Annotated in this window: 50 protein-coding genes (2 of these 50 only partly in view); 48 read left to right on the top strand and 2 right to left on the bottom strand. The window is 45.9% G+C overall.

Going from position 1 to position 57,671, the window contains the following annotated elements; all coding sequences use genetic code 11:
- The 34 genes from HMPREF3093_RS02520 to HMPREF3093_RS02685 all read left to right on the top strand — a co-directional run.
- Window positions 1-913 carry the 3' portion of a M16 family metallopeptidase gene (locus tag HMPREF3093_RS02520; RefSeq protein ID WP_070755453.1) on the top strand. It extends 386 nt beyond the left edge of the window, so 913 of the gene's 1,299 nt are visible here — the last part of the coding sequence; its start codon lies beyond the left edge, outside the window; the stop codon is at window positions 911-913.
- The gene (yfmH, locus tag HMPREF3093_RS02525; protein ID WP_070755454.1) at window positions 894-2,186 is read left to right on the top strand and encodes an EF-P 5-aminopentanol modification-associated protein YfmH; all 1,293 of its coding nucleotides are present in this window, start codon (window positions 894-896) and stop codon (window positions 2,184-2,186) included. The genes HMPREF3093_RS02520 and yfmH overlap by 20 nt, the downstream gene beginning before the upstream one ends.
- Before the next feature lie 143 nt (window positions 2,187-2,329).
- Window positions 2,330-3,373, top strand: coding sequence for a helix-turn-helix domain-containing protein (locus tag HMPREF3093_RS02530; protein ID WP_070755455.1), 1,044 nt, complete (start codon window positions 2,330-2,332; stop codon window positions 3,371-3,373).
- Between the two features lie 25 nt (window positions 3,374-3,398).
- Complete coding sequence (pgsA, locus tag HMPREF3093_RS02535) at window positions 3,399-3,980, top strand: CDP-diacylglycerol--glycerol-3-phosphate 3-phosphatidyltransferase (RefSeq protein WP_070755456.1); 582 nt, start codon at window positions 3,399-3,401, stop codon at window positions 3,978-3,980.
- A 261-nt stretch (window positions 3,981-4,241) separates the two neighbouring features.
- The gene (locus HMPREF3093_RS02540; RefSeq protein WP_070755458.1) at window positions 4,242-4,649 is read left to right on the top strand and encodes a hypothetical protein; all 408 of its coding nucleotides are present in this window, start codon (window positions 4,242-4,244) and stop codon (window positions 4,647-4,649) included.
- Window positions 4,650-4,670: 21 nt separating this feature from the next.
- Window positions 4,671-5,354, top strand: a complete 684-nt coding sequence (locus tag HMPREF3093_RS02545) for an endolytic transglycosylase MltG (protein ID WP_070755459.1) — start codon at window positions 4,671-4,673, stop codon at window positions 5,352-5,354.
- Between the two features lie 182 nt (window positions 5,355-5,536).
- Entirely contained in the window at window positions 5,537-6,241 is a 705-nt protein-coding gene (locus HMPREF3093_RS02550; protein ID WP_023390788.1) for a response regulator transcription factor, read from the top strand.
- A 119-nt stretch (window positions 6,242-6,360) separates the two neighbouring features.
- A complete protein-coding gene (locus HMPREF3093_RS02555) occupies window positions 6,361-7,719 on the top strand; it encodes a sensor histidine kinase (RefSeq protein ID WP_257244479.1) in 1,359 nt (452 codons plus the stop codon).
- A gap of 155 nt (window positions 7,720-7,874) precedes the next feature.
- Complete coding sequence (gene yidC / locus HMPREF3093_RS02560; protein ID WP_070755461.1) at window positions 7,875-8,846, top strand: membrane protein insertase YidC; 972 nt, start codon at window positions 7,875-7,877, stop codon at window positions 8,844-8,846.
- 203 nt (window positions 8,847-9,049) lie between these two features.
- A complete protein-coding gene (gene gmk, locus HMPREF3093_RS02565) occupies window positions 9,050-9,685 on the top strand; it encodes a guanylate kinase (protein ID WP_023390785.1) in 636 nt (211 codons plus the stop codon).
- A 2-nt stretch (window positions 9,686-9,687) separates the two neighbouring features.
- Window positions 9,688-9,885 (top strand): DNA-directed RNA polymerase subunit omega, encoded by a 198-nt coding sequence (gene rpoZ / locus HMPREF3093_RS02570; protein WP_023390784.1) that lies wholly within the window; start codon window positions 9,688-9,690, stop codon window positions 9,883-9,885.
- Window positions 9,886-9,981: 96 nt separating this feature from the next.
- A complete protein-coding gene (gene priA / locus HMPREF3093_RS02575; protein ID WP_070755462.1) occupies window positions 9,982-12,387 on the top strand; it encodes a primosomal protein N' in 2,406 nt (801 codons plus the stop codon).
- Between the two features lie 15 nt (window positions 12,388-12,402).
- Window positions 12,403-13,398, top strand: a complete 996-nt coding sequence (gene fmt / locus HMPREF3093_RS02580) for a methionyl-tRNA formyltransferase (protein ID WP_070755463.1) — start codon at window positions 12,403-12,405, stop codon at window positions 13,396-13,398.
- Window positions 13,388-14,761, top strand: a complete 1,374-nt coding sequence (rsmB, locus tag HMPREF3093_RS02585; protein WP_070755464.1) for a 16S rRNA (cytosine(967)-C(5))-methyltransferase RsmB — start codon at window positions 13,388-13,390, stop codon at window positions 14,759-14,761. Before fmt ends, rsmB begins: the two co-directional genes overlap by 11 nt.
- 43 nt (window positions 14,762-14,804) lie before the next feature.
- Window positions 14,805-15,572, top strand: coding sequence for a Stp1/IreP family PP2C-type Ser/Thr phosphatase (locus tag HMPREF3093_RS02590; RefSeq protein WP_070755465.1), 768 nt, complete (start codon window positions 14,805-14,807; stop codon window positions 15,570-15,572).
- Window positions 15,563-17,542 (top strand): Stk1 family PASTA domain-containing Ser/Thr kinase, encoded by a 1,980-nt coding sequence (gene pknB / locus HMPREF3093_RS02595; RefSeq protein ID WP_070755466.1) that lies wholly within the window; start codon window positions 15,563-15,565, stop codon window positions 17,540-17,542. The genes HMPREF3093_RS02590 and pknB overlap by 10 nt, the downstream gene beginning before the upstream one ends.
- A 102-nt stretch (window positions 17,543-17,644) precedes the next feature.
- Window positions 17,645-18,637 carry a ribosome small subunit-dependent GTPase A gene (rsgA, locus tag HMPREF3093_RS02600; protein WP_257244480.1) on the top strand — a complete coding sequence of 331 codons (993 nt, stop codon included), beginning with the start codon at window positions 17,645-17,647 and terminating at the stop codon, window positions 18,635-18,637.
- A gap of 12 nt (window positions 18,638-18,649) precedes the next feature.
- Complete coding sequence (gene rpe, locus HMPREF3093_RS02605) at window positions 18,650-19,297, top strand: ribulose-phosphate 3-epimerase (RefSeq protein WP_070755467.1); 648 nt, start codon at window positions 18,650-18,652, stop codon at window positions 19,295-19,297.
- 28 nt (window positions 19,298-19,325) lie between these two features.
- A complete protein-coding gene (locus HMPREF3093_RS02610; RefSeq protein WP_070755468.1) occupies window positions 19,326-20,000 on the top strand; it encodes a thiamine diphosphokinase in 675 nt (224 codons plus the stop codon).
- Window positions 20,001-20,113: 113 nt separating this feature from the next.
- The gene (rpmB, locus tag HMPREF3093_RS02615; RefSeq protein ID WP_023390775.1) at window positions 20,114-20,302 is read left to right on the top strand and encodes a 50S ribosomal protein L28; all 189 of its coding nucleotides are present in this window, start codon (window positions 20,114-20,116) and stop codon (window positions 20,300-20,302) included.
- A gap of 174 nt (window positions 20,303-20,476) precedes the next feature.
- Window positions 20,477-20,833 carry an Asp23/Gls24 family envelope stress response protein gene (locus tag HMPREF3093_RS02620; protein ID WP_070755469.1) on the top strand — a complete coding sequence of 119 codons (357 nt, stop codon included), beginning with the start codon at window positions 20,477-20,479 and terminating at the stop codon, window positions 20,831-20,833.
- A gap of 33 nt (window positions 20,834-20,866) precedes the next feature.
- Window positions 20,867-22,540 (top strand): DAK2 domain-containing protein, encoded by a 1,674-nt coding sequence (locus tag HMPREF3093_RS02625; RefSeq protein WP_070755470.1) that lies wholly within the window; start codon window positions 20,867-20,869, stop codon window positions 22,538-22,540.
- 139 nt (window positions 22,541-22,679) lie between these two features.
- Window positions 22,680-24,716 (top strand): ATP-dependent DNA helicase RecG, encoded by a 2,037-nt coding sequence (recG, locus tag HMPREF3093_RS02630; RefSeq protein WP_070755471.1) that lies wholly within the window; start codon window positions 22,680-22,682, stop codon window positions 24,714-24,716.
- Between the two features lie 128 nt (window positions 24,717-24,844).
- Window positions 24,845-25,864 (top strand): phosphate acyltransferase PlsX, encoded by a 1,020-nt coding sequence (gene plsX / locus HMPREF3093_RS02635; RefSeq protein WP_070755472.1) that lies wholly within the window; start codon window positions 24,845-24,847, stop codon window positions 25,862-25,864.
- 479 nt (window positions 25,865-26,343) lie between these two features.
- Window positions 26,344-26,586: an acyl carrier protein gene (gene acpP, locus HMPREF3093_RS02640; protein ID WP_070755473.1), complete on the top strand. Its 243-nt coding sequence runs from the start codon at window positions 26,344-26,346 to the stop codon at window positions 26,584-26,586.
- Window positions 26,587-26,686: 100 nt separating this feature from the next.
- Window positions 26,687-27,697, top strand: a complete 1,011-nt coding sequence (locus HMPREF3093_RS02645) for an ABC transporter ATP-binding protein (protein WP_070755474.1) — start codon at window positions 26,687-26,689, stop codon at window positions 27,695-27,697.
- Window positions 27,697-28,656, top strand: coding sequence for an ATP-binding cassette domain-containing protein (locus tag HMPREF3093_RS02650; RefSeq protein WP_070755475.1), 960 nt, complete (start codon window positions 27,697-27,699; stop codon window positions 28,654-28,656). Before HMPREF3093_RS02645 ends, HMPREF3093_RS02650 begins: the two co-directional genes overlap by 1 nt.
- A gap of 1 nt (window position 28,657) precedes the next feature.
- The gene (gene opp4B / locus HMPREF3093_RS02655; RefSeq protein WP_070755476.1) at window positions 28,658-29,620 is read left to right on the top strand and encodes an oligopeptide ABC transporter permease; all 963 of its coding nucleotides are present in this window, start codon (window positions 28,658-28,660) and stop codon (window positions 29,618-29,620) included.
- 13 nt (window positions 29,621-29,633) lie between these two features.
- Complete coding sequence (locus HMPREF3093_RS02660; RefSeq protein ID WP_070755477.1) at window positions 29,634-30,569, top strand: ABC transporter permease; 936 nt, start codon at window positions 29,634-29,636, stop codon at window positions 30,567-30,569.
- A 195-nt stretch (window positions 30,570-30,764) separates the two neighbouring features.
- Window positions 30,765-32,255, top strand: coding sequence for a peptide ABC transporter substrate-binding protein (locus HMPREF3093_RS02665; RefSeq protein WP_257244482.1), 1,491 nt, complete (start codon window positions 30,765-30,767; stop codon window positions 32,253-32,255).
- Window positions 32,256-32,624: 369 nt separating this feature from the next.
- A complete protein-coding gene (locus tag HMPREF3093_RS02670; protein WP_070755478.1) occupies window positions 32,625-34,370 on the top strand; it encodes an oligopeptide ABC transporter substrate-binding protein in 1,746 nt (581 codons plus the stop codon).
- 274 nt (window positions 34,371-34,644) lie between these two features.
- Window positions 34,645-36,396, top strand: a complete 1,752-nt coding sequence (locus tag HMPREF3093_RS02675; protein WP_070755479.1) for an oligopeptide ABC transporter substrate-binding protein — start codon at window positions 34,645-34,647, stop codon at window positions 36,394-36,396.
- 269 nt (window positions 36,397-36,665) lie between these two features.
- Window positions 36,666-38,417, top strand: coding sequence for an oligopeptide ABC transporter substrate-binding protein (locus tag HMPREF3093_RS02680; RefSeq protein ID WP_070755480.1), 1,752 nt, complete (start codon window positions 36,666-36,668; stop codon window positions 38,415-38,417).
- A 202-nt stretch (window positions 38,418-38,619) separates the two neighbouring features.
- On the top strand, window positions 38,620-40,371 hold the full coding sequence (locus HMPREF3093_RS02685) for an oligopeptide ABC transporter substrate-binding protein (RefSeq protein WP_070755481.1): 1,752 nt from the start codon (window positions 38,620-38,622) through the stop codon (window positions 40,369-40,371).
- Window positions 40,372-40,474: 103 nt separating this feature from the next.
- On the opposite strand, the gene HMPREF3093_RS02690 is transcribed toward HMPREF3093_RS02685, so the two are convergent.
- Complete coding sequence (locus HMPREF3093_RS02690; protein WP_070755482.1) at window positions 40,475-42,223, bottom strand: oligopeptide ABC transporter substrate-binding protein; 1,749 nt, start codon at window positions 42,221-42,223, stop codon at window positions 40,475-40,477.
- Between the two features lie 205 nt (window positions 42,224-42,428).
- On the opposite strand from HMPREF3093_RS02690, the gene rnc reads away from it, so the two are divergent.
- From rnc to ffh, 8 genes are all read left to right on the top strand, one after another.
- Window positions 42,429-43,166, top strand: coding sequence for a ribonuclease III (rnc, locus tag HMPREF3093_RS02695; protein WP_070755483.1), 738 nt, complete (start codon window positions 42,429-42,431; stop codon window positions 43,164-43,166).
- 3 nt (window positions 43,167-43,169) lie between these two features.
- On the top strand, window positions 43,170-46,724 hold the full coding sequence (gene smc / locus HMPREF3093_RS02700) for a chromosome segregation protein SMC (RefSeq protein ID WP_070755484.1): 3,555 nt from the start codon (window positions 43,170-43,172) through the stop codon (window positions 46,722-46,724).
- 38 nt (window positions 46,725-46,762) lie between these two features.
- Window positions 46,763-47,572, top strand: coding sequence for a Cof-type HAD-IIB family hydrolase (locus HMPREF3093_RS02705; RefSeq protein ID WP_070755485.1), 810 nt, complete (start codon window positions 46,763-46,765; stop codon window positions 47,570-47,572).
- A 37-nt stretch (window positions 47,573-47,609) separates the two neighbouring features.
- Window positions 47,610-48,632 (top strand): signal recognition particle-docking protein FtsY, encoded by a 1,023-nt coding sequence (ftsY, locus tag HMPREF3093_RS02710; protein WP_070755486.1) that lies wholly within the window; start codon window positions 47,610-47,612, stop codon window positions 48,630-48,632.
- Between the two features lie 156 nt (window positions 48,633-48,788).
- Window positions 48,789-49,223, top strand: a complete 435-nt coding sequence (locus HMPREF3093_RS02715; RefSeq protein ID WP_070755487.1) for a hypothetical protein — start codon at window positions 48,789-48,791, stop codon at window positions 49,221-49,223.
- A 131-nt stretch (window positions 49,224-49,354) separates the two neighbouring features.
- Complete coding sequence (locus HMPREF3093_RS02720) at window positions 49,355-49,726, top strand: metal-dependent transcriptional regulator (protein WP_070755488.1); 372 nt, start codon at window positions 49,355-49,357, stop codon at window positions 49,724-49,726.
- A gap of 9 nt (window positions 49,727-49,735) precedes the next feature.
- Entirely contained in the window at window positions 49,736-50,056 is a 321-nt protein-coding gene (gene ylxM, locus HMPREF3093_RS02725) for a YlxM family DNA-binding protein (protein WP_070755489.1), read from the top strand.
- A gap of 76 nt (window positions 50,057-50,132) precedes the next feature.
- Entirely contained in the window at window positions 50,133-51,608 is a 1,476-nt protein-coding gene (gene ffh / locus HMPREF3093_RS02730; protein WP_023390752.1) for a signal recognition particle protein, read from the top strand.
- A gap of 56 nt (window positions 51,609-51,664) precedes the next feature.
- On the opposite strand, the gene HMPREF3093_RS02735 is transcribed toward ffh, so the two are convergent.
- On the bottom strand, window positions 51,665-52,867 hold the full coding sequence (locus tag HMPREF3093_RS02735; RefSeq protein WP_070755490.1) for an NADH-dependent flavin oxidoreductase: 1,203 nt from the start codon (window positions 52,865-52,867) through the stop codon (window positions 51,665-51,667).
- Window positions 52,868-53,018: 151 nt separating this feature from the next.
- Here HMPREF3093_RS02735 and HMPREF3093_RS02740 point away from each other — a divergent pair, with 151 nt between their 5' ends.
- The 6 genes from HMPREF3093_RS02740 to HMPREF3093_RS02765 all read left to right on the top strand — a co-directional run.
- Complete coding sequence (locus HMPREF3093_RS02740; protein ID WP_070755491.1) at window positions 53,019-54,026, top strand: MsnO8 family LLM class oxidoreductase; 1,008 nt, start codon at window positions 53,019-53,021, stop codon at window positions 54,024-54,026.
- Window positions 54,026-54,364, top strand: a complete 339-nt coding sequence (locus HMPREF3093_RS02745) for a glycine cleavage system H family protein (protein ID WP_070755492.1) — start codon at window positions 54,026-54,028, stop codon at window positions 54,362-54,364. The genes HMPREF3093_RS02740 and HMPREF3093_RS02745 overlap by 1 nt, the downstream gene beginning before the upstream one ends.
- Before the next feature lie 16 nt (window positions 54,365-54,380).
- Complete coding sequence (locus HMPREF3093_RS02750) at window positions 54,381-55,214, top strand: protein-ADP-ribose hydrolase (protein ID WP_070755493.1); 834 nt, start codon at window positions 54,381-54,383, stop codon at window positions 55,212-55,214.
- Complete coding sequence (locus tag HMPREF3093_RS02755) at window positions 55,153-56,028, top strand: SIR2 family NAD-dependent protein deacylase (RefSeq protein ID WP_070755494.1); 876 nt, start codon at window positions 55,153-55,155, stop codon at window positions 56,026-56,028. The genes HMPREF3093_RS02750 and HMPREF3093_RS02755 overlap by 62 nt, the downstream gene beginning before the upstream one ends.
- A 9-nt stretch (window positions 56,029-56,037) precedes the next feature.
- On the top strand, window positions 56,038-57,060 hold the full coding sequence (locus tag HMPREF3093_RS02760; protein WP_070755495.1) for a lipoate--protein ligase: 1,023 nt from the start codon (window positions 56,038-56,040) through the stop codon (window positions 57,058-57,060).
- A 308-nt stretch (window positions 57,061-57,368) separates the two neighbouring features.
- On the top strand, window positions 57,369-57,671 hold the start of the coding sequence (locus HMPREF3093_RS02765) for a metal ABC transporter ATP-binding protein (protein ID WP_070755496.1). It continues 429 nt past the right edge of the window; 303 of the gene's 732 nt are visible here — the first part of the coding sequence; its start codon is at window positions 57,369-57,371; its stop codon lies off the right edge, out of view.

Consider the following 57,671-nt stretch of genomic DNA (forward strand, 5'->3'; position numbering starts at 1 on the left):
GTTTGAACGGGAGCAGGCCTTTCAGCTACAACGGATTGAGCGGATGAGCGATGACAAACGACGCTTGGTGGTTCAAAAACTTTACCAGGAGCTTTACCGTGAGACTCCTGATAATGCCTTGGCCAATCTAGGGGATGTGGCCAGAGTCCAAGCCCTGACTCTAGCTGACCTGGCTAAGGCTCATAGGGAAATTTGCCAGGAAGCCCAATTCTATCTCGTCAGCAATGGTGATTTGACCGATAGTGACTTGATTAAGTGGCTAGAGAGCTGGTCACTAAAGGGTCGCCAGGCTGACTGGGATTATGGTGATAACTATCTGGCCTTAGATAAGCCTTTGTCAACTGATAATCTAGGCCAATTGATTGAGGAAAAGGTTCAGGGCCAGCAAGCTAACTTGGCTATGGCCTTTGCCTTTCCGCCGGCCAAGAGCCTTAAGGAACGTATTATACTACAAGTGGCCAATGGGATTTTTGGCTACCTGCCTGTTTCTCGACTCTTTACAGAAATTCGAGAGAAGCAGAGTCTGGCCTATGCCATTCATTCTGGTCTTGATTTTCACCGCTCTTTTGCCTTGGTACGGGCGGGCATTAGCCCCGATAAGGTGGGGCATGTTTATGAGGAAGTCCAAGCCCAGTTGGCTGACTTAATGCTGAGCTTGGAAGAAGGGGACTACTTAGAGGAAGTGAAACTGACCCTCTTGAGTGCCGATGTACAGTCGCGAGACTATCAACATTTGGAGACTGATAAGATGATTGCCCAGGATTTGTATCCTGATTTCGATTTGTCGACAGACTACTTTGAATCAGTGGTGAGAGCCCTCAAGGCGGAAGAGGTCATTGCTTGCTTAGGCAAATGGCATTTGGTGGGGGCCTATGCCCTAGTAGGAGGTAAAGATGAAAGAACACTATCATAAAGTTTTGGATGAAACCTTCTTTGAAAAGGTGCTAGCTAATGGTTTGACCGTTCGCTTGGTACCTAAACCAGGTTACCACCGCAGTTACGGAATTCTGACGACACACTATGGTTCGGTGGATCAAGTGGTGCGACACAAGGAAACGGGAGAAGAAAAGACCATTCCTGCGGGAGCTGCCCATTTCTTAGAACACAAGATGTTTGAAGGCCAAGGAGGACTAGACGCCTTTGCGCTCTTTATGAAGCAGGGGGCTATGGCCAATGCTTTCACCCACTACTTTCAGACTTCCTATCTATTCTCTGCTTCCTATTATATTGAACGCAATGTCGAAACCTTGCTTGATTTTGTGCAGACTCCTTATTTCACACCAGAAGGCATCGAGAAGGAAAAGGGCATTATCACGCAAGAGCTTTATATGTATCAGGATGATCCACTTGGGGTTTCCTATCAAGCCTTGCATCAAGCCCTCTATCCTGACCATCCCTTAGGAGTGGATATTTTAGGTACGGAAGAAAGTATTAAGGCTACCACTTATGAAGATTTACGCTTGGCCTACGATACCTTCTACCATCCAAGCAATATGAATTTGATTGTGGTAGGGAACTTTGACCCACAAGCTTTACTCGCTGTCATTGAGGCTAATCAGGCTCGCAAAACATTTGAGCTACCACACTATCAAAGGGTAGTAGAAGAGGTGACAGCTCCCGTTCTGCCTAAAACTCAGCTTGAGCGGGAAATCAGTCAGCCAATTATCGAGTTGGCTTGGCGCTTTTCACCACAAAAATTATCGGGCATAGAATTGATTCGCCAACGTATTATTGGGGAAGTCTTCTTCGAACTACTAATGGGACCTATGTCGTCAGCCTATGCTAGCTGGTACCAGCAACAGTGGGTAGATACCAATTTCTACCAGTCTTATCATTTAGACCACAAGATGCACCATTTGGCTATTCATGCCCAGAGTCATCATACATCAGACTTGATTGCTGCAATCAAGGAGCTCTTGGCTAACTGGCAACATAACCCGGATTTGACTGAGGAGCAGTTGAAACAAGTGGTGACAGGGCGCATTGGTGATTTCTTACAGCACCTAAATTCCTTGGAGTTCATTGCTTATGAATTGATCGAAGCTGTGATGGATAGTTACGAATTAGCTGATATCCTGACTTGCCTTCAGGAAATCAAACTATCAGACCTCCAGGAATTTGGTCATCAAGTGCTCTCAGGAGCCTCAGAGGCAGTTGAGGTCCTAGTTAATCCCGTAAGTGAATAGGCCAAGAGGTCAAGTCCATAGTGGGACTTGGCCTCTTGATTTTTTTTAGAAGAAGTTTTGAAACTTTAAGCGAAAATCATTAACCCTCATGTCAGAATATGATATAATACTTTTTGAATGCAGAAAGAAAAGGATGAACGGCGATGAGTGAATTAGGAACTAAATTGCGCGATGCCCGCATTGAAAAAGGATATACCTTAAATACTTTACAACAAATGACAAAAATTAAGAAAAAATACTTGGTGGCGATTGAGGAAGGACGCTTCGAAGAAATTCCTGGTAACTTCTATACTAGAGCTTTTGTTAAACAATATGCTGACATGGTTGGCCTAGATGGAGATAGCCTACTCTTAGATTATCATAATGAGTTAGAAGCGGTAGAACATGGCTTATCTCAATATGATGACCAAGAAGCAGAAGCGATGCCTAGCCGTTTGAACAGAAACCAAGCCCAGTCAGAACAATCGCTCTTAGATCGCTATGCTAAGCACTTGCCAGTTCTCATGCTAGCTGGGGTATTTGTCTTGGTTATGGCCTTTATTACCTGGACCATCTACTCTGTGTCTCAACGAGAGCGGCAACAGCAGGCTAATAATTCTAGTTCTACTAGTCTTGTATCGTCAGTAGAACCAAGTTCTGCTGCCCAACATGCCGCTAACAGCAGTAGTGAATCTGCTTCCCAAGCTAAGATTGACGGCGCAGAGTTCTTTGGCGATGTCCAAGGAAAGCGCGTATCTGGTGAAGGCGAAGAAACAACCTACGAACTCTATGCGCCGATGAATAAATTTAAGTTCACTGTTAAAGGCAAGAATTATGTCTGGGTAGGTGTCTATGAGGATGAAGAAATCACTATGGATACAACGGTGACTGAAGGTGAAACCTTAGAGATTAAAGTTAAAGGCCAAACCCGTAGCGTCCGCATTCGCCTAGGTTACCCTGAGGGTGGCGAGATTCAGGTGAATGGTAAGACTGTTAAAATCGCTAACGACTATATCACAGATTCTATTGTCTTCCGTCTTCATGCAGATCAGCCGACAGGCTCAAGCACTAATGAAGCTAATCAAGCGGCAGAAAATCAACAAGGTCAAGACCAGAGCCAAAATCAAAACCAAGGCCAAGGTTCTTATCAAGGACCAGCCGTTCTGGATCCTAATCGCCAACAGAACAACGATAACAATGGCCAATAAGGTCTAGCCATCAGGGAGGATAGTCATGAATATCGCCAATAAGTTAACGCTCTTGCGGATGCTGATGATTCCAGTCTTTATCTTCTTGCTATTAAACCATTCGGCTGACCAAGTTGTGTGGTTAGGGACTGCCATTCCTGTCAACCAAGTCTGGGCCGCTGTGGTTTTTGCCCTAGCGAGCTTTACAGACTTCCTTGATGGCTACCTGGCGCGCAAATACCAATTAGTGACCTCTTTTGGGGCTTTCTTCGATCCCATGGCTGATAAATTGCTAGTCATGGCTGCGCTGATTTTACTAGTTCAATTAGGCTCTGTACCGGGATGGGTGGTTTTTATCATTCTAGCCAGAGAATTGATGGTGACAGGCTTAAGAGTATTGATTGCCCAATCCAATGGTAAGGTGATGGCAGCCGCTATGCCGGGCAAAATTAAGACGACGACACAGATGCTAGCTATTATCTGCTTCTTATTGCAAGATATGGGGCGGTCAGTCTGGGGCTTCTCCCTGGCTAATCTCTTGCTTTATGTCTGTCTATTCTTCACCATTTACTCGGGTTTAGAATATTTTTATCATGCCCGCTTTGTCTTTTCTGACGGGTTTAAATAAGATAAAACACCAAAATTAAAAGTCTGAATCTATGGTTCGGGCTTTTTTTCTTTGCCTTTTGGGCCTGGAAATATAGGACTTAGGGAAGCAAAAGAGAAAAGTACACTATAATTGCACTCAATTAGTTTATTAGAAAGAGCACTTCGCTAATTTTGGTTGATTACAACAAGCCTGTAACATATTTGTTACCCGACGCCCCTTGTAACTTGCGGATACTTTGATACAATAGGAGTGAAGTAACTATCGAAAGGAAGGTGTCATATGCAACTCTGGATTTTAGTTTGTATTTTATTAGTTGTAGCCATCGTCTTATTTGCCTTATCCATTTATGTCAAAGATGACAACGTTCAAGACCAATTGGACGAATTTACGGCTCAACAATCACAAGAATTCTATGCCATGAAAACTCGTTTAGCTGAGCTTGAAAAGGCAGCCCGTGAACAAGAAGCTGTGGCGGTTGAAGCACCTGCTCAAGTAGGCAATCACTACGTGGAAGCTGAAGCAGAACCAGCCTTGGAATTAGGACTGGATGATGTATCAGATTTGACCCGTGAAGAAGTGATTCGTCTCTACTCGCAAGGCTACACCATGCATGAGATTTCTCACCATGTGGCTTTATCACAAGAAATTATCCAAACTATCGTTGACGATTATATTGAAAATCGCTAACAAAGGACAAGGAGGACTAGTATGAAATTATCGCGTAACACATTACGCTCGCTAGCTGTTGGTTTCTTAGCATCAGCAGTGGTAACAGCAGCTTTTGCCTTGTCACAAGGACAATTACCTGTCCAAGGTGTCAATGGGACCAACCTTTTAAACGGAGGGTCGACGACTGCTAATGCGGATCAACAAGCACAATTGGATGCTTTATCAAGCGAAAAATCGGCCTTAGAATCAACTCAAAATGTCTTGAATGCTTCGTTAACTTCTTTAAAAGAACAAGCATCACGTCAAAGTAGTGAATTAGAAGCTTTGAAGAGCCATTCGGCTTCAAGTTCTAGCAATGAGTCATCTTCTTCAAGCAGTGAAAGCTCAAGTTCAAGTGAAAGTGACCAAGCTAACAACCAAGCAGAGACAGGTCAAGAGCAGAACAATGGCACAAGCACTGAAGGAACATCAGCACCTAGAAACGGTCAATGGACCACTGAAGGTGGTAACTTCACTGTTAATCCTGGGGACACATCCGAAGATGTTGCTCAAAACTTGTATGATGCTGGGATTATCAGCTCACCAGATGTCTTCTTGGAAGTGGTAGAACAATGGGATCTATCAACCCTTCTAATTGCAGGTACTTACGAGTTGAACTCAGGTATGAATGTTAATACAATCGCAGAAATTTTAACCAACGGGGCCTACTACTGGATTCCATAGGACTATTATGAGGTGGAGATTAATTCTCTGCCTCTTTTTTTTATGGAAATTCGGGGTCATGGCCAGTTTTATCTAAAAAAGTGGCAAAATCATGAGAATAATCAGCTTCTAGACTAGAATTTTTTCTCATAATTGTGTAAAATAGGGAAGAGAGTATCTAAATTGCATTAGGAGGCGATTAAATGGAAGATACAAAGAAACACCGCGTATTAATTATTGAGGATGAGAAAAACCTAGCCCGCTTTGTTGACTTAGAACTTCAGCATGAAGGCTATGAAACAGCCATCTGTCATGACGGACGAAAGGGCTTGGAGACTGCCCTTAATCAGGAATGGGATGTTATCCTATTAGATTTAATGTTACCTGAATTAAATGGTCTCGAAGTTTGCCGTCGCATTCGTCCCATTAAGGACACCCCTATTATCATCATGACGGCGCGTGATTCCGTTATTGACCGCGTATCTGGTCTAGACCAAGGGGCAGATGACTACATTGTTAAGCCATTTGCCATTGAGGAATTATTGGCCCGCTTGCGGGCACTCTTCCGTCGCATTGACCATAACAAGGAAGAGAAGAATCAATCCCAGCAGTCATCTGTTAAATACCGTAATTTGGTCATCGAGAAGAAAGGCCGCATTGTTAAACGTGATGATCAAGTCATTGATTTGACCAAGCGTGAGTACGAACTCTTACTCTACTTGATGGAAAATCTCAATACGGTTATGTCTCGTGAAGTCCTGCTAGACAAGGTCTGGGGTTACAAAACGGAAGTCGAAACCAATGTGGTGGATGTCTACATTCGTTATCTCCGCAACAAAATTGACGTACCTGGCAAGGACTCTTATATCCAGACCGTTCGCGGGACAGGCTACGTCATGAGAACCTAGTCATGAGATTACCGAGTTTCCAGCTTAAACAGCCACTTTCGCTTAAATGGAAGTGGAGTATCTTATTATTTTTAGTTTTTAATCTTATTGGGGTTGCCAGTTTAATGGGATACCGGCACTTGAGTCAAGAACAAGCCCTCGCCGCCATCAAGGCTAATGGCCAGATGCGCTTGGATCAAACGCAGTCTGTTCTCAAGGCATCCAAATTAGATATTGATCGACTGGGGACCAATGCAGAAAATGCAAGGGCTGATGACTTGTCTCTTTTAGCAGCTTTGGAAAATCCTGAAACTAGTTTGCGCCTCTATAATAGTGCCAATCAATTAGTTTATGAGACACGTCGTCTGGATGTGCCGACTGTGGCAGCATCGCCGCAAGTGGATATCTATCCGTATAAGAAACAACTTTTGGTCATAGGAACGGTTAGTCTGCCAGGAAGGGATGGGGCGAATGGGGGAACCCTACAATTTATCTACCGTCCTCTTCAATATCAGGACTGGTTAGCTAAGCAACAGCAGCTAAGTAGTTGGGTCTTGGTCGCCATATTAGTATTTTCCCTTGTGTTTGCCTATGGTTTAGCGCGTTATCTTTTACTTCCTTTGGAGTATCTTAATAATACGCTGGACTTGGTGGAAGAAGAGAGTTTGTCGACCATCCGGATTCGCAAACCGCGCAGTAATGACGAGTGGAGTGATTTGAACATTCATATCAATCGCCTCCTGGACAAAATTGATGGCTATGTTCAAAATCAAAAGCAATTTGTGGAAGATGTCTCTCACGAGTTGCGGACGCCTGTCGCCATTGTAGAAGGCCATTTGCAAATGCTTAATCGTTGGGGCAAAGACGATCCTGAGATTTTGGCTGAGTCCATTGACGCCTCTTTGCAAGAGATAACCCGCATGAAAGACCTAGTCCAAATGATGTTAGACTTGTCGCGGGCAGATCATGCTGAAGTCGATTATAAGGATGAAATGACCGAAATTTATGCCACTACGCGTCAGGTCTTCAATAACTTCGTTATGCTCTATCCTAATTTCCGATTTTATCTGGACTCGGAAGGGGAGGACAAGGAACTTTATGTCAAAATCTATCGAAATCACTTTGAGCAGATTTTGATTATTCTCCTGGATAACGCGGTCAAGTATAGTACCGATCGCCAAGAAATCCATATCGCGGTTAGTGCTTCCTTCACGACGGTCGAAATCGCTATTCAAGATTTCGGTGAGGGTATGAGCCAGGAAGACAAGCAAAAGGTCTTCGGACGCTTCTACCGTGTGGATAAGGCACGTTCCCGCCAGAAAGGTGGGAATGGCTTAGGCCTTAGCATCGCCAAGCAATTGGTGGATAGTTATAAGGGTCGGATCTATGTGGAGAGTGTGCTCCACCATGGTTCTATCTTCTATGTAGAATTCCCAATCTTGCTGGACAAGGCAGAAATTGAGAAGAACAAGAAGAAGGTTTTGGCCAAAAATTTATAAGCCTAGAGAGGATGGGAAGCTTCCCATCCTTTTATTTATGATTGAATTAAGACGCGTCATCCCTCGGGCTAGAGGATGATTTTACCTTGACTAGACGAAAATACTTGAAAAAGAGAGCGTATTTTTATATAGTTAGAAGGTGAAAACTTTCGGAAATGAGTGAAGTAATTTTGAAAAAACAACGTAACTGGCAATTGATGGCCCTCTTGGTCGTCGTTGTATTGATTGCATCAGGCTGTGTGTCCTATGATGCTAATGGTCAACCTTATGGGGCGGTCTATGAATATCTGGGTAAACCAGCCGCTGCCTTCCTAGACTTCTTAGCGGGCTTCTTATTCAATAGCTATGGTTTAGCTATTATCATTGTGACCTTGCTAACACGGGTCTTCATGTTGCCATCCTCCCTGAAGATGACGCGTGATACCATGATTAGCCAGGCGCGTATGAAGGTGGCCCAACCAGAAATCAACGAGATTCAAGAAGAAATCAATGCAAGTAAAGATCCAGCAGAGCGTGCTCGCTTGCAACAAGAGTTGATGGGTGTCTACAAGAAATACAACATCAACATGCTAGGTGGTTTATCTGGCTGCTTGCCACTGCTCTTACAAATGCCAGTCATCTCGGCCGTTTATGCCGCGATTCGGACTTCGACAGCTATTCAAAACTCTACTTTCTTAGGTATCCAGTTAGGGCAACGTTCAACCCTCATTGTGATTCTGGTGGTTGCTGTGTCGATTCTTCAAAGCTGGCTCATGCAAAAACAAATGCCAAGCACACCAGGTAATGAGAAGGCCGGTCAAACAAGTCAAGTTATGTTCTGGATGAACCCAATCCTCTTTGGTTGGATGACTTGGACAACAGATGCTGGTTTAGGTCTCTACTTCTTGGCGGGGGCAGTCTTCATGATTGGGCAACAGCTCTATACTAACCATGTGGTCAAACCAAAGATCCAAGAAATCATTGACCAAGACATGGCCAACGTACAGGTAACGCCACGTCGTCCGCGTAAGGATGTAACGGCCCAAGCAACCAAGGAAGCTAACCGTAACCGTCTTGTGCCAACTAAGGAAAGCGTTGGGGCTGCAGGCTCAAAACGCCGAAATGCTGGTAAACAAACACGACGTTAATTATAAGATGAGAGGCTGAGAAATCTCAGCCTCTTTTACTTTTGCCAGAAGGTAGGGTGGCCTAGAAAAAGTCTTGATCAATATGAGAGCAAGTAGCCAAAAAAGTCCTTAAAAATAGGGCTTGAAACTTTTCTAATGGGGCCTTTTGTGGTAGAATAAAACTATTGATTTACTGCAAGTAATGGAAGGTATGGAGGTTCGAAATGTCAGCAAGTCGTGGGTTACTCATTGTCTTATCTGGCCCGTCCGGAGTAGGGAAAGGGACGGTGCGGGCAGCAGTCTTTGCCAATAATCAGTTTCAGTATGTATACTCAGTGTCAGCCACTACACGCGCTCAGCGCCCAGGGGAAGTTGATGGCAAGGATTATTATTTTGTAAGTCGCGAAGAGTTCGAGACCATGATCCAAAATGAGGACCTACTAGAATATGCTGAATATGTGGGTAACTATTACGGTACCCCTATTCAAAAAATTGAAGAAAACCTAGCGGCTGGTCACGATGTCTTCTTGGAAATTGAAGTTCAAGGTGCCATGAAGGTTAAGGAGCGTATGCCAGAAGGAATCTTCATCTTCTTAGCACCACCTAACTTGGAAGAGTTAGAATCCCGGATTACAGGTCGAGGCACAGATGCCGCGCATGTCATCCAAGAGCGAATGGCGACAGCCAAGGAAGAAATCGAATTGATGCAGCATTATGACTATGTCGTAGTTAACGACCAAGTCCAACATGCAGTCGACAAGATTAATGCCATTATTCAATCAGAACATCTCAAGGTCGAACGTGTAGTGGATCAAATCCGACACGACATGGAAACTTATTACGAAAAGGAGCGGATTTAGCCATGATGTTATACCCATCAATTGATAAATTATTAGAGAAAGTACCTTCCAAATACAGCTTGATTATTTTAGCTAGCAAACGATCACACGATTTGCAAGTCTACCAGAACCCACAACTAGACAAGTATGAGTCAGTTAAGGCCGTAGGTAAGTCACTCGAAGAAGTCATTGACGGCAAATTATATATCAAAGAAGACTAGTCAAGAAACTACTATGAGGACGTGTGTATGCAGTTCATATCATAGTAGTTTTTTCTACAAATTCCCCTGAATTTATTCGGAGAAAGGAGCCTGCCCATGTTTGTCAAGGTGATTGTCGATATCCCGGCCGCCCAAGTCAATCGACCCTTTGATTACCAAGTCCCTGAGGCCTATCAGGATAGTCTACAACTCGGTATGCGGGTACAAGTTCCTTTCGGCAATCGCCAATTGCTTGGCTTTGTGGTGGGCATTCACCATACCAGTGACTTCAAGGGGACACTCAAGCCCATTACAGCAGTCCTAGACTATGAATCCTTTATTAACGAGGAGCTACTAGACTTGAGTGAGCATTTGGCCCAGACCTTACATGCCTTCCGCATTAATGTCTTGCAAGCCATGTTGCCTGCCATGCTCAAAGTCAAATATCAGAATATCTTTTTAATTCATCAACCCCAAGCTCTCAGTGAGTATCAGGTACCAAGTGACTGGCTCAATCAGAGCCAACTTGACAAGGACCAGGTAGAGACGCAGTTAAGTCGCAAGCAAATCAAGCAACTATTAGACCAGGGCGTACTGGAGTTAGTCTATCAGGTCCAAGACCAGACCACCTCTAAGACCCAGACCATGATTGAGTTGGCTATGCCGGCTGAGTCAATCAAGCAAATTATCCAAGACTTACCCGCTAGAAGCCAAAAAGTAGCCCAACTCCTGACCTATCTCTTAGCATCAGGTCAGCCTCAGTTGGAGCAACAAGCGCTCTTGGCAGCCAGCCAAGTCAGTGCCAGTAGCCTTAAGACTGCCCTCAAACATGGCTATATCAAGTCCCAAAAGGTCAGCGTCTATCGGGATCCTTTGGCTCATCTGGAGGTTGAGCAGAGTCATAGTCGGACCTTGACGGTGGCTCAGGAGGCGGTCTATGAGCAGATTGCCCAGGCACTAGAAGAACATCAGGACCAGACCTTCCTGCTAGAAGGCGTCACCGGTAGTGGCAAGACCGAAGTCTATCTGCAACTGATGGCCAAGGCCAGCCAAATGGGGCGGGGCGCCATTCTACTAGTTCCTGAAATTGCCTTAACCCCGCAAATGGTACGTCAGGTTAAGAGTCGTTTTCAAACTGGGGTAGCGGTCTTGCACTCAGGCTTGACAAACTCTCAGAAATACGATGAGTGGCGCCGCATTATTCGGGGCCAAGCCACCATTGTGGTAGGGGCCCGGTCTTCCATTTTTGCGCCTATTCGTGATCTAGGTCTAGTCATCATTGACGAAGAACATGAGACGACCTACAAGCAATCGGATACGCCACGCTATCATGCCAGAGAAGTGGCCATCTGGCGCTGTCACTATCACCAGGCACCGCTGCTTCTGGGGTCGGCGACCCCTTCACTTGAGTCTCGCTCGCGCGCTCAGGTAGGTCGTTACCAACATCTGCGTCTGCCTGAACGTGTGAACGGACGGCCTTTGCCGCCAGTTACCCTGGTGGATATGACCAAGGAAATGGTCCAACAAACCACGGACGAATTATCTTCTGTCCTCAAGGACAAGATTGCTGACCGGCTAGCCAAAGGGCAACAGATTGTACTCTTACTCAATCGGCGAGGCTATGCCTCTTATATGCTCTGTCGGGAATGTGGTCAAGTCATTCAATGCCCGCGTTGCGATATTTCCTTAACCTATCATAAACATGAGCATCGGCTCAAATGCCATTACTGTGACTACCAAAGCCCAGTACCTGACCACTGTCCTAACTGCCATAGTGACTATCTCAGAACTTTTGGCTTGGGAACTCAGAAGATTGAGGAATTACTCAATCAGCATTTTCCTGACGCGCGTGTAATCCGTATGGATATGGATACGACGCGCAAGAAGGGCCAACACGAAGCCCTTTTGGATAGCTTCCGTCGCCATGAAGCGGATATTCTCCTAGGAACTCAAATGATTGCCAAGGGTCTGGACTTTGAGAACGTGACCCTAGTCGGCGTAATCAATGCCGATACGGCCCTCAATCTGCCAGATTTCCGAGCAGGGGAGAAGACCTTCCAACTCTTGACCCAAGTAGCTGGTCGAACAGGCCGGGGACGTTTCGAGGGTGAGGTCCTGATTCAAACCTATAATCCAGACCACTATGTTATGCAATTGGCCCAGCAACATGATTATGAGTCCTTTTTCTACTATGAGATGAAGCGACGCCATCTAGGCCATTATCCGCCTTATTTCTATACCACTTTAATTACCATTTCTAGCAAATACCAGGCCAAGGCCCAAGCTATGAGCCACCAAGTTAAGCAAGCCCTCTTGGCAAGTGGGGCAGCCATTGAGATTCTAGGCCCCAGCCAGGGCGCTATTGCTCGGATTAATGAACGCTATTATTTCCAACTCTTACTCAAGTACAAGGATGGTCAAGTCATCAAGGAAAGCCTCGGGACAATCTTGGATCAATCTCAGCTTGAAGCTAAGCAGGGGATTTATATCACCATTGACCACGAGCCACTCTTTTTCAACTAGTGAGGTGTATCGAACATGAAAAAAATTATCTTTATGGGAACGCCGCAGTTTGCGGCAGAAATTCTCCAAGGCTTACTCGAGCATGCCTCCTACCAGGTCATTGCGGTAGTGACCCAGCCTGACCGTCCGGTCGGACGCAAGCGGGTCTTGACCCAGTCACCCGTTAAACAATTGGCCTTGGCCCATGATATTCCCCTCTACCAACCTGAACGCATTAGTCGTTCTGAGGAATTAGAAGAACTGATTAATTTAGATGCCGACATTATTGTGACGGCAGCTTATGGCCAGTTCATTCCCACCCGTCTTATTAATTCGACGCCCCATACGGCTATTAATGTCCATGCTTCGCTACTACCTAAGTATCGAGGCGCTGCGCCTATTCATTACGCTATCTGGAAGGGCGATCATGAGACCGGTATTTCTATTATTTACATGACCAAGGAAATGGATGCAGGGGATATTCTAGCCCAACGTTCCTGTGTCATCGAATCAGATGAAACCGTGGGTGCCCTCTTTGGTAAGTTAGCTATTATCGGGCGGGAACTGCTCCTCGATACTCTCTTCAAACTTTTTGCCAATGAGATTACAGCGGTGGAGCAAGATGTCAGCCAAGTGGTCTTTTCACCTTCAATTACCAAGGAACAAGAACAGCTTAACTGGTATGAGTCTGCTCACCAAGTGGACTGTCATGTTCGGGCCTTCAATCCTTTCCCTTCGACTTATACAGTCTTAGGAGACTTGCGGATTAAGGTTTGGGCAGGAGCGCCAATGGATTATGAGCCAAGCCCAGAAGATCTAGCCGCAGAGCCAGGGACCATTCTGGCCTATAAACGTAAACACCTGATTGTTAAGTGTGGTCATCATTCCTATTATGGCATCCGTGAGTGGCAGGAGTCTGGCAAGAAGCGCCTAAGCCTAGAAGATTATTTCAAGGGCAATGACTTAGCTCAATTAGCGGGCCAAGTTTTCGCTTCAGTACAAGTAGAAGATGAGGCAACTCATGAAAGTTAAGTCATTAGCCGCTAAGCGGCTCAAGCATAATGTTCGCTTTCAGGCTTTACAGCTACTGGTAGAGATTGACTGGCATGACCAGTATTCCAATGTCCTTCTCAATCGGGCGCTGAGCCAGACAGAGCTCAAGCCAGTCGACCAAGGGCTTTTAGTCAACTTAGTCTATGGCAGCATTCAGCATCGTTTGACCCTGGACTTCTACTTGGAACCTTTCATCAAAGGCAAGAAGTTAGAGTCATGGATTCGTACGCTCTTAAGAATGACCGTCTATCAGATGCTTTACCTGGAGCGAATCCCGGATCATGCAGCCATTAACGAAGCGGTTAACATTGCCAAGCTCAATGGCCATGCAGGTCTAGCCGGCCTAGTCAACGGCGTCTTGCGCAATTTCCGTCGTCAGGAACTGCGCTCCTTGGATACAGTGACAGACCCTGTTGAAGCCCTCAGCATTCAATACAGTATCGCCCCTTGGATTGTGTCCCTCTTACAAGAACAGTATGATCAGGCAAGCTTGACTGAGTTACTGGCTAGTCTCAATCAACGGCCACGTCTAACCGCCAGAATTCAAGCCCATCCCAATGAACGCGACCAAATCCTGGCCCAGCTCAGGGCAGCCGGCTATCAGGTTGAGGCCGGCAACCTATCACCTTATGCTATTGAAAGCCTAGATGGTCGTATTCTGGAGTCACCTGCCTTTCAAGCGGGGCGCTTGACTATTCAGGATGAATCTTCTATGTTGGTAGCGCCAATCGGCCGGCCAGTGGTAGGCCAACGACTCTTGGATGCCTGTAGTGCCCCTGGAGGCAAGGCGACGCATATGGCCTTTCTACTGCAAAACGGTCACTTGGATGCCCTAGATATTTCTCAAGCCAAGCTAGACTTGGTGGCGGGACACATGGAACGCCTAGGCTTAAGCCAACAAGAGGGCTTGAACATTTCGCTTCATGCTACAAATGCCTTAGACTTTATGCCCCCAAGCGGGACACTCTATGATATAATCTATTTGGATGCACCATGTTCAGGTCTCGGCCTCATGCGTCGCAAACCTGAAATTAAATACACTAAGCAAGCAAGCGATATTGAAGCACTTAGCAAGCTTCAGAGTCAGCTCTTAGACCATGTTGCCAGTCTGCTCAAACCAGGCGGAACCTTAGTCTATTCAACTTGTACCTTAGCACAAGCTGAAAACCAAGCCCAGGTCAAGGCCTTCTTGGCAAGACAGGCTGACTTCCAACTCAGTTCGATAGGGCCAGAAGAAGTTCAAGGAGCGTCAGTTCTGACTGCAGATGGCATGATTGAAGTCTTGCCACAAGACTACTTGACCGATGGCTTCTTCATTGCACGTATGACTAAGTCAGCCTAGCTTGCACTAAAAATCAACATATGAAGGAAACAGAGGTGACTACATGAAACTTGCACTATGTTCCAATATCGGTAAACGTCGAACAACCAACCAGGATTATGCGGATTATTTTCTTAATGATTTTGGCCAACTCCTGCTCATCCTCTGTGACGGGGTAGGGGGCCATTTGGGTGGCGACGTGGCCAGTCAACGTACTACCCAATATATTGGGCAGTATTTCCAAGATTTGAACCAGGCCTTAGCACCTGACCAGGTGTCAGCGTGGATTGAAGGAACTTTAAAGCTAGTCAACCAACAAATTTATCAAGAAGCCCAAGCTGATAAGAACTTGAACGGCATGGGGACTACCATTGTCTTGGCCTTGATTGTCGATGGCACCATCTATTTAGGCCATGTAGGGGATAGTCGCGCTTATATCTACAAGGAAGGTAAGCTCCAGCAATATACGGAGGATCATTCCTTGGTTAATGAATTGATTCGGGCCGGGGAAATTACCTTGGAAGAATCTTATTTGCATCCCCATCGCAATGCTGTCACCCAATCCATTGGTTTGACTCATCCACTTGAGGTAGCCATTCAGACCGTGCCCAGCCAGGAGGCTGAGATGCTGCTCCTTTGCTCAGACGGGTTGACTAATATGGTGACGCCTGAGGCCTTAGAAGAGCTCTTCCGGTCCTCACGCCAGGAGGCTAATTTTGCCCAACAATTAATTACAGCAGCTAACGAAGCCGGAGGCATGGATAACATTTCCGTTATCATTGCTTCAGACTTAAGCACAGAAAACTTAGAGGAGGTATCTGAATGGAAATAGGCGATAAATTATCAGGCAGATACCTGCTGACAGACTTTATCGGTCAGGGTGGGATGGCCAATGTTTTCCTAGCCCAAGACTTAATCTTAGAAAGACAAGTAGCCGTTAAAGTCCTGCGTTTTGACTTCCAAGACAACCAGGATGCCATCCGTCGCTTCCAACGTGAAGCGATGTCGGCTAGCCAATTGCTGCACCGCAACATTGTCGAAATCTATGATGTCGAGGAGAAAGAAGACCAGCAATACATCGTCATGGAGTATGTGGATGGGACAGATCTTAAGACTTATATTCGCCAAAATGCACCCCTATCTTTAGAACTAGTGGTACTCATTATGAGTCAGATCCTGTCGGCTATTGAAGTGGCTCATAAGAACCAAATTATTCACCGGGATATTAAGCCTCAGAATATTTTGATTACCAAGACGGGCGCTATTAAGATTACCGACTTTGGGATTGCCATTGCCCTGTCGGATACTTCTATTACTCAGACTAATACGCTCTTGGGTTCGGTTCATTACCTATCGCCTGAGCAAGCGCGTGGTAGTAATGCGACTGTTAAGTCGGATATCTACGCCCTAGGGGTCGTCCTCTATGAATTGATTACTGGCTCTGTGCCATTTGATGGTGAATCGGCTGTTTCGGTGGCCCTCAAGCACTTCCAGGAAGAATTCCCACGTATCCGTGACAAGATGGACTATGTGCCGCAAAGCTTGGAAAACGTAGTCCTCAAGGCTACTGCTAAGGACCCAGCCAACCGTTACGATTCTGTTCACAGCATGTTAGCGGACCTATCGACGGCACTCAATGCGAGTCGTATGAATGAGCCGGTCTTTGTTCCGAATGCTAGTGGTCAAGCGCGAGTTCAAATGAAACCTATTAAGCCAGTCAAAACACCGGTTGCGGCTCCAATTGAAGCGCCAGAACCCATCGATTATGATGCCTATCAACGCATTGATGATGTGGCACCTTTGGATAAGCCGCGACGTAAACGGCGGATTGCGGCCTGGTTCTTGGCCATCATCAGTCTCTTAGTCATTTGCGGTGGCGTCTATATCGCCTATACGCGCTTGACCGAGTATACTTCTGTACCAGAAGTAGCCAAGCTCAGCAAGGATGAGGCGGTACAGAAAATTCAAGCAGCCAATCTGCAAGTGGGAGCCATTAAGCAGACTTGGAGTGACAGTATTCCTCAAGGTCAGGTGATTAAATCAACACCAGGCTCAGGTGCTCGGATTCGTAAGGCTTCAGCGGTCGATTTAGAAATCAGTAACGGGAAAGAACAGGTTGAAATTGGCAACTATGTCGGTCAAGACTATGAATCGGTTCGCTCCCAACTGACAGCAGCCAACTTTATTGTAGAGCGCCGTGACTTCGCTTCGACGCCTGAGAATAATGGGAAGATTTTAGCACAAAGCGTGGAACCAGGTTCCAAGGTGGTGCCAAGCACTACTTCCCTAGTCTTTACCGTAGGGAAGGTGGCAGACTCCACCACTATGCAGGACTTCAATAACCTACCATTGGAAATGGTGCAAAACTTCGCGGAAGCCAACGGACTGACTGTAGACGTCAGCGAAGACTATGATAATGACATTCCAAAAGGGCGTGTTATCAGCCAAAGTCCTAAATATGGTGTGGCCTTAAGCCAAGGTGATACCATCAAGGTTACCGTTTCAAAAGGGCGCAAGGAAGAGAAGGTGCTGACAGCAGTTCAACGGGTAAATATCGAGTACGTGCCAAAATATGCTAGCACGGACGTCAATCAACGCAACCCATTGCCGAATAAGATTCAGGTCTTCATTGGCGATAGTCGCAACAATATTAATACGCTGGCCCAAGAATTTGAAATCTCTGAATCACGTAGCATCGAGATTCTGCTCTATATTATGGAAGGCGGCGTCGGTCAATACCGCGTCATGCGGGATGGCGAAGTCATTGCTGAAAGTAATGAAGTCTATCCAAATGATAATTAACCCTAAGAGGCTAGAAATTTCTAGCCTCTTTTTGATGGGAAAATATGAGTCCTGATTAGCCTAGGCTGTCCTGTCAGCCAGAACTGACAAGGCGCTTAAAATATGGTACCATTAAGTCAGTATCAAGCAGAGGGTGACAGTATGGCAGAAGACAAATTAATCATCAAAGAAGGTATTATTTCCCAATCTCTTAGCGGCTTTTATTCAGTACGGTCTGAGGGCCAAACCTATGTGACCAAGCCTAGGGGGAATTTTCGCCACCAACAGCTCAAGCCTTTGGTGGGAGACCATGTCACCTTTGAATGGGAGGAGGGCTTAGACCCCAAGGCCGACCAAGCCTTAGGTCGCTTGATTGAGGTCCTGCCTCGTCGTAATCAATTCGTTAGACCAAGTGTGGTCAATGTCGATGATGCGCTGGTGGTCATGTCCTTGGTGGAGCCGGACTTCTCCTATTCCCTAGTTGATCAATTTTTGGCTTCTGTGACCTCGCATGGCATTGAACCTCATCTAGTTCTGACCAAATACGACCTCCTGCTAGCACAAGAAGGGGAGGAACAGGCCCAAGATCGTGTCGCCCAGATCCAAGCCCTTTATGAGGCGGCTGGTTATACAGTAACTGTCATGGATCCTGCATCGAATGCGCTAGCTAATCTTAGTCAACTTTTGCACCAAGGTCTCTATGTGGTGATGGGCCAGTCTGGAGTCGGTAAGTCCACCTTGCTTAACCAACTCCTACCTCAAGCTGACATTGAAACCGGCGAAATTAGTCACTATCTGGGACGTGGGCGCCATACCACACGGGAAGTGACCCTCTATCCCTTGAATCAGGCTTTGATTGCTGACACGCCAGGCTTTTCGGCCCTAGATTTCGAGCAGATTGAGAAGGATCAAGTGACTCAACTCTTCCCAGAAATTCGAGAACTCAGCCAAGAATGTCGTTTCCGTTCCTGTCTCCATTTGGAAGAACCAGGCTGTGCGGTTAAGCAAGCATTAGAAGCGGGGCACTTGGCTGCCAGTCGCTATCAATCCTATTGTCAATTAATCCAAAAAATTGATCAGCGCAAACCTCAATACCATCTCAAAAAACGTCGTTAAGGAGGAAACTTTATGTATATTGCACCTTCCATGTTGAGTGCCGATTTTAATAAGCTAGCCCAATCCATCCGAATGGTTGAAGAGGCTGGGGCTGACTACCTACACATTGATATTATGGATGGGGACTTTGTACCCAACATTTCCTTTGGCCCTATGCTCTATCAAGGCTTGCGCGCTCAATCTAAGCTAGTCTTTGATGTTCACATGATGGTGACCAATCCCGAACGCTACGTGAACCAAGTGGTCAAAGCAGGCGCAGATGTGGTGACCGTTCATGTGGAGGCGACGCCTCATATTCATCGTGCCTTGCAGTTAATCAAGGCAGCAGGGGCAAAGGCGGGGGTTGTCATTAATCCAGGTACGTCAGTTTCGGCCATTGAAGCAGTCCTGGGTCAAGTTGACCAGGTCTTGGTCATGACGGTTAACCCAGGTTTTGGTGGCCAGGCATTTATCCCTGAGACCTTGGACAAAGTCCGCCAATTAGCTGATTTGCGTCAAAAACAAGGCTATAGTTATCTAATTGAAGTTGACGGTGGGGTGAATGACAAGACGGCTGCTGACTGTCTAGCGGCGGGCGCAGATATCCTAGTAGCAGGTTCTTACGTCTTCGGGCATTCAAATCCAGCCCAAGCGATTCAGACGCTCAAAGACTTAGCTTAGGCAGAATAGGAAGTAGGGGGCAGTCTAAGTGGCAACAGCATGTGTCATTGTCTGTGGGGGTGGACCTAATCCAGCCCTTGATCAGATTGAAAATTTAATTCAAGCCTATGACCAAGTCTATTTTGTAGGGGCTGATCGTGGAGCCTTAAGATTAGTCAGAGCAGGCTATGTGCTGGATATGGCCTTGGGCGACTTTGATTCGGTGTCGGAAGAAGAGCGCCAAGTTATTGAGGCACATAGTCAGGAATTTCAAGCCTTTCCTAGCGAGAAGGACGATACCGATGGCCATTTGGCTTTGGACATGGCCATGACCCGCTGGCCGGAGGCAGATTATGTGGCGCTTGGTTTTCTAGGTGAAAGGGGCGGGCGGCTGGACCATTTATTGGCCAATATTTGGCTGGCCCATCAGCCACGCTTCCAAGCAGGTTTGTCTCGTCTTACCTTGCTGGAGGCTCACCACAAGGTGCGTTTCTTAAAGCCTGGCCACCATGTCTTGGCCTACGAGCCCTGTCTCTATCTGTCTGTCATTAGCCTGACACCAGTTCAAGGTCTGACCATTCAAGGCGCCAAGTACACCTTGCCAGCAACGGATTATGCTAGTCCCCAATCTCTCATTAGCAATGAATACAAAGCCAGTCAGGAGCCTGTGGAAATAGCCTTTGAGTCGGGTCTGGTCATGATTTTCTGGGTCAATCAAGTGTAAAAACCGAAAAAATCCCCCTCAAAGACTTGTCAAATGAGGGAAAATATGATAAATTAGTTCAGTATGATAAAGCAGAGACATTAAGCTCCTGCAGCGAAAAGGAGGAAACAAGAATGGCTAAAGAATGTTATTTCACTGGGCGCAAAGCTCGTTCAGGTAACACTCGTTCAAAAGCGATGAACAAAACAAAACGTCGTTTCGGCGCTAACTTACAAAAAGTACGCATCTTAGTGGATGGCGAACCTAAGAAAGTTTGGGTTTCTGCTCGTGCTTTAAAATCAGGTAAAGTAGAACGCGTTTAATAGCGATGATCCCAGTCCCTTGGATTGGGGCTTTTTTTTGACTAAGACCTCCTCTGTCTAGACAAGTATAGAAGACAGGCCCCCAGTTTGGAATGGTCTTTATCTTAATGAGTGCACAATCAAGCATTTTATGCTAAAATAGATATGATATATTAGATGTGAGGAGGAAATCGCATGACAATCAAAATCCAAACGCCCAATGGACAAGTGTCCCTAACTCAAGATGTGATTTCAACAGTTGTCGGCACTGCCGTTACAGATAACTACGGTGTGGTCGGAATGGTAAGTAAGAACTTCTTCCGTGATAACTTAATTGAGATTCTAGGACAAGAGAATTACTCCAAAGGGGTTGTCATCACCCAACGTGGGGATGATGTTCTCGTGGATGTCTACATCTTAGTGTCTTACGGGACTAAAATCTCAGTTATCTGCCAAAACATTCAACAAGCCGTGAAATACAGTGTTGAACAATTGCTGGGCTTCGAAGTCAGCTATGTCAATGTTCACGTACAAGGCGTAAAAATTGATTAAGTCAACCGTATAAAACGGTAAGGAGGATAAAAATTGGAATTGAAACAATTAACGGCAAAAGAGTTTGTGCCTATGGTTGTAGCCGGAGCGGAACGCTTAACATCCAATGTCGAATTAATTAACTCACTCAACGTATTCCCTGTGCCAGATGGCGATACCGGGACTAACATGAACATGACCTTCGTTTCTGGGGCGGAAAACCTCAAATCCAGTCAAGCTAGTCACGTCGGTGAATTAGCGGGCGCCTTAGCCAAGGGACTTTTGATGGGGGCGCGTGGTAACTCTGGGGTTATCTTATCTCAGATTTTCCGTGGTTTCTCACAACGTATTAAGGAAGAAGAAGTCTTAGACGCTAAGCATTTTGCCCAAGCCTTCTTAGGTGGGGTAGAATCAGCCTATAAGGCAGTTATGAAACCTGTTGAAGGGACCATTTTGACGGTTGCGCGTGAATCTGCTTTACGCGGTGAGAAGGCTGCTGAGAAGACCGATAACATTGTTGAAGTCATGAAAGCCATTGTTGAAGGTGCTCAATTGGCCTTAGACAAGACACCTGAATTATTGCCAGTCTTGAAACAAGTTGGCGTAGTCGACTCTGGTGGTAAAGGCTTGCTCTGCGTCTATGAAGGTTTCTTGTCGTCCTTGACAGGAGAGACCGTAGTAGAAGTTAAGGCAGCTCCTGCAGCTCCTGGCCACTCTCACGCTATGTTCGAAGATGGCAATGAGCCACCAATGGCCTTAGAAGATATTACCTTTGGCTACTGTACAGAAATTATGGTTCGCATTGGCCAAGGCCCAACTGTCGAGAAGGCCTTTGACTATGAAACCTTCCGTAGCACCCTTAACACCAAAGGGGATTCTCTCTTGGTCGTAGCCGACGATGAAATCGTCAAGGTTCACATCCATACTGAAAACCCAGGCGAAATTATGCAATTGGGTCAAGAATTTGGGGAACTGATTAAAATCAAAGTCGACAACATGCGTGAACAAGTCCGTGGCTTAGAAGCGGAAGAACATGCTATGAAGGAAGCGCCAGCAGAGGCTGCTCCAAAAGTTCCTTATGCTATTATTGCAGTAGCAGCAGGTGAAGGTGTGGGCCAACTCTTTACTGACCTAGGGGTTGCCAAAGTCTTGGCCGGTGGTCAAACTATGAACCCTTCAACAGAAGATTTCGTCAAAGCCATTGAAGCAGTCAATGCTGAACAAATCATCCTCTTGCCTAACAACAAGAACATCATCATGGCGGCTGAACAAGCAGCCCAAGTAGCGGAAGTACCAACCGTTGTGGTGCCTACTACTACGATTCCTCAAGGGATTACGGCTATGATGGCCTTCGATGCTAGCTTAGATTTAGAAGCCAATGGGGCTCAAATGAATGAATCGCGTGATTTCGTCCAATCTGGTCAAATTACTTACTCCATTCGTGACACTGAGATTGATGGTGTGTCCATCAAGAAGGATGACTACCTGGGCTTAGTCAACAACAAGATTGTCTTGTCCTTGCCTGATTTGAAGGATGCCCTCCTGGCAACCTTAGAAGCCATGGTGGATGAAGATTCTGAGTTGGCAACTATTATTGTCGGGGAAGAAGGAACTACTGAATTAGCAGATGAGGTAGCAGAGCTCTTAACTGACAAATTCAATGACTTAGAAGTCGAAATTGTCCAAGGTGACCAACCAGTTTACCACTACATGATGTCAGTGGAATAATTAAAAGCGTTAAAAGACTAAGGCTCATGCCTTGGTCTTTTTCTTTGCCCGAGCGAGCTTGGACTCCAGCTTGAATAGTCGCTATCTGGCTATGAAAATGCTATAATAATGAGACAGACAAGCAGAAAGGAGGGGGCTTATGGGACTTAATTGGTTAGATAGCATTGATCATCTCAAGGGAGTAGGACCCGCGCGCGTCAAGCTCTTCCAACAGGTAGGCGTCTCAACTGTCCGCGACCTCATGTTTCATTTTCCCTTCCGCTTTGAGTCGGTAGCCGTGCGACCTTTGGCGACCATCCTAGATCAGGAGAAGGTCACCCTTAAAGGCAAGGTCGTGACGCCACCTGTGGTAGCCTACTTTGGTGGCAAGAAGAGCCGGGTTTCTTTCAAGCTGGCGGTCAATGACCACGAAATTATTAATGTCTCTTTCTTCAACCAACCCTATCTTAAGCAAGCCATTCAGTTGGGGCAGGAGCGGGCAATTTACGGCAAATGGCAATCCAATCGTCAGACCCTCTTAGGTATGAAGCTGATTCAAGTAGCACAGGAAGGCCAGGACTTTGCACCAGTCTACCATGCTACCAAAGGCCTTAAGCAGAGCGCCATTGTGGCTAGTATTGCGGCCTCCTTCAATCAGTATCAGGAGGCAATTCCAGAGGTCTTACCTCAACATCTCAACGACCAGTATCGGCTACTAGATTTGCCCTTGGCCCTCTATGCCATGCATTTTCCGGCTGATCAAGAGCAGCATCATCAGGCTACACGGAAAATTATCTATCAGGAGTTTTTCCTCTATCAATGGCGCCTGCAAGCGGCCCTCAAGCAGCATGAAACAGAGCCAGGCATCCAGATTCATTATGACAATGACCAACTTAAGACTTGGATTAGCCACTTACCTTATGAGCTAACTCAGGCTCAGAAGCAGGTAGTCAATGAAATCTGTCGCGACCTCATGGCCCAGCACCCTATGCGGCGCATGGTGCAGGGGGATGTGGGAAGCGGGAAAACCCTGGTAGCCTTTCTAGCTATTTTAGCAAGCTTAAGCGGGGGCTTCCAGTCAGCCCTTATGGCACCGACTGAGATTCTAGCCAAACAGCATGCCCAGTCCTTCAACCAGCTCTTTGCCTCTATGGGGATGGAAGCTGCGCTCTTGACCAGTGCTATGACAGCCAAGGCCAAGCAAGCAGTCTTAGACGGCTTGGCTAATGGACAGATTCAGGTGGTCATCGGGACGCATGCCCTGATTCAAGAAACGGTCCAATTCAAGCAGCTGGGCTTGGTCATCATTGACGAACAACACCGCTTTGGGGTAGGCCAACGGCAAGCCCTAGTAGATAAAAATGACAAAATAGCCGTCAACCTACTTCAAATGACGGCAACGCCTATTCCACGTTCCCTAGCTATGACCCTCTATGGCGAGATGCACGTTTCCACCATCGATCAGTTACCTAAGGGCCGTCAGCCTATTACGACCCGTTGGCTCAAGGAAGATCAATTAGAGGAACTAGAAGACCATGTGGCCCAAGAATTAGAGGCCGGACACCAGGTCTACTATGTGCTCCCTCTGATTGAGAGTTCCGAACATTTGGAGCAGATAGAGAACGTGCTAGAGGTGGCAGACCGCTTGGCAGACCGCTTCCCAAACTTTAAGGTCGATGTCTTACACGGCCAACTTAATAAGGAAGAGCAAGAAGCCGTCATGGACCGCTTCAAGCAAAATCAGGTTCAGATTCTCGTGGCGACCACCATGGTGGAAGTCGGGGTCGACGTGCCCAATGCCACTATTATGGTCATTCAGTCAGCCGAGCGCTTTGGCTTGGCCCAGCTCCATCAGTTGCGTGGACGAGTAGGGCGGAGCCAGCTAGCCAGCTACTGTTACCTAATCGGCAGTCCTACAACTGAACAGGGTAAGGAGCGGCTTAAGATTATGGTGGACCACCAAGATGGTTTCCTGATTAGCCGTGAAGATTTGAAGATTCGCGGTATGGGGGACTTGATGGGACGTAGCCAAAGTGGTTTGCCGGAATTCCACTATGCTAATTTGATTGAAGACGAAAAAATCTTAACAGTTGTCCGCAAGGATGTTCAGGACTTACTCAAGCATCCAGAACGCCTATCGGAAGCCGAATGGCAGGCGCTTAATCAATGGAGTCAGACGCAAGCGATTGAGGTCTAGCCAAACTGCCAGATTCCAATCTAGGTTGACGGCTTGGCAGGGACTTGTTATGATGAAAGCACAAGAATTGGTATAGCGATTGCCAAATATTGATAGATATGATTAGTTTATAAGGAGGAAGACAAGGAATGATTAGAATTGCAGTAGATGCCATGGGCGGGGATTTCGCGCCTGAATCAGCCGTAAAAGGGGTGAACCTTGCCATTGCGGCCTTTGATAACATCGAAGTGCTCTTATTTGGCGATCAAGATAAAATTCGCCCATATTTAGAAGCGACAGAGCGGGTCGAAATCATCCATACCCCAGAAAAAATCAATGGGGATGATGAGCCAGTGCGTGCCATTCGCAAGAAGAAGAATGCCTCCATGGTATTAGCGGCGCAAGCAGTCAAGGAAGGCCAAGCTGATGCCTTGCTGTCAGCAGGTAACACCGGGGCCCTCTTAGCCAGTGGCTTACTGATTGTGGGGCGGATTAAGAATATTGATCGTCCAGGCCTTATGCCAGTCTTACCAACTGCTTCTAGTCAACATCCTTACCTGGTCTTGATGGATGCCGGTGCTAACGCTGACTGCAAGCCAGTCAACTTACTGCAGTTTGCGGTTCTGGCTAACTTCTATGCCCAACGTGTCCTGGGCATTGCCCAGCCTAAGATTGGCCTACTTAACAATGGGACGGAAGCTACCAAGGGCAATGAATTGTCTAAGGCGGCCTATGAACTCTTGGCTGCTGAGACTAGCCTAGATTTCTATGGGAATGTGGAGACTAAGACCTTGCTAGATGGCCAGGTTGACATTGTGGTCACGGATGGCTTTACCGGTAATGCCGTATTGAAGACTCTGGAAGGGACGTCTAAGACTCTCTTTAGTCTCATTAAATCCCAATTATTGGGTGGCGGGCTGAAGGCTAAATTAGGAGCGCTCTTAGTCAAAGATGCCTTATCAGGCCTCCGCGATAATTTTGACGATACCAAGCAGGGTGGGGCAGTTCTTTTAGGGGTTAAGGCGCCTGTTATCAAGGCTCACGGATCTTCTAACGAACAAGCCATCTTCAATGCTATTCGTCAGGCTCGCACGATTGTGGAATCTGGCATTATCCAGGAAGCAACTGATTACTTCGGTCAGGAAAAACCAGCTCAAACAGAAGAATAGTCTTATTCGGCCAGGCCCTGTTAGCCTGGTCTTTTTGCATATCAAAAGAAGTTGGGAGCACATCAAAAAGCTTGAAAAATTATTGAGGAATAAAAAAATTAAAAGAAAAGATGATCGGCAGCTTAGGTTAAATTGGTAATCCTATAACGTACCATCACCATCTTGCTTTTCAATATGTATAGCCTATTTCTGGTTAACCCATAATAGGCCATTTATCTTGAAAAACAGGATTATTATAGTGGTCTTTTTTAGAAAGACTAATGGCTGATAGAAGGTAATTTTTAGCTTTATTAGGAATGATTTTGAAGATATCGCTTACTTAGTCGCAATCATGGGCAAAGTCTAAGCAAGTTTTGAGGGATAAATGAGAAGAATGAGAGATTTCATAATTTTCTCTGCTAAAACCATGGACAATTGGCTTAAAACTTAGTAAAATAAGGAAGTGTAGATTTTATGTCATATTGAACGGAGGTGTATGGATGCCCCAGACCCAAGAAGTTTTCCAAACAGTCCAGCGATTGATTGTTGAACGATTTGGTTTAACTGAAGACAAGGTCACCAATGAGATGACCTTTGAAGATCTCGGTGCAGACTCAATTGACGTCTTCGAACTGATTATGGAGCTCGAGGACACCTTTAGTGTTCAATTTGAGGATAATCGTATTGAAGCCCTTAAGAATGTAGGCGAAGTGGTCACTTATATCGACCAGCTTACTCCCTAAGAACTGAAAAGACGATGAAGTCGGCACGCTCTATCTATGCAGTGCTACTTTTTTTACTTAGATGAAGACATAAAACATGATCACGAATGGAGGAACTAGAATGGATAACGAAAAAGTTATTCTAGATGTAAAGGACTTACACGTTGGATTCCGCGTTAAGGATACCTTCTACAATGCAGTAGACGGCGTTAGCTTTACCTTATCAAAGAATGAAAAATTAGCCATTGTTGGGGAGTCAGGCTGTGGGAAGTCAACTCTTGCCACTTCAATCATTGGTTTGCATAATCCTCGCAATACTAAGATTGAAGGCCAAATTAACTACCGTGGCGATAACTTAGTAGAATATACTGAGAATCAATATAACAAAATCCGTGGGAACGATATTGGGATGATTTTCCAAGATCCATTGGCATCGCTCAACCCATTGATGACCATCGCAGCACAAATTGATGAAGCCCTCTACTACCACACCAAACTCAACAAGGAAGAACGTCAAAAACGTGTCTTAGAGCTCTTGGATCAAGTAGGGATTGTTAACCCAGAGCGGACTGCTCGTCAGTATCCACACGAATTATCTGGGGGGATGCGTCAGCGGGTTATCATCGCCATTGCCTTGGCATGTAAGCCACCCATTATTATTGCTGATGAGCCTACTACCGCTTTGGACGTAACTATTCAAGCTCAAATCTTGGACTTGATGAACGACATCCAGAAGGAGACCGAAGCAGGGATTATCCTCATTACTCACGACTTAGGGGTCGTAGCTGAGACAGCTGACCGCGTAGCCGTTATGTATGCGGGTCAATTCGTTGAAATTGCACCTGTAGAAGAACTCTTCAACAATCCGCAGCATCCATATACACGTTCACTCTTGCGTTCAATTCCGCAAACCAGTGAATTAGAAGGTGGCTCTGACAAGCTTCACGTTATTCAAGGGGCGGTACCACCATTAACTAAGATGATTCGGACAGGCTGTCGTTTCGCACCACGTATTCCTTGGATTGCGGAAGATGCCCACGAAGAAAACCCAGGTTTACACGAAGTATCACCAGGTCACTTTGTCCGTTGTACTTGTTACAAACATTTCCATTTTGAAGGGGAGGAGAACTAATGGCTGAATTTATGCGCATTGAGGACCTAAAAGTCCACTATCCTATTCGGTCTGGTTTCCTGAACCGCGTGACCGATTATGTCTATGCTGTAGACGGCGTCAACTTGACCTTAGAAGAAGGTAAGACTTATGGCTTGGTTGGTGAATCAGGTTCTGGTAAGTCTACCATCGGGAAGGCCATCATTGGTTTAGAGAAGATCACCTCAGGGAAAATTTACTATGAGGGTGAAGAAGTCTCTAAAGCAGCACGTCATCGCCGTTCTAACTACCGTCACAACGTGCAAATGATCTTCCAAGATTCCCTCTCTAGCTTCAACCCTAAACGTCGGATTACCGACATCTTAGGGGAGCCAATGCGGAACTTCCTCAGCTTAACGCCTGATGAAGAGAAAAAGCGCAAGCTGGAGCTCTTAGATATCGTAGGGTTATCGGAAGAAGCACTCTACAAGTACCCACATGAGTTTTCTGGTGGTCAACGTCAGCGGATTGGGGTAGCACGTGCTGTGGCCCTCAACCCTAAATTAGTCATTGCCGATGAGCCAGTTTCGGCCTTAGACTTATCTGTTCAAGCCCAAGTTCTTAACTTCATGAAGCAGATTCAAGAAGAATATAATGTAAGTTATCTCTTCGTTTCGCACGACTTAGGTGTCGTTAAGCATATGTGTGATGAAATTGCCATTATGTACCGTGGTCGCTTCACTGAGTACGGGACACGTGATGATATCTATGATAATCCTCGTCATATCTATACTCGTCGCCTCTTGTCGGCTATTCCAGAAATGAACCCTAATAATCGTGAGCAAAACAAGCTCAATCGTTTACGGGTTGAGAAGGAATACCGTGAGAATGCGTCACTTTATTATGATGAGAACGGTCGCGTTTACGATCTTAAACCAGTTTCTGAGACTCACTCTGCAGCCCTCAGAACGGTAGAATCTGACAAAGGAGGCGAGCTCTAAAATGTGGAAAGCGATATTTAGACGATTCTTATTAATGATCCCACAACTTTTGGCACTCAGCGTCTTAGTCTTCTTCTTAGCAGAATTAATGCCAGGGGATGCCTTGACAGGCTTGATTGACCCTAAAATTTCGGCTGAGCAAATTGAAGCCATGCGGGAAAAATTAGGCTTGAATAAACCGGTTTGGGAACGCTATATTAACTGGATGGGTGGTATGCTCCAAGGTGACTTTGGTCGTTCCTTTGCCCACAAGCAACCAACTCTATCCATTATTGGGGAGCGGATTTGGCCTACGGTCTGGTTATCACTTCTGACAACGATTATCACCTATGCAATTGCTCTACCTTTAGGGATTTTATCAGGTCGTTATAACGGAAGTTTCTTCGAAAGAGCCGTTAACTTCTATAACTTCTTTACTTATTCAATCCCAATCTTCGTATTGGCCTTGATGTTCTTGTGGCTCTTTGGCTATACCTTAGGTTGGTTCCCAACCCGTGGTACAGTAGCATCTGGTTTACAACCGGGTACATTGGATTACTTATTATCACGAATTTATCATATGCTTCTACCAGCTATCACTTTAGGGATTTTAAGTACGACTTCTACTATACAGTGGTTACGGTCAGGAATTGTAGATGCTAAGTCGGACGACTATGTTCGGACTGCCCGTGCCAAAGGGGTACCTGAGCGTGTTATCTATAACAAGCACATTTTGCGAAATGCTTTACTGCCAATCGCTGCCTTCTTTGGTTATGTCATTACAGGTCTTTTCAGTGGGGCAATGATTACGGAGCAAATCTTTACCTATCAAGGGATGGGACAACTCTTCTTTAGTTCTGTAGTAGGCCGTGACTATAGTGTCATGATGACCTTGGTTCTCTTCTATGGCTTTATGACACTACTAGGTGGGCTCTTGTCTGATATTATTATGGTATTCGTGGATCCACGGGTACGCTTAGACTAGGAGGTGAGAGAGCATGACAAAAGATAAAAGCAAAGATTTAGAAAAAGATCAAAGTAAAGATTCACAGTCTCTCCCACCAATGGGTTTTGAAGTAATCAAACGTGAATTTATGAAGGACAAGCTAGCCTTACTATCACTCATTGTCTTTATTTTGATTCTCCTTTTCTTGTATGTAGCTCCATTCTTCCTCAACTTAGAATCGGCTACTAAAGTTCAGATTTTCAATCGCTACATGGCGCCAGGTTCAGTGACCGATACGGGTCATACCTACTTACTGGGTGCTGACGAAGGTGGGCGTGATGTTCTAGCCCAGTTAATTTTAGGTGGGCGTAACTCTGTCAGCATTGCCATGATTGTAACAGCCGCTACCATGATTATCGGTCTAGTAATTGGGGTGATTTCTGGTTACTACGGTGGACGTGTTGATAACTGGGTGATGCGCATTGTCGACTTCTTCATGATTATTCCGGGCTTCATTATGATTATCACTTTGAACACCATCTTCAAAGTAAGTAATATTTATGGGCTCTGCCTAACTTTCATTATCATTGGCTGGACTGGTTTTGCTCGTCTCTTTAGAACACGAACCTTAAGTGAAGCGTCTAAAGATTATATTAGTGCCTCTAAGACCATGGGGACACATGATTGGAAGATTATGTTCAAGGAATTGCTACCTAACATTTCTTCTATCATCATTACCCAATTAGTCCTAGTTATGGCTGGTAATATTGGTTTGGAAACTGGGCTCTCATACCTAGGTTTCGGTTTGCCAATTGGGACACCGTCACTAGGGACCTTAATTGGGGCCGCTAAGACCGCTGACATTATCGAGAACAAGCAATGGGTATGGCTGCCAGCCGCGCTCTTCATTCTCGTCTTAATGCTCTGCATTAACTATATTGGTCAAGCCTTGCAACGTTCAACGGATGCCCGTCAACGTTTAGGTTAATAGATAAACTGAGCCTTAGGGCTCAGTTTTTTTTGTGCTTATTGTTATGTTTTTGATCTAAGAAAGGAAGAGTGACATCATAATGTGATATAGTCTTTCGCTATAGTAGATTATAGTAAAAGCGTCTTTGACTATCAATAATAAAAGTCTTAAACTAGTCCCTAACATATCTTTTAGCCCTAAGGAGGTTGACTTATGACTAGAATCAAGACTATTTTTCGTTTCTTACTAGCTCTAGGACTTACGGCCAGCACGCTCTTAACAGCTCAGCAGGCCACGATATCAGCGCAAGAAGTAAGCCTTAATCCTGCCATTGAACAGAAATTAAGTATTCCAGCCCCGTCTGAGTTGGCCACCTTGGATTCAGGCCTCTATTCAGATATCGCCAGCATGGATGTCATTGGACAAGTTTTTGAAGGTCTCTATCGAATTAAGAATGCGCAAGAAGTAGAACTGGGGCAGGCAGCTTCCGTTAAGGTCAGTGAGGATGGCCTAACCCACACCTTCACTCTACGCGATGATATTTATTGGTCCAATGGTGATCCGGTCAAGGCACAAGACTTTGAGTTGGCCTTCCGTCGCCTAGCGGATCGTCAAGCTGGGACTAGCGTGACTTCGATTGAAATTCTTAAGAATGGGGCAGCTATCCGTAATGGTGACAAGCCTGTCGAAGAATTAGGGGTCAAGGCTATTGATGACAAAACCCTGGAACTAACCCTTGAATATCCCGTGCCGGCCCTAGCTAAGATTCTAACAGGTTCACGCTATATGCCGATTAACAAAACCTTCTTCCAAGAAAAAGGGGATAGCTATGGGACCACAGCAGAGAATGTGGTAACTAATGGGCCCTTTACGATTCAAGGATGGAATGGGACCAACCTAGAGTGGGACTTAGTTAAAAATCCTCAATACTGGGATGCCAGTCATGTTTATCTGACTCAGGTGCATCAACAAGTCATTAAGGAGAATTCGACTGGAGCAGATTTATTTGATAGTAATCAGTTGGACTTCACGACCTTATCCGACCAATTTGTCCAAGAATACTCAGGTGCACCAGACTTCCACAGTATTCCCAAAGCGACAATCGGTTACCTTAGTTTCAATACGACTCGTCCGACAACAGGCAATGCGGCTCTCCGTCGAGCTATTGCCCAGGCATTTGATAAGCAAGTCTACGCTGATTCCGTTATTCAGGATGGCTCTCAACCACTTAACAATTTAGTGCCTAAAGCCTTCGATGTCAATGAGTCTGGTGAAGATTACCAAGAGCAGGCCGGACCAATGTTGACTTACGATGTCCAAGCAGCACAAGCTGATTGGGCTAAAGCTAAGGAAGAACTTGGCCAAGAGACGATTGAATTACAACTCTTAACGTCAGATGTTGGCCTCTCCAAACGAACAGCAGAATTTCTCAAGGAAGAGTTGGAAAAGAATTTACCAGGTCTCAAGTTGAGCGTCCTTTCAGTGCCACTTAAGAACCGCTTGGAAATTCAACGTAAATTGGACTATGATATTTTCTATGGGACTTGGACGCCTGAATATCAGGATGCGGTTAACTTTATTGAACAGTACAAGACAGGTGGCGGGACTAACTTCGCCAAATATGCTAATCCTGAATTTGATAAGTTAGTCGAATTAGCACGCAATGACTATGCAAAGATCCTGCCAAGCGCCGCGAAACCTTAATTGAGGCAGAAAAAATCTTAGTCAAAGAAGATGGCGTGGTCGCCCCAATCTATCAAGCCAGTGCAGCCTACTTACTTAAGCCAAAGGTTAAGCAATTTGAAGTGTTGCCTTTTGGCCGATCCAATAACTTGCGTCCAGTTTATATTGATGAGTAGGGACACGAAGACTAAGAGCCTTGCATGTATTTAAGGATGATTTGTCTACCAAAATCCACTTTCTCAGGCCAAATATAGTCAGATTTGACCTAAATAAATTTTTCCCTACAAAAACATGAATATAAAGTGAGAAAATTATAATAAAACGCTTGCTATTCCCTAGCAAAAAGGGTAGAATAGGAGCATATAAAATAATATCCATTGGGGGTACAATATGAAGAAGTCTATGAAGAAGAGCTTAGCTTTAGTAGCTGCTGCTTTTACTGTAGCTGGTGCTTTTGCGCCAACCTTGGCTCACGCTGAAGGCGTTAATTTACCAGAAGTGGTAGATAACGAAGGCACACCAATTTCAGGTGGAACTTTGAAAGTTGCCTTAGTAGGGGACCCATTTGCGGGTGTCTTAAGCCAACTCTATTATGAAACAGGTCCAGATGGCGATGTTGTTGAGAACTTTACAACTGGTTTATACAGTTTTGATGAGAACTTTGTCATCACTAATGATGGTTTTGCTAAGTTGACCTTTGATAAGGACAACAAGAAAGTAACCATCAAAATCCCTGAAAACACTAAATGGGATGATGGCGAGCCATTAACTATCGATGACGTTATCTATCCTTACTATGTTGTAGGTCACAAAGACTACACTGGTATTCGTTATGGCGATGACTTTGAGAACGTTGTAGGGATGGCAGAATACCATGAAGGTAAAGCTGAAGAAATCTCAGGTCTTAAGCGTGTTGATGACTGGACCTTAGAAGTATCCTACAAGGAATTCCCAGCTGGTATGTTACAAGCAGGGGGCGGTGTTTCTCAATATATTGCACCTAAGCACGTTCTTGAGAAAATTCCAGTTGCTGAACAAGAAGATTCAGATGCAGTTCGTAAGAACCCAGTAGGGAACGGGCCTTTCCGTGTTAAATCGGTTACACCAGGGGAATCTGTTACTTTCGAAGCCAACGAATACTACTACAAAGGCAAGCCAAAAGTAGATGGTATGCAATTAGATGTAGTCAACCCTTCAACTGCTGTTTCAGAAATGAAGGCGGGGAACTACGATATCGCTAAGTTGACTTCTGATGAATACCCAACTTATGCGGACGCAACTAACTTCAAGACCTTAGGTCACTGGCAAAACGCTATGAGCTACATCGGTTTCAAGATGGGTAAATGGAACGCTGATAAGAAGGAAGTTGAGTACGACCCAAGTCGCGTTGTCTCTAATAAAGCTCTCCGTCAAGCTATGGGTTACGCTGTTGACAACGATGCAATTGGTGAGAAGTTCTACAACGGTTTACGTACACGTGCTAATACCACTATTCCTCCTGTCTTTAAGGGCTACAATGATGGTTCTATCGAAGGTTACACCTACCAACCAGAAAAATCTAAACAGATCCTTGCAGATGCTGGGTTCGTTGACAAAGACGGTGACGGTTTCGTAGAAGATCCAAACGGTAAGAGCTTCACCCTTAAATTTGCTTCTATGCAAGGGGGCGCAACGGCTGAACCAATCGCTCAATACTACATCGACTCTTGGAAACAAGTAGGGATTAACGTTGAGCTTGTAGACGGTCACCTCATGGAATTCAACGCCTTCTACGACTTGCTCAAAAAAGATGGCGATGTCGATGTCTATCAAGCAGCCTTCGGGGTAGGTGGGGATCCAAACCCAATTAACTTGTTTGGTCGTAAGGCAGCCTTCAACTACACTCGTTGGGCGACTGAAGAGAACGACAAGCTCTTGGATGCTTTAGGTTCTACGGAATCCTTCGACGAAGCATTCCGTAAGAAAGCCTTCACTGACTGGCAAAAATACTTCACTGAAGAAGCACCTGTTGTTCCAACTCTCTTCCGTCAAGAGTTAGTGTCAGTTAACAACCGTGTGAAACACTATGACTTCAAAGTGGGTTCAACATTTGACCTTTCTGAAGTTGAATTAACTGCTGATCAACCAGTTAAATAATTCAGATTAATGAAAAGAGACTAGGACATTTGTCCTAGTCTCTTTTGCATCTGAGCAAGTTAAGAGGGGATTTTAACAAGAAAAATACCGAAAGAATTGATTGGTTCAGAAATCGTTACCATATCCTTTATCAAGGGATTTAGTTAAGGTTTAATATGAGTATATGATAAGCCGAAGATGAGAGAACGATGAAGAAATCTCTTGCTATTTTCTCAGTTATCAGTTATAGTATCCTTAATCGTATTGTCTAAGCCAATATGAAGGAGGAAATCTTATGAAAAGTTGTATTAGCAAGTCCTTGACTGCATTGGTAGCAGGATTATCTGTGGTCGGCATGCTGGACCCTTGGGCAAGTGCTCAAGCTCAAGATGCTAATTTATCTACAGTAATCGATAATGAAGGGACACCGATTTCAGGTGGGACCCTCAAGTATGCCATGGTTGGGGATCCATTCTCAGGTGTTCTATCTCCACTCTACTCTGATAACGGCAAGGACTATGAAATTGTTTCGATGTTTTCTCCTAACTTGTTTGGGAATGACGCCAACTATAAGTTAGATGACTCTGGCTTTGGTAAAATCAAGTTCGACAAGGATAACAAGAAGGTAACCATCACCATTCCGCAAGGAACTAAATGGGATGATGGTGAGCCAATCACTATTGAGGATGTTATCTATCCTTACTACGTCATCGGTCATAAGGACTATACGGGTGTCCGTTATGGTTCTGACTTCCAAAATGTCGTGGGGATGGAAGAATATCACGCAGGTACAACCGATACTATTTCAGGTTTGAAGAAGGTTGATGATTATACCTTAGAAGTGACTTATAAGAAATTCTCCAACTCTATGCTACAAGCTTGGGGTGGGGTAAGTAACTATCTGATTCCTAAACATGCCTATGAGAATATTCCAATTAAGGAACAAGCAGACAGTGACCTTATGCGTAAGAATCCGGTTGGTTTTGGACCTTTCAAGGTTAAGTCCATTACGCCAGGTGAATCTGTCATCTTAGAAGCCAATGAATACTACTACAAGGGCAAGCCTAAGATTGACACAGTTCAAATGGATGTAGTCAACTCTTCAACCGCTGTCTCCGAGATGAAGGCCGGCAACTATGACATAGCTAGTCTACCTGCTGATTCTTACAGTACCTATAAGGATGCTACTAACTTCAAGACTATTGGACAAGTAGAGAATAGAGTTCAATATCTTGGTTTCCACTTAGGTAAATGGAATGCTGATAAGCAAGAAGTTGAAGTAGATGAAAGTAAGATTGTCAATAACAAGAGTCTGCGACAAGCCATGGGCTATGCTGTAGACAATGGCGCAATCGGTCAGCGTTTCTATGAAGGATTACGTTGGCAAGCCAACTCGCCAATTCCGCCAACTTTTAAGGATATTGCGGATAGCAGTCGTGAAGGCTATACCTACCAACCTGAGAAAGCTAAGCAAATCTTAGCCGATGCTGGTTTTGTGGACAAGGATGGCGATGGTTTTGTAGAAGATCCTAAGGGTAATCAATTTAGCCTCAAGTACTTGGCTATGTCAGGGACTGATGTGGCTGAGCCAATCGCCCAATATTATGTAGATTCTTGGAAGCAAGTCGGCATTAATGTCGAACTCTATGAAGGTCGCTTGCATGAGTTTAACTCCTTCTATGATCTCTTAGGGACGGATGCGGACATTGATGTCTTCTCAGCCTCTATGGGCTTTGGTGGGGATCCAAACCCTGCCTTTATGTTTGGCCGTAACGCCCAATTCAACTTTATGCGTTACGCTAGTGAACAGAATGATAGCTTGCTCAAGGACATCCGCTCTGATGCTTCCTTTGATGCGGATTACCGTAAGGAAGCCTTCAAGAAATGGCAAGATTTCATCATGGATGAAGTGCCAATGGTGCCAACGCTCTACAGTTACCAGTTAACGACATTCAACAACCGGATTAAGCACTATGATGCAACTCCAGGGGCTGACTTCGACTGGAACCAAGTAGAATTAACAGCAGATGAACCAATCAAAGAATAAGTGAACGAAAAGGCTGGGAATATCCCAGCCTTTCTTGTTTTGTCTAGCTAAGTGAGAGACGACTTCTCACCACAAAAAATAGAAGAACATTTAGTCTCTTTTGGAAATCGTTACCATATCTTTTATGAAGGGATTCATCAAAGGTTTAATATGAGGATATGATAAGTTGAAGATGAGAAAACAATGAAGAAACCTCTTGCTATTTTCTTATTTATCGGGTATAGTATCCTTAATCGTAATGACTAAGCCAATATGAAGGAGGAAATCTTATGAAAAGTTGTATTAGCAAGTCCTTGACTGCATTGGTAGCGGGATTGTCTGTAGTTGGCGTGTTGGCCCCTTGGGCTAGTGCTCAGGCCCAAGATGCTAATTTATCTACAGTAATCGATAATGAAGGGACACCGATTTCAGGTGGGACCCTCAAGTATGCCATGGTTGGGGATCCATTCTCAGGTGTCTTATCTCCGCTCTACTCCGATAACGGCAAGGACTATGAAATTGTCGGCATGTTCTCACCTAACTTGTTCGGGAACGACGCCAACTATAAGTTAGACGACTCTGGCTTTGGTAAGATTAAGTTCGACAAAGATAACAAGAAGGTAACCATCACCATCCCGCAAGGAACCAAATGGGATGATGGCGAGCCAGTGACTATTGAGGATGTTATCTATCCTTACTATGTCATCGGTCATAAGGACTATACCGGTGTCCGTTACGGTTCTGACTTCCAAAATGTCGTAGGGATGGAAGAGTACCACGCGGGTACCACTGATACCATCTCTGGTTTGAAGAAGGTAGATGACTATACCTTAGAAGTCACCTATAAGGAATTCTCTAACTCCATGTTGCAAGCTTGGGGCGGGGTAAGTAACTATATGGTTCCTAAGCATGCCTATGAGAATATTCCAATTAAGGAACAAGTGGACAGTGATGTGGTGCGTAAGAAACCAGTTGGTTTTGGGCCTTTCAAAGTTAAGTCCATTACGCCAGGCGAATCGGTTATTTTAGAAGCCAATGAATACTACTACAAGGGCAAGCCTAAGATTGACACAGTTCAAATGGATGTGGTTAACGCATCAACTGCTGTTTCTGAGATGAAGGCTGGTAACTATGACATAGCCAGTCTACCTGCTGATTCTTACAGCACCTATAAGGATGCTACTAACTTTAAGACTATTGGCCAAGTAGAGAATACAGTTCAATACCTAGGTTTCCATTTAGGTAAATGGAATGCTGATAAGCAAGAAGTTGAAGTAGATGAAAGTAAGGTTATTAATAATAAGAGCCTTCGTCAGGCCATGGGGTATGCTGTGGACAATGGCGCAATTGGTCAGCGTTTCTATGAAGGTTTACGTTGGCAAGCTAACTCACCAATTCCACCAACCTTCAAGGATATTGCGGATAGCAGTCGTGAAGGCTATACCTACCAACCTGAGAAAGCTAAGCAAATCTTAGCCGATGCTGGTTTTGTGGACAAGGATGGCGATGGTTTTGTAGAAGATCCTAAGGGTAATCAATTTAGCCTCAAGTACTTGGCTATGTCAGGGACTGATGTGGCTGAGCCAATTGCCCAATATTATGTAGATGCTTGGAAGCAAGTCGGCATTAACGTCGAACTCTATGAAGGCCGTTTGCATGAGTTTAACTCCTTCTATGATCTTTTAGGGACAGATGCAGACATTGATGTCTTCTCAGCAGCCATGGGCTTCGGTGGGGATCCAAACCCAGCCTTTATGTTTGGTCGTAACGCCCAATTCAACTATATGCGTTATGCTAGTGATCAAAATGATAGCTTACTCAAAGACATCCGCTCTGATGCTTCCTTTGACGCGGATTACCGTAAGGAAGCCTTCAAGAAATGGCAAGACTTCATCATGGATGAAGTCCCAATGGTGCCAACCCTCTATCGGTACCAGTTAACATCCTTTAACAACCGGATTAAGCACTATGATGCAACTCCAGGGGTTGACTTCGACTGGAACCAAGTAGAGTTAACAGCAGATTCACCAATAAAAGAATAAGTAAACGAAAAGGCTGGGATCTTCCCAGCCTTTCTTCTTTTGACAGGGTAAAAATAGTAGTGAAAATGGCCATTTGATGGCTTTCAAAAGAAAAAGATGATACGTAAATTAAAAAACGGTGAAAAAACTATTGCTTTTTCATAGGAATAGGAGTATAGTAAACTCAATCATAAAATGATACCTATGTTTGGAGGAGAAAAACATGAACAAAACCTTTAGAAAAAATCTTGCCCTCATGGCCACGGCCTTATCAGTCAGCGCCATTATGTGGCCTTCAGCTATTGCCGTGGCTGAAGGCGCCAATCTACCATTATCAGTGACTAACGAAGGAACTGCGATTGATGGTGGAGTATTCAAATATGCCTTAGTTGGGGATCCCTTCTCTGGTGCACTCAGCAGCCTCTATGCTGAGAAGTCTAATGACATGAGAATTACTGAATTCTTCAACCCAGGCCTCTACGGTTCTGATGGCGACTATAAGATTGACGATTCTGGTTTGGCTAAGTTGACCTTTGACCAAGCTAACAAGAAAGTCACTATCAAGATTCCGGAAGGCGTGACCTGGACAGATGGCCAGCCCCTCACCATTGAAGACGTCATCTACCCTTACTACGTAGTAGGGCACAAGGACTATACCGGTATCCGTTATGGTTCTGACTTCAAGAACGTCGTCGGGATGGAAGAATACCATGATGGTAAATCTGACACCATCTCTGGTCTTAAGAAGGTAGATGATTATACCTTAGAGATTAGCTACAAGGAATTCTCAGCTTCCATGCTCCAAGCAGGTGGTGGGGTATCCTCCTACGTCGAACCTAAGCACATCTTAGAGAAAACACCAATCAAGGAACTTGAAGATAGCGAACAAGTTCGGACTAATCCAGTCGGCTTTGGGCCTTTCAAAGTTAAATCCATCACCCCTGGCGAGTCCGTTGTCTTCGAACGGAATGACAACTACTACAAAGGCAAGCCTAAATTAGCAGGCCTACAAGTCGATGTAGTTAACGCCTCAACTGCTGTATCAGAAATGAAGGCAGGTAACTATGACTATGCGTCATTACCAGAGGATGCCTACAACACCTATAAGGATGCAAGCAACTTCAAGACCTTAGGTCGTCTGACAAACGTCTACAGCTACATTGGTTTCCACGTTGGGACTTGGAATAAGGAAAAAGAGCAAGTACAACCAGATGACAGTAAGCCAGTATCCAATAAAGCGCTCCGTCAAGCCATGGCTTATGCGATTGACAATGACGCCATTGGCCAACGTTTCTACGAAGGCTTACGGGTGCGGGCTAACTCTCCAATTCCATCCATGTTTGCAAGCTACAATGATGGTAGTATCGAAGGTTATACCTACCAACCAGAGAAGGCCAAACAGATCTTGGCAGATGCCGGCTTTGTCGACAAAGATGGCGATGGTTTCGTAGAAGATCCTAACGGTAAGAGCTTCAAGCTGACCTTTGCTTCTATGTCAGGTTCTGATGTAGCTGAACCAATTGCACAATACTATGTTGATGCTTGGAAACAAATTGGGGTAAACGTTGAACTCTATGAAGGTCGTTTGCTTGAGTTCAACACCTTCTACGATCTCCTAGATAAGGATGCAGACATTGATGTCTTCCAAGCTGCCATGGGGGTAGGGGGCGATCCAAACCCATCTACTCAATTTGGTCGCGACAACCAGTTCAACTCTATGCGTTGGGCAACGGAAGAGAACGATAAACTTCTAGCAGCTATTAACTCTGATGCTGCCTTCGAAGATGCAGCCCGTAAGAAAGCCTATGATGATTGGCAAAAATACGTCATCGACGAAGCGCCTGTTATCCCAACGCTCTACCGTCATACCCTTGTTTCAATTAACAACCGGGTTAAGCATTATGATATTACCCTAGGTTCTGGCACTGAATGGGAAGAAGTAGAATTGACTGCTGATCAACCTGTCAAAGAATAGAACACAAAAAGATGCAAAGGCTTTCCAGTCTTGCATCTTTTTTGTTTACATAAAAATAGGCTAGGATTATGAGTGATAATCCCAGCCTAAGGCAGTAGCCTAATTATTTGATTGGTTCGTCAGCCGTCAATTCTAACTGTTCAATCCCGAAGCTTGTGCCGTTCGCAACATCATAGTGTTTAACACGGTTGTTAACAGAACGGATACCGTAACGGTAGAGGTAAGGAATAGCAGGAAGCTCTTCGTTGGTGTAAGCTTGCCATGCGTGGAAGGCTTCCTTACGGTAGGCTTCATCGAAGGCCTTGTCAGAAGAGAGGGCTTCTAGCAATTCTTCGTTCTTGTCGTCAGCCCAACGTTCGTAGTTAAATGGCGCTTTCTTACTATAGAAACCAGTTGGATTTGGGTCACCACCGGTACCCCAAGCCCCTTCGAAGACATCAAATGATTGATCATCGCTGCGGAGCATATCAGCATAGGAGTTAAAGTCATAGAGTCGACCGTCTAACAATTCAACATTAATCCCCACTTGCTTCCAAGAGTCAACTAAGTAAGACCAGAGTGGTTCAGCAATATCGCTAGAACTACGAGCTAAGAATTTGAGGGTGAATGGCTTACCGTTAGGATCCTCTACGAAGCCGTCGCCATCTTTATCGACAAAGCCCGCATCAGCTAAGATTTGTTTAGATTTTTCTGGGTCATAAGTAAAGCCAGGAAGATCTGAAGCGTGCACGCTCTTGAAGAGGGAAGGAATCAAGGTGTTAGCGCGGAAGCGGAGGCCGCTGAAGAAGCGTTGACCAACAGCATCTGCATCGAAGGCGTAAGCCATGGCTTGTCGTAAAGCCTTATTTTGGATGACCTTGCTGGTATCCATTTCAACTTCTTCCTTATCCTTGTTCCAGCTACCGAACTTAAAGCCGATGTAGGAATAGGTGTTTTCAACTGTCCCAATAGTCTTGAAGTTGGTGGCATCTTTAAAGGTATCGTATGCATCAGTTGGTAATTCAGCCAAGTCGTAGTTACCAGCCTTCATTTCAGCTACGGCAGTAGATGGGTTAACCACCTCAATGACAGCACCGTCAACTTTTGGTTTGCCCTTGAAGTAGTATTCGTTGGCTTCTAAGACAATGGCTTCACCTGGTGTGATAGATTTGACGCGGAATGGGCCCATGCCGACTGGATTTACGCGTACTTGGTCGCTATCGGCAATATCCTTAATGGCAATCTTGTCATAAATATGTTTAGGTTCTACGTATGGAGAAATCCCGCCCCCAACTTGCTTCATAGAAGCTGAGAAGGTTTGATAGCTGATTTCTAAGGTATAGTCGTCAATTTTCTTAAGACCTGAAATAGTATCCGTCTTGCCTTCGTGGTAGTCTTCAATCCCGACTACGTTTTTAAAGTCATCCCCATAGCGGATACCTGTGTAGTCCTTATTGGCGATGATGTAGTAAGGCGCGATGACGTCATCGATAGTAAGAGGTTGACCATCCGACCATTTTTGGTCTTTACGAATGGTGATGGTAACTTTTTTGTTCTCAGGATCTAGTTTGGCACTTGCTAAACCAGTATCCTTAATTTGAAGGTTTTCGTCATATTCGAAAAGCCCAGTGTTGATATAACCCACGACGCTCAAGTCAGTCGATTGGTCAGCCACGAGAGAGCTGAAGGCACCAGAAAATGGCTCGCCGGCTACCTCCGCAATTTTCAAAGTCCCACCTTGAATAGGGGTTCCTTCGTTGTCGACGCTTGTTTCAAGAGCAACTTGTGCATTAACTGCAGGGCTGATGGTCCCTGCCAAGGTAAAGGCAGCCAGGCCTAAAATCGCTGCTTTACGCAGTACGGAATGATTCATTTATATCCCTCCACAAAATAATTAATTGTAAGATACCGTAACAGTTTACTCCTATTTTCAAACCTTTTCAAGGTAATGTAAGCGAATAGCCTATGTTAAATAACTATTAGACCTTATAGTTTTAGATTATAGCGCGACTTCCCTTTGTCAAAAGGGGGTCAAACGTGATAAAATAGATAGGATGATACAGAGGAGGTGAATGGCTATGAATCGGACCATTCGTGTAATAGAGAAGCAGCTGAATCTGACTTTCAATAAGCCGGAATTAATTCAACAAGCCTTTCGCCATACATCCTATGCAAATGAACAAGCCAGACGCCATTTGCCGCATTATGAGCGCTTGGAATTTTTGGGTGATGCCGTTTTAGAACTGCTATCTAGTGAATTTCTCTATCACAGCTATCCAAACTTACCCGAAGGCAAATTAACTCGTATGAGAGCTCAAATCGTTCAAGAGAAGAGTTTGGCCTACCTAGCCCGACAACTTAAGTTCAACCACTTCCTCCAATTAGGTAAGGGGGAAGAGTCAAGCGGTGGTCGGGAGCGTGACTCCATTCTAGCTGACTGCTTCGAAGCGGTTCTCGGCGCAATCTATGAAGATCAAGGCTTAGAGGTCGCCAAAGACTATCTCAACCGGGTTATGTTCAGTCAACACCAACTCTTGCTTGGCAGAGTAACTCAAGACCACAAGACCCTCTTCCAAGAGCGAGTTCAAAAGCAAGGGACGGTTCAGATTGACTATCGCCTCAAAGATAAGCAGGGTCCTGCCCACGACCAAATTTTTACCGTAGAGCTCTATGTCAATGACCAACTCATTGCCACGGGCCAAGGTTCCAGCAAGAAGCAAGCTGAAATGCAGGCGGCTGAGTTGGGTATGGCATCCGTAGATCCAAAAACCGGCAGCCTCAAGTTGCCAAATTCAACACTAAAAAAGGGAGGTTAAGCCTTGTATTTAGCACGTATTGAAATGACAGGTTTTAAGTCTTTTGCCGATAAGACTGTCATTGAATTTGACCGCGGGATGACGGCGGTCGTCGGCCCTAATGGGTCGGGCAAGTCTAACCTCTCGGAAGCCATTCGCTGGGTCTTAGGGGAACAATCCGCTAAGAGCTTACGAGGCAATAAGATGGAGGACGTCATCTTTAACGGGACCCAAGCCCGTAAGGCGGTCAACCTAGCTAAAGTCACCCTGGTCCTCAATAACGAAGACCGTTACTTGGACTATGATTTTAGCGAAATCTCCATTACGCGTTCCTATAACCGTAATGGGGAATCTCAGTACTTCATTAATAATGAAGCGGTCCGACTCAAGGACATCGTCGATTTACTTCTAGACTCTGGTTTGGGTAAGAATAGCTTTGCCATGATTTCCCAAGGTAAGGTGGAGTCCATCTTCCTCAATAAGCCAGAAGAACGTCGCTCTATTTTTGAAGAGGCGGCTGGGGTCCAGAAGTATCAATTCCGTAAGCAAGAAGCTGAGCGCAAACTCAGCAAATCCAGCGACCACCTTAGCCGGGTGCGGGACATTATTCATGAGTTGGAGCTTCAACTCAAGCCGCTCAAGCAACAACAAGAAGCAGCCTTGCTTTATTTGGAACAGAAGGAAGCCCTCAAGCAATTAGAGATTTCCCTCTATGTCTATCAGGTTGAACAATATCGTGATGCCTGGCAAGCGGCCAAGGCTAAGAACCAGGCCGTCAGCCAAGAATTAGCTCAAGTAACTGCCCAGTTAGAGGCCTTAACCGCCCAACTGGAGCAAGAACAAGCTAGCTTGGAAGATTATATCCAACAAATCGATCAAGCATCAGAACGCAACCAAGCTCAGGTTCAAGTAATTGAACAGACCAGGGCCAAGCAACAAATGCTGGACCAACAAATCCAGTTCAACACTTCCAATTTACATGAGAAGCAACTAAGCTACCAACAACATCAAGCGGAGGCTCAAGCCCTAACTGAGCGCCTATCAGCCTTGAAGGAAGAAGAAGGCAAGGTTCAGTTGGAACTGGCAGAAATCAAGCAACATCTGGCCAAGCTGGAATCCGAGCGATCCAGCCTTACGGGTCTGTCAGAAGACCAGGCCGAGCGCCTGCGGGCAGACTTAATTGATGCCTATCAGGCTGAAGCCAGTGCTAAGAACCAGTTGGCTCACCAAGAACAAATTAAGCAACAAGCCCAAGCACGTCTGGCTCATTACCAGGCTCAGGCTGCTCAAGCACAAGCGGATCAAGGAGACTTAGAGAGTCAATACTTGGAGGCGCAGGAACGCTACGAGAGCAGTCGTGAGACTCAAGCCAGTGCCCGTCAAGCCTTCCAGACCCTCAATGAACAGTTGCGTCAAGGAAATAGCCAACGTGAAGCCTTGCAGGCCAAACTCTTCCAATTTGAGCGCCAAAGCCAGATGCTAGATGCTAAGGTTCAATCCTTGGCCCAACTCCAAGCAGACTATGCGGGTTATTACGCAGGCGTCAAAGCCATTATGAAGCGTAAAAAGCAATTGCAGGGAATTGAAGGCACAGTGGCAGACCTGATTAAGGTACCAGCTGACTACCAAGTAGCCATTGATACGGCCCTAGGTGCTAGTGTCCAACACGTAGTAGTCACAGATGATGCGGCTGCCCGGGCGGCCATTGCCTACCTTAAGCAAGCCCAAGCAGGGCGTGCTACCTTCCTGCCTCGTGCCAGCATGAAGGCCCGCCATCTAGGGGCTGGACAAATCCAAACAGCTAGCCAGACAGCTGGTTTTATTGGCCTAGCTTCTGATTTAGTGGAGTTTGACCCAGCCAATCAGATCATTGTGGCCAATTTGTTAGGGACTACCTTGGTCTGTGACCGTATCGAAGCGGCCCAAAGCCTTGCCAAAGCCCTTAAGCATCAGGTCAAGATTGTCACCCTGGATGGAGAAGTCCTCATGCCGGGTGGTTCCATCACAGGTGGACGCCTGAAGCAACAAACTAGCTCCATGTTAGCTCGTAACCAAGAGTATGAAGCAGCCAAGGCCGACTTGGCGCAAGTCATCAAGGACCGAGCTCAGGCGGAAGCTGAATGGCAAGCTTTCCAAGTACAAATTCAAGACTTGCAGGGGCAGGTGGAAGCCGCTCGACTGAACATGAGTCAGGCGGATTTAGCCTTCCAACAAGCCCAAGAAGGCTTAGGTCACTTGGCTAGCCAAGTTAAGCATCAGTCCCAACATCAATTGATTGCCCAAGACGAAGTCAGTCAGCTAAGCCAGACTATTGCCAATGCGGAAGCCCACTATGAGCAAGCTCAGGAAGACTTAGTGGCAGCCCAAGCGGCTATTGCCCGTCTCAGTCAGGATTTACAACAATTGAACTTGAGCGAAGAGGATCGTCAACAGCAACTACAAGTTCTAGATGCCTCGCTATCCCATTACCGGACTCAAGAAGCCGTTAAGCAAGTAGAAGTGCGGCAGTTGCGACATGACCTGGCAACAGCTAAGAGTCAATTAGAGGAACGTCAGAATTTTCTTATGCAGTATGAGAATCTGGCAGACCAGAATACTGCCGATTTAGCTGAATTAGAGCGTCAATCGGCTGATTTGCTAGAGCAATTAGCGGACTTAGAGGCCTCGGCTCAGGAGCAACAGGCGGATCTGGCAGCATTAAGAGAAGCGCGGCGGGTTCTCAACGAGACCTATCGGGCTCATGAACAAGAAGATCGCCAACTCCAAGGTCAGCTTCAACAACTTTATAAGGATGAAGCGCGAGCACAGGCTCAGATTGAGAAAAATGAATCCCTGATTGATTCTCACTTGGATTATTTAAGCCAAGAATATCAACTGACCTATGAAGCAGCCAAGACAGAAGCTAGCCAGTTAGATGATGCCAGTCAAGTCAGCCAGCAAGTTAAGGAAATTAAGCGCCAGATAGACAATCTTGGTCCGATTAACTTGGCGGCCATTGACGATTATGCTGCCCTAGATGAGCGTTACACTCATTTACGGGAGCAAGAAACCGATCTGCTGACTGCTATGGGACAATTACAAGAAACCATGGATGAGATGGATGCGGAAGTAATCAAGCGATTCAGCGAGGCCTTCCATCAAATCAACCAACAATTCCAGAAAATCTTTAAGAAACTCTTTGCTGGTGGGGAAGCCGCCCTGCAATTGACTGATCCAAGTGATTTGTTGACAACAGGGATTGACATTATTGCTCAACCGCCAGGCAAGCGTAAGCAGCATCTAGCCCTCCTATCTGGGGGCGAGCGGGCCTTTACTGCCATTGCGCTCTTGTTTGCCATTCTGGAGACGCGTCCTGTTCCCTTCTGTGTCTTGGACGAAGTGGAGGCGGCCTTGGATGATGCCAACGTCTTCCGTTATGGCCAATATCTGCAGAACTTTACTGAAAATACGCAGTTCATCGTCATTACCCACCGTAAGGGGACTATGGAACATGCCGACGTGCTCTATGGGGTTACCATGGAGCAATCAGGTGTCTCCAAGTTGGCTTCGGTGCGCTTGAGTGAAGCCAACTACGACTAAGTATTAGATTCAAACCTATTTATAGAAGGAGGAAGGCTATGATTAAGCTAATTGCCATTGACCTCGATGGTACCTTACTCAATGCTCAAAAAGAAGTATCCCAGGCTAACCGCCAGGCACTAGCCTATGCTAAATCCAAGGGGGTCAAGGTGGTGCTCTGTACTGGCCGACCTTACTTTGCCATGAAACATTTCCTAGCTGATTTAGGCTTGGTAGACCCAGAAGATTACATTGTGACCTTCAACGGTGGTATGGTCCAAAAGGCTCAGGATGGTCAGGTATTAGTCTCTAATACTCTAGGGACATCAGATGTCTTAGCTTGGTATCAAGTGACACAAAATTTGGATTTACCAATTAATGTCATTGATGCCGATCGTCTCTATGAGCCGACTGCCTATCCGGTAGGCTATCCATCCCTCTATTTGGAAAATGTCACTAATGTGCCGAGTGTGGTCCAAGACTACAAGACCTTTGATCCAGATCACGCCTTTAATAAATTCGTCATTGTCACCACTCAGGAACATTTGGATGCTCAAATTCCTAAGTTGGATCCGGATTTCAAGGACCAATACGCTGTTTTCAAGTCACGCTCCTTCTTCCTTGAAGTCATGAAAAAAGGCGTCAGCAAGGGTGATACCCTAGCTAAATTAGGGGAACTCTTAGATATTAGTCCGCAAGAAATGATGACCATGGGCGACCAGGAAAACGACCTGTCTATGATTGAATTAGCTGGTCTAGGCGTAGCCATGGGCAACGCGACTGAACAAGTTAAGGAAGCTGCCCAATATGTCTCCTTAACTAATGAGGAAGATGGCGTGGCTCACGCTATTCATAAATTTATTGTGTAAACCAAAAGTCAGCTAAGACTTAGAAAGGGGTGAACCCATGGGGTTATTTGATCGTATACGGCGTGCCTTTACCGGGGAAGATGCCGTTGTCAAAGAAGAAGAAGTAAAAAAAGAAGACCAGATAGTCATTGACTCCTACGACCAAGGGACAGCCAAGACTCGTCGCAACTTCACTGATATTATGACCAACCTCTTCACAAGTTTCCGTGAAGTGGATGAGGAGTTCTATGAGGACTTGGAAGAAGCCTTTATCGGGGCGGACGTTGGTTTTGCGATGACTATCGCTATTACTGATGCCATTCGTGATGAAATCGAACGGACAGGGGTCCACAAGCCAGAAGATGTCAAGCGCGTACTCCTTGAAAAAATGGTTCAAGTCTATGAGCGAGGCGGCCAAAATCTGGTTTCACTTAAGGAGAACCCAGATGGTCCGACGGTTATCCTCTTTGTCGGGGTTAATGGGGTAGGGAAAACAACATCGGTCGGTAAGATTGGTTATCAGCTCAAGCAAGAAGGTCACAAGGTCCTCATGGCAGCTGCCGATACCTTCCGGGCTGGTGCTGTCGAGCAACTGAATGTCTGGGGCGAGCGTCTGGATATTCCAGTGGTAACGGGCAAGGCCCAAGGTGACCCGGCTGCGGTTGTCTATGATGCGGTTAAGAAAGCCAACGCTGAAGGTTATGACTATCTCTTAGTCGATACGGCCGGTCGTTTACAGACCAAGGCCAATCTCATGGAAGAATTGGCTAAGATTAAGCGGATTATTGAGCGTGAGAACCCAAATGGGGTCCAAGAAGTCCTATTAGCTTTGGACGCGACAACCGGGCAAAATGCGCTCATCCAGGCCAAACAATTCAATGAAGCAACTGAAATTACCGGCTTGGTGCTGACTAAGTTAGATGGAACAGCCAAAGGGGGCGTAGTCCTCTCCATTCGCTATGAATTGGATATTCCAGTTAAGTACATTGGTCTCGGTGAGAAGGCGACTGACTTGAAGAAGTTTGATGCTGAAGCCTATATGTACAGCTTGGTCAAGGATGTTCTAGAAGTAAAAAATTAAGATAGCGAGAGGTTGGGTTAGCCTGGCCTCTTTTTGTAATGGAGATGAAGTCGCTGTGATTTGGATTATCGCAATCTTAAGGAAAACTTTACTTGCGTGTGGGATTTTTTTAGGGTAGGATAAGATGTTAACAATCTATCTGTTTGAGGAGGTCCTATGGAAAAACAATCTTCCTTTAAGTTTGTCATTCAATATAATCTACTTTTATCCATCTTTGCTAGTACGGCCATTTCAGCCGCTATTTTAATAAAATATAGTCAGTTTTCTTGGGGGCAGTTGGCCGTGGATACGACACAAGCCATTATTATCAGTGTCTTGGTCGGCGTGGGCTTTCCTTTTGACTTGATCACCAAGCCACTTAAGTCAACTCTGTCATTAAGCGGCTGGCCTTTGCGTTTGGCAACGAACGCCATGATTTGTGCGATAGTCGCGGCGGTTGTGACCATCTATTTCAAGCTGCTGATCTTTGGCTTTGGGCCGGCAACTGGTCCTGCCTTCTTAGCCGATTATCCCTTGTCCTGGGCAGTTGGGGTAAGTGTGGCTTTTATTCTAGAACCTTACCTCTTATCATTTTTGCAAGCAGATAGCTAAAATAACCTAGTGCTCTTTGGGCACTAGGTTGTTTTTATAACAATAAGACTTAGGCAGGCCTAATCCAGTTTGTCTTGACTTTAGAAACATGGTAGAATAAGACAAGAAGGATTAGGAGACGAGGTGTCGCAATGAAAAAAAGCCAAAGTCAAGAAGACTACCTTAAGTTCATTCACGAGGCAGGTCATGGCCAATATGTTTCTAACAAGGAAATTGCCACTGGTCTCAATGTAGCCCCCCCTTCGGTGAGTGAGATGATTACTAAATTGGCCCAAGAAGGCTTGGTTGCCTATAAGCCTTATAGTGGGGCCATGCTGACGCCTCAAGGCAAGAAATTAGCCATTGAATTAGTGCGCAAGCATGAAATCTGGGAATATTTCTTAGAGCACAAACTAGGCTATACTAAGACGGAAGTCCATGAATTGGCGGAGCTCTTAGAACATGCAACTTCAACGGATTTGGCCAATCGCCTGGCTGCCTATATCCAATATCCTGAAGGGTAGGCGGCTCTAATGGATTTAGCAAAAGTAATGCGGGTCAACCAGCTGCTTGGTTTTTACGGCGGGCTCTTAACTGATAAGCAACAAGCTATGCTTGGCCTCTATTATGAGGAAGACTTTTCCCTGGCTGAAATTGCCGACCACTATGACATTAGTCGCCAGGCTGTCCGGGATAATTTGAAGCGGGCTGAGCAGACATTAGAGCACTATGAAGATCAGCTCCATCTCTTAGCACGTCGAGAGGCAAGACTAGCCTTGCTAGACCAGCTAGCCAGTCATACGGATGAGGTGGGTCAGACTTTCCTAGCAGAAATTCGGGCAATGGATCAGTAGCTTGATCCTGTACTTATGAACAAGATAAAATCAAAACATGGGGCTAGTTGAGTGCTAGCCAAGAAGGAGGAAAACAATGGCGTTTGAAGGATTATCCGAACGCTTGCAGAATGCCATTAGCGGCATTGGTGCCGGTGGTACCATTAGCGAAGCAGACTTAAGACAGATGATGCGGGAGATTCGTCTAGCCCTCTTAGAGGCCGACGTTAACTTCCAAGTGGTGAAGAGTTTTGTTAAGACAGTCAATGAACGGGCCTTAGGCTCAGATGTCTTGGCTTCATTATCACCCGCTCAACAAGTAGTCAAGATTGTTGACGAAGAATTAACCGCCCTCATGGGTGGCGAACAGGTGCCACTTAACTTTGCGACCCAACCGCCAACCATTATCATGATGGCTGGTCTCCAAGGGGCCGGGAAGACGACAACCGTAGGTAAATTGGCCAAATACGTTCAAGCTCAAGGCAAGAAGCGTCCTTTGCTGGTAGCGGGCGATATTTACCGTCCAGCAGCCATTGCCCAACTCCAAACCATTGGTCAGCAATTAGGGTTTGATGTCTTTAGCTTAGGTTCTGATGTTAGTCCGGTTGAAATTGCCCGTCAAGCGGTGGCTCAAGCTCGTATACAAGGCAATGATGTGGTCTTAATCGATACGGCAGGTCGTCTGCACGTCGATGAGACCCTGATGGAAGAGTTACGTCAAATTAAGGCAGCGGTTAACCCGCACGAAATTCTGCTGACAGTGGATGCCATGACCGGTCAAGACGCGGTCAACGTGGCCAAGGCCTTCAACGATTCTCTGGATATTACCGGGGTGATTATCACCAAATTAGATGGGGATACCCGGGGCGGGGCGGCTTTATCGATTCGCTCAATCATTGACCGTCCAATTAAGTTCACCGGTCAAGGTGAAAAACTAGACGCCCTGGAGCCATTCTATCCAGACCGTATGTCTAGCCGGATTCTGGGTATGGGGGATATGATGACCCTGATTGAGAAAGCTCAACAGGAGTTTGATGAAGCCCGCGCCCAAGAGATGGCAGATAAGATTAAGGCCAATAGCTTTGACTTTAATGACTTTATCGAGCAAATGGACCAAGTCAACAAGATGGGCCCACTCAAGGACTTGATTAAGTTAATCCCTGGGATTAACAAGATTCCTGGCCTGGATGAACTAGATGTCAACCAGAAGGATATGGCGCGTGTTAAGGCCATTGTCCTCTCCATGACACCAGCTGAACGTGAGAATCCAGATATTATTTCTCAGAGCCGTCGTAAACGGATTGCAGCTGGTTGTGGTCAGTCCTTAGCCGATGTTAACCGCATGATTAAACAGTTCAATCAGTCACGCGATATGATGAGCCAAATGTCTAATGGTAAGATGGGCGGTATGAAGAAAATGATGGCCCAACTCCAACAAGGCGGCGGTGGCTTCCCAGGTATGGGTGGCGGCGGTATGAGCGATACCGACTTCATGACACCAGAACAGTTAGCTAAACGTAAGGCTGAAAAAGACTTACAACGCAAACTCAAAAAATTAAAGAAACGTCGCTAAGACAAGCAAAGAGGCTGGATATTCCAGCCTCTTTTTCTAGCTATATAATAGAAGGTTTAAACTTCTTTGAAGGTTTTATCGCCCTTATAATTCTGCTCTAGCTTGCGGAATTGGTCGCGAGTATCTTGTGGCAGGGCTTGGCCGATATCCATCATGCGGACAATGTCCTTGAAGGCGGCTTGAGGAATAGCCAAGTCTGCCAAGTCTTTAGGACTAATCTGCAAATTAATCGGATTAGGATCTCCTGCAGCAAACTTATTGACAAAGTCTGGATCCGCCACAAAGGGGGTAGAAATCCCCACTAATTCAGCATGTTCTAAAGCTTCTTGGGCCTTGGCAATAGAATTAATACCACCCGTTACCATGAGAGGAAGCCGACCAGCTAGGTGCTCGTGGACTACTTGGTTGATTAGACGGCCTTGATGGGGTCCCGCAGCTCTCACGCGGTTACGGAAGACATCCCGTCCCCAACTCGCCAGGCAGAGGTAGTCCAAGGGAACACGCTCCAAAATCCAATCCGTCACTTGATTGAATTCTTCTACTGTATAGCCCACTTCTTGGCCACGTGTTTCCTCAGGCGTACAGCGATAGCCTAGGATAAAGCCAGGCGATGCCAGTCGCTCGACGACCTCCATAATGGCCTCCCAAATTTCTAAAATCAAGCGAGCGCGATTTTCTAGACTATCAGCCCCATAAGCATCCGTCCGCTGGTTAGAGAAGGTAGAGAGGAAGGACTGAGGTAGCAAACGTTGGGCACTGGATAACTCGATGCCGGCGAAGCCCGCTTGAATGGCCCGGCGTGTTGCGTCCGCATAGTAGCCAATAATAGCCTTTATCTGTGACTGATCTAAGGCTTTGACTTGATGGGGGATAGGTGAATTTAGGGTCATTGGGCTGGGGCCGTAAACATAGCCCTGACGTCGCAGGTAGGGCTCCGCAAATCGTCCCGCGTGGGTCAATTGGATGAGCGCCTTGGCGCCATCTTGCTGCATAGCCTGAGCAAGTTTTGCCAAACCAGGAACACAGGCATCCTCAGCCAGACTGGGTCCAAATTCGAAGAGTTGTCCCTGGGGATGAATGTAGGCAGCCCCGGTGATTTGTAGAGGGGCTGATTGAGCCCGGCGGCGTGAGTAGGCCAAGTCTTCTTCGGTAATGTGGCCTTGCGCGGTCGAGGAATTGGTAGTCATAGGTGAGAGGACGAAGCGATTGGCTAAGCTATGGGCACCTAGACCTAGTGGGCTAAGCAGGGGGGATGGCATGTGAGACACTCCTTCGGAAGCTGTTCAATCAGCTAGCATAATCAGATACTTACACGTTAGCACGAAAATTTTATCTGGTCAATCGCCATGAGTTGACAATCCCCCTAGGTCTGATTGATAATAAAATTATTGATAAGAATGGAGGGCTCGCATGTTACTAAGTGTTTTGGATTATGCCATGGTGGACAGTGGCCGAACAAGTCAAGAAGCCCTAGGGGAGACAGTGGCCCTGGCTCAATTAGCAGATGAATTGGGCTATCACCGTTTCTGGGTGGCCGAACACCATCAGGTGCCGGCTCTTGCCAGCGCCAGTCCGGAGCTCATGATTATGCATTTGCTAGGCAAAACGCAACGCATTATGATTGGTTCGGGTGGCATCATGCTACCTCATTACCAGCCTTATAAGGTAGCAGAGTGGGTGACTACCCTCAGGTCTCTCTACCCAGGGCGTGTCAATGTGGGCTTAGGAAATAATCCAGGTACCAACTCTGTCAGAGAATTGATGGGCACGGGTGAACTTAAGCGTTCAGATTATGCCCAGCAAGTGACTGATTTGGTTGAGTATTTGGCGGATCCTGACTCAGTTGGTTTGCACGCAGCAGGACCTAGCCAAGAGGCCCTCTGGTTGCTGTCGGCTGGCCTGCAGTCAGCCCAGTTAGCAGGAAGTTTGGGTCAGGCTTATGTCTATGGCTATTTCTTGGCGCCTGGCAAGGACCCACTTGCCAGTGCCCGAGACGCCTTAACTACCTATCGAGCTGCCTGCCAAGAAGCAGGCCACAGGCCGCAAGCTAGCCTGGCGGTCTTTGTGGTCTTAGGCCAGGATGAGACTCAGTGTCAGCAACTCCTATCTGCCTTAGACGTCTGGCAACTGGGTAAGCAAGATTATGCTGAATTCAAGACCTTCCCAACAGTCCAGGAGGCGGCCGCTTATCCCCTTAGCCAGGAGGACCGAGCACAGATAGAAATCAACCGCCAGCGTGTGGTCGTAGGCACCCTTGATCAAGTCAAGCAGCAGCTAGATGACTTGGCGGCTAGCCTTGACCTTGAGGAGCTGATGGTTATTCCCTTAGTGCCAGATATTAAAAATCGTCAAGCAGCACTCCAGGCTTTGGCACAAGCCTATCAACTAAATCAAGATAAGAAATCGGAGGAATTATAATGAAGAAATTAGGTAACTATTTATGGGTTGAAAAAGAATGGGATATCTACACCCTCAGCATGACGCCAGAATTACAAGATGATGTCGGGACGGTTGGCTATGTGGAATTTACCCGCGAAAGCCAAGTCGAGGCTGGCGACTCCCTCTTAAGTTTGGAAGCCTCTAAGACGGTTTTAGATATTTTTTCACCCCTGTCTGGTCGCATTGTGGAGGTTAACTCAGCTGCTCAAGATCAGCCAACCTTGCTTAACTCAGCCAATCCAGCAGAATCTTGGCTGGTGCGCTTGACTGATGTTGAGGAAGCAGCCTTCTTGGCTTTACCAGATCCGCTAGACTAAGAGAGGTGGGGCTGACATGTTTGCACAAGATTTGGACGCCCTGATTCGTCATCTTGGGGCTAGCCCTGAGCCGGGGACTGATGAAGAAAAGTTCCGGCAATATCGTGGCCTAGTTAATCAACGCTTGCCTTATCCAGTTAGTCAGGACTACCTAGATTTGGAAAGTCGCTTCTTGGCAGCCTGGCGCCAGCAGGAAGCTATCTATCATTTGGCAGATTGCCAGAAGACAGCGCATCCCTCACTTTATCTCTGGCAGGGCGATATTACCCGTTTGGCGGTAGATGCTATTGTTAATGCAGCTAATTCGGCCATGCTAGGTTGCTTTGAACCTAACCATTATTGCATTGATAACCAAATTCATACTTTTGCCGGCGTTGGTTTGCGCTTGGCCTGTGCTGATTTGAAAAAAGCCCGGGGTGGTAAGCCGCTGCCTGTTGGTCAAGCTCTCATGACATCCGGCTTTAATTTACCAGCCAAGCAGGTCATTCATACGGTAGGGCCACGCATTCATCATTTGCCGGTATCGCCCATGATGCAGGACCTACTCAAAAAGGCTTATCGGGCTTGCTTGGCTTGCGCCGACCAAGCGGGTTTGGCGACAATCGCTTTCTGCTGTATTTCGACTGGTGAATTTTCCTATCCTATTGAAGAGGCGACGCCGATTGCCATTGAGACGGTCTCCGCTTATCTAGCAGAGACAGGTTCCAAGCTCAAGGTCATCTTCAATGTCTGGACAGATAGCCAGTACCAACTCTATCATGACTTACTTCATTCCAAGGAGGCCTCCCATGTGGCAAGCACTAACTCAAACCTATCCCAATCAAGCCCAGCAACTCTTGGCCCTGCTTAAGGAAGCAGAGGCCGTAGTCGTAGGGATTGGGGCTGGCATGTCAGCTGCGGATGGTTTTACCTATATTGGCCCACGTTTCCAAGAGGCTTTTCCTGACTTTATTGAAAAGTATGGCTTCCTCGATATGTTGCAGGCCAGTCTCTTTGATTTCCCTAGTTGGTCGGAATATTGGGCCTTCCAAAGTCGTTTTGTCTGCCTCAACTACTTGGATCAACCCGTGGGACCTTCTTACTTGGCTCTTAAAGACTTGCTCAAGGACAAGGCCTATCATATCATTACGACCAATGCCGATAATGCCTTCTGGGTGGCTGATTATGATCCTAACAAGGTCTTCCATATCCAGGGGGAGTATGGCCTGATGCAGTGCAGTCGCCATTGCCACGCCCAGACCTATCGGAATGATGCGCTGATTCGCCATCTGGCTCAGCATCAAGTCCAAGGCCAGGTGGCCTATGAAGACATTCCTCTCTGTCCTAAGTGCGGGGCACCGCTAGAAATCAACAAGCGAAATGCTGAAAAGGGCATGGTGGAAGATGGAGACTTTATGGCCCAATTGGGTCGCTACAAGGATTTCTTAGCTAACCATGTAGGGGACAAGGTCCTCTATCTTGAAATCGGGGTAGGCTTTACCACGCCACAATTTATTAAGCAACCTTTCCACCAAGCGGTCATGGCCAATCGGAATGCCATCTTGGTGACCTTAAATCAAAAACAATATCGTATGCCACGCGCCATTCAAGACCGGACGGTCTGGCTGTCTCAAGACAGTAAAGACCTCTTGTTGGCCTGTGCGGCTGCAGCTAATCAAGCTTAGGAGGATAACATGTATCTAATTGAACCTATTCGCAATGGCCAATATCTGCCTGATGGAGCCTTAACGCTGGCTATGCAAGTCTATGTTCTTAATCATTTAGACCTAGACGAGACCATTCTTTTCCCCTATTACTGTAAGCCTAAGGTGGAAATCGGTCGCTTCCAGAACGCAGAAGTGGAAGTCAACCATGACTATCTTAAGGAACATGATATTCAGTTAGTCCGTCGTGACACGGGCGGTGGGGCGGTCTACTGTGATCAGGGGGCCGTCAATGTCTGCTATATTATGCCAGGTGATACCAATATCTATGGCAACTATCAACGTTTCTACGCACCCGTTGTCAAACTCTTGCATGATATGGGGGCAAGTGAGGTCGAGCAGAGTGGTCGTAATGACCTGACGGCGCTAGGTAAAAAGGTATCAGGTGCCGCCATGACCATGGTAGCTGGCAAGATTTATGGTGGTCATTCCCTCCTATTAGATGTCGATTATGAAGCCATGGTGGAAGTGCTCAATCCTAACCGTAAGAAAATTGATTCTAAGGGCATTAAGTCGGTGCGCAGCCGGGTTATGGGCTTGCGCGAACTCTTGGACGAGCCCTATCGCCATATGACCATTGATCAGTTTAAGGATGAGGTCATTTGCCGTCTAATGGGGATTGACTCCATTGATCAAGCCAAGCGTTATCAGCTGACTGAAGAAGATTGGACAGCCATTGAAGCCCTGGCTGATTCTAAATACCGCAACTGGGAATGGAACTATGGCAATTCACCACGCTATAGCTATAATCGCGATGCTCATCTGGGAATCGGGACTGTAGAGTTCAGCCTAGAAGTTGAGGCTGGTCGCATTAGCAAATGCCGTATCTATGGTGATTTCTTCGGTAAAGGGGCCATCCAAGATATTGAAGAAGCCTTGCTGGGCACACCTGTTACTAAGCAAGATTTATTAGCAGTCCTGTCCAAACAGGACTTGGCTCATTATTTTGGCCCAGTCACCGCCCAAGAACTGGTGGACTTAATCCTATCCTAACTTTTCGGCTCCTGCCCTTTGAAAAGGGCGGGGGCTTTTTTATGTCGCTACTAAACTTTTCTCCATTAAATTTTTTGGTGCTGCTCTCAAATGGAGTGGCCAAAATTAATATCACTGCCAACAAGAAACCGATATAATGAACTAGTCATGAAAAGCGACTATCACCATAGATAAACATAAGTTTGAAAGCTAAAAGCCCCTAAACCTAAAATCACAAGAAAAATTTTTGCAAACCTAAACATTTTAGGTTGACCTAATCTTTTTTCTGGTGTACAATATAATTAGCGGTAAGAGAGGAGATGATTTATGTGATTAAAACACAGGATTTAACGGTCAGTTATGATAATCAAGTGGTCGCTTTGGAAGGGGTTAACCTGGAATTAGCGGGTCCGACCATTACTGGCATTATTGGGCCCAACGGTGCTGGTAAATCTACTTTTGTCAAAGCAATCTTGGATATGGTAGACCATGACGGCCAGGTTTTTCTGGACGGGGTGCCTGCCAAGAAGATGCTGAAGAAAGTAGCTTACGTCGGCCAAAAGAGCGACATTGATTTCAACTTTCCAATTAAGGTCAAAGAATGTGTCTCCTTAGGCACGTATAGTAATCTC

The organism is Abiotrophia sp. HMSC24B09 (assembly GCF_001815865.1).
In the GTDB taxonomy this organism is placed as follows: domain Bacteria; phylum Bacillota; class Bacilli; order Lactobacillales; family Aerococcaceae; genus Abiotrophia.

Coding starts and splice junctions, on each gene's coding strand:
- yfmH (WP_070755454.1), top strand. CDS start 894: ATGAAAGAACACTATCATAAAGTTTTGGATGAAACCTTCTTTGAAAAG.
- HMPREF3093_RS02530 (WP_070755455.1), top strand. CDS start 2,330: ATGAGTGAATTAGGAACTAAATTGCGCGATGCCCGCATTGAAAAAGGA.
- pgsA (WP_070755456.1), top strand. CDS start 3,399: ATGAATATCGCCAATAAGTTAACGCTCTTGCGGATGCTGATGATTCCA.
- HMPREF3093_RS02540 (WP_070755458.1), top strand. CDS start 4,242: ATGCAACTCTGGATTTTAGTTTGTATTTTATTAGTTGTAGCCATCGTC.
- HMPREF3093_RS02545 (WP_070755459.1), top strand. CDS start 4,671: ATGAAATTATCGCGTAACACATTACGCTCGCTAGCTGTTGGTTTCTTA.
- HMPREF3093_RS02550 (WP_023390788.1), top strand. CDS start 5,537: ATGGAAGATACAAAGAAACACCGCGTATTAATTATTGAGGATGAGAAA.
- yidC (WP_070755461.1), top strand. CDS start 7,875: ATGAGTGAAGTAATTTTGAAAAAACAACGTAACTGGCAATTGATGGCC.
- gmk (WP_023390785.1), top strand. CDS start 9,050: ATGTCAGCAAGTCGTGGGTTACTCATTGTCTTATCTGGCCCGTCCGGA.
- rpoZ (WP_023390784.1), top strand. CDS start 9,688: ATGATGTTATACCCATCAATTGATAAATTATTAGAGAAAGTACCTTCC.
- priA (WP_070755462.1), top strand. CDS start 9,982: ATGTTTGTCAAGGTGATTGTCGATATCCCGGCCGCCCAAGTCAATCGA.
- fmt (WP_070755463.1), top strand. CDS start 12,403: ATGAAAAAAATTATCTTTATGGGAACGCCGCAGTTTGCGGCAGAAATT.
- rsmB (WP_070755464.1), top strand. CDS start 13,388: ATGAAAGTTAAGTCATTAGCCGCTAAGCGGCTCAAGCATAATGTTCGC.
- HMPREF3093_RS02590 (WP_070755465.1), top strand. CDS start 14,805: ATGAAACTTGCACTATGTTCCAATATCGGTAAACGTCGAACAACCAAC.
- pknB (WP_070755466.1), top strand. CDS start 15,563: ATGGAAATAGGCGATAAATTATCAGGCAGATACCTGCTGACAGACTTT.
- rsgA (WP_257244480.1), top strand. CDS start 17,645: ATGGTACCATTAAGTCAGTATCAAGCAGAGGGTGACAGTATGGCAGAA.
- rpe (WP_070755467.1), top strand. CDS start 18,650: ATGTATATTGCACCTTCCATGTTGAGTGCCGATTTTAATAAGCTAGCC.
- rpmB (WP_023390775.1), top strand. CDS start 20,114: ATGGCTAAAGAATGTTATTTCACTGGGCGCAAAGCTCGTTCAGGTAAC.
- HMPREF3093_RS02620 (WP_070755469.1), top strand. CDS start 20,477: ATGACAATCAAAATCCAAACGCCCAATGGACAAGTGTCCCTAACTCAA.
- recG (WP_070755471.1), top strand. CDS start 22,680: ATGGGACTTAATTGGTTAGATAGCATTGATCATCTCAAGGGAGTAGGA.
- plsX (WP_070755472.1), top strand. CDS start 24,845: ATGATTAGAATTGCAGTAGATGCCATGGGCGGGGATTTCGCGCCTGAA.
- acpP (WP_070755473.1), top strand. CDS start 26,344: ATGCCCCAGACCCAAGAAGTTTTCCAAACAGTCCAGCGATTGATTGTT.
- HMPREF3093_RS02645 (WP_070755474.1), top strand. CDS start 26,687: ATGGATAACGAAAAAGTTATTCTAGATGTAAAGGACTTACACGTTGGA.
- HMPREF3093_RS02650 (WP_070755475.1), top strand. CDS start 27,697: ATGGCTGAATTTATGCGCATTGAGGACCTAAAAGTCCACTATCCTATT.
- opp4B (WP_070755476.1), top strand. CDS start 28,658: ATGTGGAAAGCGATATTTAGACGATTCTTATTAATGATCCCACAACTT.
- HMPREF3093_RS02660 (WP_070755477.1), top strand. CDS start 29,634: ATGACAAAAGATAAAAGCAAAGATTTAGAAAAAGATCAAAGTAAAGAT.
- HMPREF3093_RS02665 (WP_257244482.1), top strand. CDS start 30,765: ATGACTAGAATCAAGACTATTTTTCGTTTCTTACTAGCTCTAGGACTT.
- HMPREF3093_RS02670 (WP_070755478.1), top strand. CDS start 32,625: ATGAAGAAGTCTATGAAGAAGAGCTTAGCTTTAGTAGCTGCTGCTTTT.
- HMPREF3093_RS02675 (WP_070755479.1), top strand. CDS start 34,645: ATGAAAAGTTGTATTAGCAAGTCCTTGACTGCATTGGTAGCAGGATTA.
- HMPREF3093_RS02680 (WP_070755480.1), top strand. CDS start 36,666: ATGAAAAGTTGTATTAGCAAGTCCTTGACTGCATTGGTAGCGGGATTG.
- HMPREF3093_RS02685 (WP_070755481.1), top strand. CDS start 38,620: ATGAACAAAACCTTTAGAAAAAATCTTGCCCTCATGGCCACGGCCTTA.
- HMPREF3093_RS02690 (WP_070755482.1), bottom strand. CDS start 42,223: ATGAATCATTCCGTACTGCGTAAAGCAGCGATTTTAGGCCTGGCTGCC.
- rnc (WP_070755483.1), top strand. CDS start 42,429: ATGAATCGGACCATTCGTGTAATAGAGAAGCAGCTGAATCTGACTTTC.
- HMPREF3093_RS02705 (WP_070755485.1), top strand. CDS start 46,763: ATGATTAAGCTAATTGCCATTGACCTCGATGGTACCTTACTCAATGCT.
- ftsY (WP_070755486.1), top strand. CDS start 47,610: ATGGGGTTATTTGATCGTATACGGCGTGCCTTTACCGGGGAAGATGCC.
- HMPREF3093_RS02715 (WP_070755487.1), top strand. CDS start 48,789: ATGGAAAAACAATCTTCCTTTAAGTTTGTCATTCAATATAATCTACTT.
- HMPREF3093_RS02720 (WP_070755488.1), top strand. CDS start 49,355: ATGAAAAAAAGCCAAAGTCAAGAAGACTACCTTAAGTTCATTCACGAG.
- ylxM (WP_070755489.1), top strand. CDS start 49,736: ATGGATTTAGCAAAAGTAATGCGGGTCAACCAGCTGCTTGGTTTTTAC.
- ffh (WP_023390752.1), top strand. CDS start 50,133: ATGGCGTTTGAAGGATTATCCGAACGCTTGCAGAATGCCATTAGCGGC.
- HMPREF3093_RS02735 (WP_070755490.1), bottom strand. CDS start 52,867: ATGCCATCCCCCCTGCTTAGCCCACTAGGTCTAGGTGCCCATAGCTTA.
- HMPREF3093_RS02740 (WP_070755491.1), top strand. CDS start 53,019: ATGTTACTAAGTGTTTTGGATTATGCCATGGTGGACAGTGGCCGAACA.
- HMPREF3093_RS02745 (WP_070755492.1), top strand. CDS start 54,026: ATGAAGAAATTAGGTAACTATTTATGGGTTGAAAAAGAATGGGATATC.
- HMPREF3093_RS02750 (WP_070755493.1), top strand. CDS start 54,381: ATGTTTGCACAAGATTTGGACGCCCTGATTCGTCATCTTGGGGCTAGC.
- HMPREF3093_RS02755 (WP_070755494.1), top strand. CDS start 55,153: ATGTGGCAAGCACTAACTCAAACCTATCCCAATCAAGCCCAGCAACTC.
- HMPREF3093_RS02760 (WP_070755495.1), top strand. CDS start 56,038: ATGTATCTAATTGAACCTATTCGCAATGGCCAATATCTGCCTGATGGA.